Consider the following 42,807-nt stretch of genomic DNA (forward strand, 5'->3'; position numbering starts at 1 on the left):
ATCGACGGGCAGGCGCAGGCGACCTGGTACGACAGCGACATCTATTCCGATACGCTGAACGTTCAGGAAGCGGACGGCAATAACGGCTTCGGCTACGCCTTCAGCATCGAAGCCGGCAAGGCCATCGATATCGCCTACCAGTGGACGCTGACGCCGCAGGCGCAGCTTGTCTACTCCAATGTCGACTTCGACACGTTCGACGATGCCTTCCAGGCCACCGTCCGGCGGCTCGGTGGCGACAGCCTGAACGGGCGTCTTGGCCTGTCGATCGATCACGAGCGTAGCTGGCAGGGAAGCAGCGGCGATACACGACGCCTGAAGGGCTACGCAATCGCCAACCTCACTTACGAGTTCCTGGACGGCACCGAAGTCGGCGTCGGCACGGTCAGCTTCACCTCGCGAGAAGACCGCTTCTGGGGTGGGCTGGGGCTCGGCGCTACCTATGATTGGGCCGACGACGCCTATTCGCTCTACGGCGAAATCGGCGCCCGCAGCAGCATGGAAAGCTTCGGCGACGCCTATGCCCTCGACGGGACTATCGGCTTCAAGGCCCGGTTCTGAACTGTCTTGAACTCGAAGGTAGGCGGACAAATCCGCCCACCTTCGGCCCTGTCCGATTGACGTAAACGTAAACTCGCGCTAGCTGATTGCCTCTGCATCGAACTGCCGGGGAGGGGCATTCAGCATGTACAAGGCACCCGTTTCGGAGATCGGCTTCACCCTCAGGCATGTCGTCGGCCTGGGCGACGCCATGGAGCGCGGCAAGCTGGGCGATCTGACGCCCGACCTGCTCGACGCCATCCTGGAAGAGGCCGGGCGTTACGCCGGCGATGCCGTCGCCCCTCTTTACGAAAGCGGCGACAAGATCGGCGCACGTTTTGACAAGGGCGTCGTCACCATGCCCCCCGGATGGGGCAAGCTCTATACCGATTGGTGCGCCGCCGGCTGGAACGCCCTGACCGGCCCGGTGGAAGCCGGCGGGCAGGGGCTGCCCACGGCGCTGTCGGCAGCGGTGACGGAGATGTGGAACGGCGCCTCCATGGCTTTCGGCATCGGCCCGACGCTGACCATCGCCGCCGTCGAGGCGCTGCACAAGCACGGCAGCGAGGCGCTGAAGGCGATCTACCTGGAAAAGCTGACCTCCGGCGAGTGGACGGGAACGATGCAGTTGACGGAGCCGCAGTCCGGCTCCGACCTGTCGGGCCTGCGGACCCGCGCCGAGCGGCGCGACGACGGCACCTACCGCCTGTTCGGCCAGAAGATCTTCATCACCTTCGGCGAGCATGACATGACGGACAATATCGTCCACATCATCCTCGCGCGGCTGCCGGATGCGCCGCCAGGGGTCAAGGGCATCTCGATGTTCCTGGTGCCGAAGTTCATTCCCGATGCGGATGGCCGGCCCGGCCTGCGCAACGACGCCTTCTGCGTCGGCATGGAGCACAAGCTGGGCATCCATGCCTCGCCCACCTGCACCATGGTCTACGGCGACAATGCCGGCGAAACCGGCGAGGCCGGCGCCATCGGCTGGCTCGTGGGCGAGGAGAACAAGGGCCTTGCATGCATGTTCACCATGATGAACTCGGCGCGGCTCTATGTCGGTGTGCAGGGGCTCGGCGTCGCGGAGGCGGCCACGCAAAAGGCGCTGGCCTACGCCAAGGACCGCAGGCAGGGGCGTGCACGCGATGGCGGCGGGGGCATGGTCCCCATCATCCAGCATCCGGACGTGCGCCGCATGCTGATGACGATGAAGGCGCTGACGGCGGCGGCACGCGCCATCTGCTATTCCTGCGCCTTCGCCATCGACATGTCGCATGCCGAGGACGGAGCGGAGGCCACACGCTGGGCCGACCGCGCCAGCCTGCTGACGCCGATGGCCAAGAGCTTTTCCACCGATATCGGCGTAGAGGTGGCCTCGATCGGTATCCAGGTTCATGGCGGCATGGGCTTCATCGAGGAAACGGGCGCGGCGCGGTTGCTGCGCGATGCCCGCATTGCCCCCATCTACGAGGGCACCAACGGTATCCAGGCCATGGACCTCGTCATGCGCAAGCTGCCACTGGCCGGCGGCGAGGCCGTCGATACGTTGCTGGCCGAGATCGAGGCGGATATCGACGCCGTCGAGACCGCCAATCGCCCCGGCATCGCGCCCATGGCCGAAGGCCTGCGCGAAGCGCTGGACGATCTGCGCGACGCCACCGCCTTTCTGCGCCAGGCCGGCGTGGACGATGCGCTTGCCGGAGCCACGGCCTATCAGCGCCTATTCTCGCTTGTGCTCGGCGGATCGCTGATGGCGCGCGCCGCGCTACGGGCAGAGGAGGGCACCGGGCATGATGCGCTGGCGCGCTTCATGGTGGCGGACATCCTGCCGGAAACGAGCGGGTTGAAACGCAAGGTCAAGGCAACCGGCCGTGCGCTGGAATCCGTCGACGCGGCACTGGCCTGAGGAACGAAGCAGATGAGCGAGCCGGTTATCCTGGATTTGGCGGATGGCGTCATGACGCTGACGCTGAACCGACCCGACAAGAAGAACGCGCTGAACCAGCCCATGTACTCGATATTCGCCGATGCGCTGGATCGAGCGCAGGCGGATGACGCCGTACGCGTGGTCGTGGTTCAGGGCACGGAAGGCGCATTCTGCGCCGGCAACGACATCGGCGATTTCATCCGCTTTGCCAAGGAAGGTGTCGGCCTGGAAGAGACATGGCGCTTCCTGGAATCGCTGGGGCGGCTCGAAAAGCCGTTGATCGCGGCTGTCGACGGGCTGGCCATCGGCATCGGCACGACGCTGATGTTCCATTGCGACATGGCGTTTGCGACCGCGCGCTCGCTGTTCCGCACGCCGTTTCTGGATCTCGGCGTCGTGCCGGAAGCCGCCTCAAGCCTTCTGGCGCCGCGGGTGATGGGCCCGCAAAAGGCGTTCTCGCTGCTTGTCATGGGCGATCCGATGGACGGACGCCAGGCGGCGGACGCCGGCCTCGTGACACTTGTCGAGGATGGGCTGCCGGTTGGCGATGCGGCGCGTCAGGCCGCGCGGCGGCTGGCTCGCAAGCCGCAGGGCGCGCTTGCCGTCGCGCGCCATCTGATGCACGGCGACCGCGAAGAGGTGCGCCAGCGCATCCGGGACGAGGTCGCGGCCTTCGAAGAAAGGCTCCGCTCTCCGGAGGCGCGGGCCGCCTTCGAGGCATTCATGGCGCGGTCTTCTTCCGCCGCATGATGTGCAAGCCGTAGGCCGCGGCGGCGATGGCAAGCGCGATGCCCACGACATAGAAGGCCTGGCGGCCATAGGGGAGATAGTGCTCCAGTTCCGTGCCGAAGGCATAGGCCGCGAAGGCCCAGAACCCGGCCCATAGGGCCGCGCCGGCGGCGTTGGCAATGAAGAAATGCAGCCAATGCATGCCGGTGATGCCGGCCACGAGCCCGTTGAGCTGCCGAAGAACCACGAAGAACCGCGCAAACAGCACGACGAGCGCGCCATGCTTCAGAAATTGACGCTCCACGGCGGCAAAGCGCGGTTCGGTCAGCCCCACCTTGGAGCCATAGCGCACGATGACCGGTCGGCCGACCGTGCGGCCGATGACGTAACCAAGATTGTCGCCCAGCATGCCGCCGGCCCAGGCCGCCAGGAACACCGTCCAGATATCGAGCTCGCCGCGCCCGGCCAGAAGGCCCGAGGCGATCAGCAGGCTTTCGCCGGGCAAGGGCAGGCCCGTGGATTCCAGAAAGATGATGACGAAGATGGCGATGGCGCCATAGGCATGGAGAAAGTCCAGTACCTGATGCATCGACCAACCTTTCGCTCAGACGCGCTCGAAAAGCGCCACCGCTTCGACGTGATGCGACCAGAGAAACTGGTCGATGGGCGTCACCTCTGTCAGGCGGTAACCGCCATCGACGAGGATGCGGGCATCGCGCGCCAGCGTCAAAGGATTGCATGAAACGGCAACCACGCGCCGCACCGACGATTCGGCCAATTGGCGGGCCTGTGCCTCGGCGCCCGCCCTTGGCGGGTCGAACAGCACGCCATCGAAGCGCTTCAGCTCCTTGGCCGTCAGGGGCCTGCGGAAGAGGTCGCGGCGCTCGCTGGTCAGCGGCTTGAGGCCGGAGGCGGCGCGCTGGGCGCGGTCCAGCGCCGCCAGCGATGCCGCGTCGTTCTCGACCGCGTGGGTTGCATGGTGGCGCGCAAGGCGGAAAGCAAACGTGCCCACGCCGCAGAACAGGTCGGCGACCTGTCGGCTACCCTGAAAATGCGCCAGGGCCAGCCGCGCCATTTCGGCTTCGGCCCCGGCCACCGCCTGCAGGAACGCGCCGGCGGGAAGCAGCACCGGCACATCGCCCGCCAGCACCACCGGCGGGCGCGGCTCGATCACGATTTCTCCATTGACGCTGAGCCGCGCGAAATCCGACGACAGGGCAATCTGCATGGCGCGGGCGCGCAAGGGTTCGCTGAGCGTCTGGCCGGTTTCGACGGCGATATCCAGACCGGTGCCGGCCAGGGTCACCGTCAGGCGGGTTTCTCCCTTCCGCGCCACCAGCCCCTCGGCGAGCTTGCGCAGCGCCGGCAGAGCCGAAACGATCTCGCCTTTCAGGACGAGGCAGGTGTCGATGGGTGCGATCCGGTTGCTCATCGCTTCATGGAAGCCGAACAGGATGCGCGTGCCCGCGCGCGTGGCCGAGAAGACGGCGCGGCGGCGGGTGCCCGGCGCGGTCGGCACCATGGCATGAACGGGCGCGTCCAGCCCGGCGCGTCGCAGCGCTTCCACCACAAGATCGCGCTTGAAGTCGGCATACAGCGGGGGGCTGGCATGCTGCAGGTCGCAGCCGCCGCAATGCGTATAGTGCGGGCAGGGGGCAGCCTGCCGTTCGGGCGAAGGTTCCAGTATGGCCGTGGCACGGGCGCGCTGGCCCTGCCTTTCGGCGGTGATGCTTTCGCCCGGCAGCGTGAAGGGAACGTAGGCCGGTCCGCCGGGCCCCATCCCGATTCCGTCGGCCTTGACGCCCAGTCGCTCTATGCGGATCGTTTCACTCACGCCTTGCGTCCCACCAGAAGATATTCCCTGTTGCCGTCGCCGCCCGATATCGGAGAGGCGGTCGTCCCTACCGGGCGCCAGCCATCCTGCGTCTCGAGCCAGTCGGCCATGTCCCGCGCGATGGTTTCGCCCTGCAGGCGATCCTTCAGAAGGCCACCCTTGCCGATAGCTTCGCGGCCGGCCTCGAATTGCGGCTTTACCAGAAAAATGCCCAGCGCGCCCGGTTCGGCCAGCGATAATGCCGGTGGCAGCGCCAGCTTCAGCGATATGAAGCTGACATCCGATATCACGAGGTCCACCCGGTGGCCGCCAAGATCCGGCCGCGACAATGCCCGCGCGTTCAGCCCATCGATCCGCGTAACGCGTGGATCGGCCGCGATACGCGGGTGCATCTGGCCGTGGCCGACATCGATAGCCACGACATGGCGCGCGCCGCGACCAAGGGCAACTTCCGTGAAGCCGCCCGTGGATGCGCCGATATCCAGCGCTACACGGCCGGCGATATCCAGGCCGAAATGGTCCAGCGCCGCCACCAGCTTAAGCGCCGCGCGCGACACATAGGCCGCCGCGGGATCGTCCACTACCACCGTCGAGGCATCGGATACGAGCTGCCCGGGCTTTGCGGCCGTTACGCCATCGACGCGGACGTGACCGCGCAGGATGGCATCCCGCGCACGCGCCCGCGTTTCGCTCAAACCCCGATCGGCCAGGAACTGATCGAGACGCGTGCGTTCGCTCACGCCTGCAATACGCGGTGGGCCGTGTCTCCGAGAGTGCGGAACACCGCATCCACGATGCCCGCTTTGTCGAGGCCGGCGCGGTGGATCATCTTTTCCGGCGCGGCATGGTCGACGAAGCTGTCCGGCATGGTCAGCGGACGCACCTTAAGCCCGTGCTCCAGGAGGCCGTTGCGCGCCATGTGCTCCAGCACCTGTGCGGCGAAGCCACCGGAGGCGCCCTCTTCAAGCAGGATCAGCACTTCATGGTTCTGGGCAAGGCGACGGATGAGATCGGCATCCAGCGGCTTGGCGAAACGCGCGTCGGCAACCGTGGTGGACAGGCCGAACGTCTCCAGCTCCTCGGCCGCGGCGAGCGCATCCGCAAGCCGCGTGCCGAAGGACAGGATCGCGATCTTGGAGCCTTCCCGGACGATACGGCCCTTGCCGATCTCAAGCACTTCTCCGCGCGCCGGCATATCCACGCCGACGCCGTTGCCGCGCGGATAGCGAAACGAGATCGGCCCCTCGTCATAGGCGGCAGCCGTGCGCACCATGTGGCGCAACTCGGCCTCGTCGGCCGCAGCCATCACGACCATTCCCGGTAGCGGCGCCAGGAAGCCGGTATCGAAGGAACCGGCATGCGTCGGCCCGTCGGCACCGACGAAGCCGGCCCGGTCTATGGCGAAGCGCACGGGCAGATGCTGGATCGCCACATCGTGGACGATCTGGTCATAGGCCCGCTGCAGGAAGGTGGAATAGATGGCGCAGAACGGCTTGTAGCCTTCGCTGGCAAGGCCCGCCGCAAAGGTGACGGCGTGCTGCTCGGCGATGCCGACATCGAAGGTGCGCGTTGGGAACGCCTCGCCGAACAGGTCGAGCCCGGTTCCGTTGGGCATGGCGGCGTTGATGGCTACGATCTTGTCGTCCTCGCGCGCTTCCTGGACCAGGCTTTCGGCGAAGACCCGCGTATAGCTCGGCGCGTTGGCCTTGGCCTTGGCCTGCTCGCCGGTCACCACGTCGAACTTGGATACGCCGTGATACTTGTCGGCAGAGGATTCCGCCGGCCCATAGCCCTTGCCCTTCTGCGTCACGACATGGACGAGGATAGGCCCGTCCTGTGCATCGCGCACATTCTTCAAAACCGGCAGGAGATGATCGAGATCGTGCCCGTCGATGGGCCCGACATAATAGAAACCGAGCTCCTCGAAGAGGGTGCCGCCAGTGAAGAAGCCGCGTGTGAACTCTTCCGTGCGGCGGGCGCCCTCGCGTACGAACTCGGGCAGCTTGTCGGTGATCTGCTTGGCGCGATTGCGCAGCGTACGGTACGCCTTGCCGGAAACCAGCCGCGCAAGATAGGCGCTCATCGCGCCGGTGGGGGGCGCAATGGACATGTCGTTGTCGTTCAGGATGACGATCAGCCGGGCATCGAGAGCGCCGGCATTGTTCATCGCCTCATAGGCCATGCCGGCCGACATCGCGCCATCGCCGATCACGGCAATGACGTTGTTGCGCCCGCAGGAGAGGTCACGCGCGACAGCCATGCCGAGGCCGGCGGAGATGGAGGTGGAAGAATGCCCGGCGCCGAACGGGTCGTAATCGCTTTCCGACCGCTTGGCGAAGCCCGACAGGCCGTCTTCCTGGCGGATGGTGCGCATGCCCTCGCGCCGGCCGGTCAGGATCTTGTGCGGATAGGCCTGGTGGCCGACATCCCAGATCAGCCGGTCTTCCGGCGTGTTGAACACGTAATGCAGCGCGACCGTCAGTTCCACGACGCCGAGGCCGGCACCGAGATGCCCGCCGGTGCGCGACACCGCGTCCACGAGATCGCGCCGAACCTCATCCGCTACTTGCGTCAGTGCCGATTCCGGCAGGGCGCGCAGATCGGCCGGGGAGGCGATCTGGTCGAGGAGGGGCGTTCTCAACAAGTCCGACACGGTGCAGCTTCACCTTTCGATATACGCGCCGCCATCATGGCGGCCCGACCCATCACGGAAAGGTGCCCTTCCGTGGAGCCGTTTCAAGCTTTGCTCTATAAGATGGCTCGTCGCGGGGCGAAAGTTATGACGTCCGGGTAAAGCTTTACGCCGCGATGAAATCTTGCGTGTTCGCCTCAGGCCGGGTCCAGCGGCTCGGTACCGGTGGCCCGCCCGCGCGTCGACTTGATCTTCTCGACCTTGTCTTCGGCCGCGGCCAGCAGCTTGTCGCAATGCGCCTTCAGCTTTTCGCCGCGCTCGTAGGTACGGATCGCGGCCTCCAGCGGAACGTCGCCGCGTTCGAGATCCGAGACGATGCGCTCCAGCGCGGCGAGGGCCTGCTCGAAGCTCAGGGCGGAAATGTCGTCTTCGGTTTCGGGGCGTTGCTGCTCTGGCATGATGTCTCCTCAGCCGGTCATCAGGCGTTGGACGTGGACGGCGACCGATTGGGACAGCCCGGTCAGGTCGTAGCCGCCTTCGAGAATGGATACGAGGCGACCGTTACAGAAGCGGTCGGCCAATGTCATCACCTGGCCGGTCGCCCAATCGAAATCCGTCTCGCGAAGCTGCATGTCGGCCAGCGGATCGCGGGCGTGCATGTCGAAGCCGGCGGACAGGATGATGAGATCGGGCCGGAAGGATTCGACCGCCGGCACGACGCGCGACAGGAACGCCTCGCGGAAGGCCTCGCCGCCGTCTCCGGCACGCAGCGGCGCGTTGAAGATGTTGCCGGCGCCCGTTTCGCTCAAAGCGCCGGTGCCGGGATAAAGCGGCATTTGGTGCAGCGAGGCGTAGAGCACCGTCGGGTCGCTCCAGAAGATATCCTGCGTGCCATTGCCGTGATGGACATCCCAATCGATGATCGCGACATGCGAGAGGCCCAGGGCCTGCTGTGCGTGGCGCGCGGCGATGGCCGCCTGGTTGAACAGGCAGAACCCCATGGCGGTGGCGCGCTCGGCGTGATGGCCGGGCGGGCGGGCTGCAACGAAGGCGTTGGCCACCTGCCCCGATACGACATCGTCGACCGCAAGGCACGCGCCACCCACGCCGTGCAGGGCGGCGATGAAGCTGCGCGGGCTCACCACCGTATCGCCGTCGATCCGCGCCAGCCCATCGGCCGGCGTCGCCTGGGCGACGCGGCGCACATAAGCCTCGGGGTGGCACAGATAAACGTCCTGCAAACGGCCCTCGGGCGCCTCGGCCCGCTGCAGGAGCTGGAAGGTTTCCGCTTCGAGAGCCGCCTCGACGGCGGCGATCCGCTCCGGGCGCTCGGGATGGCCGGGCCCGGTCAGGTGCTCGGCGAAAATGGGGTGGTGGTAGAGCCGCGTCCTCATCCGCGGCCCGTCTGGCCGCGATGGCGCAGATAATGATCCGCGATCGCGCAGGCCATCATGGCTTCGCCGATGGGCACGGCGCGAATGCCGACGCACGGATCGTGCCGCCCCTTGGTCATCACATCCACCTCCTGGCCCGATGCGTCGATGGACCGGCGCGGCGTAAGGATGGAGGATGTCGGCTTGACGGCAAAGCGCGCCACGATGGGCTGGCCGGTGGAGATGCCGCCGAGGATGCCGCCGGCATGGTTGGACAGAAACTCGGCCTTTCCGTCGGCGCCCATGCGCATCTCGTCGGCGTTGTCCTCACCGGTCAGACGGGCGGCGTTGAAGCCTTCGCCGATCTCTACGCCTTTCACGGCGTTGATCGACATCAGATTGGCCGCGATATCCTGGTCGAGCTTGCCGTAAAGCGGCGCGCCGAGGCCAACGGGAACACCTTCGGCCACCACTTCCACCACCGCCCCGATGGAGGAGCCGGCCTTGCGGATCTTGTCGAGATCTTCGGCCCACAGCGCTGCGGTGCCGGCATCCGGGCAGAAGAAGGGATTGGACCGGACATCGTCCCAGTTCCAGCTCTGGCGGTTCACCGCGCGGTCGCCGATCTGCACCAGCGCGCCCCGTATGCGCACGCCCGGCACCACCAGACGGGCTATGGCGCCGGCGGCCACGCGCGTTGCCGTTTCTCGCGCCGACGAGCGCCCGCCGCCACGGAAATCGCGGACCCCGTATTTCTGGTCGTAGGCATAGTCGGCATGGCCGGGGCGATAGCGCTGGGCAATGTCCGAGTAATCCTTCGAACGCTGGTCCACGTTGCGGATTTCCATGGCGATGGGCGTGCCGGTGGTCATGAGCGTTCCGTCCGTCTGCTCGATGACGCCGGACAGGATCTCGACCGTATCGGGCTCCTGACGCTGGGTGGTGTAACGCGATTGTCCGGGACGCCGCTTGTCCAGCTCGGCCTGGATATCGGCGCGTGTGAACGTCAGCCCGGGCGGCGTGCCGTCGACGATGCAGCCGATGGCCACGCCATGACTTTCGCCAAAGGTGGTGACGCGGAAGAGGTGGCCAAAACTGTTATGCGACATAACTCTCCCCGGCATCCGGAATTCCTGCGGAATGCTCTAGGCCACGCCCGGCGGCAGGGTCAAATTTTAATCTCTGCCGCGTTGGGGCGGGCCCGAAAAAAACACAAAGCCGGTGGAGTTTTCCTTGCTCCGTTAATTATTTTCAAGCGATCGTTGCACGTTCATGGACCGTAGAGCCATTGCCCTTTTTGCCAGCTCCGTGCTGGTCATATCCGCCACGATACCGCCCCGCGCGCAGGAGGCGGAGGGCATTGTCGCCTCTATCGACCGCACCGGTGCGTTGCTGACACTCGACGACGGCACCCGCTACGCCTTGCCGGACACACACGACTATGCGCCCCTGCAACCCGGCATGCAGGTACATCTGCTTTATCTGGCCTGAGGGCGACCGGTCATACCCAGTCGATCTGGCCATCCTCGGCCTTCAGCACCCTGTCCTGCTGGATCAGCGCGTAAGCCGCCTCCTGCGGCGGCACGCCGCCATACATTTCAAGGAAGACGCGCGTGATGCCGCCATGGGCAACCACGATGCTGCGCCCGGCCAGGCCCTCGAAGACGGGGCGGGCTCTGTCGGCCAGCATGCGATAGGATTCAGCCGTCGGACCGTTCGGCTTGAAGTTCCACTTGTCGGCATCGCGCCGCGCGATTTCCTGCGGCTCGTCGCGGCTGATTTCCTCCAGCGTACGATTTTGCCAGTCGCCGAAATTCAGCTCCATCAGGCGCTCGTCCGTTGCGAAGTCGTCAGGCTCCAGTCCGCACTCCCGCCGGATGATGCGCATCGTTTCCCGGGTGCGGGTGAGGGGGCTCGCCACGAAGTGGAAATCCTTCACCGCGCTGCCCAGTGCCAGGCGCAGATACCGCCCGTTCCGCTTGGCCTGCACGCGCCCGAGCGCGTTCAACGGCGTATCGACCTGGCCCTGGATGCGGCCCTCCGCATTCCAGTTGGTCTGGCCGTGGCGGCATAGATAGATCAGCGGCAGCGCATGCGACACGGATTTCGCTCAGTCCTTGATGACGGAAATGTCCGGGGCGTCCACGGCCTTCATGCCGACCGTGTGATAGCCCGAATCGACGTGATGCACTTCGCCGGTAACGGCCGTCGACATGTCGGACAGCAGATAGAGAGCCGACTGGCCCACCTCGTCGATGGAAACGGTCCGCTTCAAGGGCGAGTTGTACTCGTTCCATTTCAGGATGTAGCGGAAATCGCCGATGCCGGACGCCGCCAGGGTCTTGATGGGGCCGGCGGAGATGGCGTTGACCCGGATGGCCTTGCTGCCGAGGTCTACCGCAAGGTAGCGCACCGAAGCCTCGAGTGCGGCCTTTGCAACACCCATGACGTTGTAGTGCGGCATCACCTTTTCGGCGCCGTAATAGGTGAGCGTCAGGATCGATCCACCTTCGCTCATCAGGGCCTCGGCGCGCTTGGCGACGGCGGTCAGGGAATAGACCGAGATGAGCATCGTCTTGGTGAAGTTGCCCTCGCTCGTGTCGACATAGCGACCGGTGAGCTCGTCCTTGTCGGAGAAGCCGATGGCGTGCACCACGAAGTCGAGCTTGCCCCATTTGTCGGCCAGCGTCTCGAAGACCGCGTCGATGGTGGCGGCGTCGCTGACATCGCAATGGCCCGCCAGGAACGCACCCAGCTCGGCGGCCAGCGGCTCGACGCGCTTCTTGAGCGCGTCGCCCTGCCATGTCAGCGCGACCTCGGCACCCTGATCGGCCAGCGCCTTCGCGATGCCCCAGGCGATGGATCGGTTGTTAGCCACGCCCATGATAAGCCCGCGCTTGCCTGCCATCAGGCCGCCTTTTTCCGCCATGGACGCGCTCCTTGACCCCTAAGGTCGAATTGTTTCCGGTGCGCGGCGGTATGGCACAGGCTTTCCCGCACGACAAGTTCACGCTTGAACGCGTGCTGACATGCTTCGCGAGCGGGAAGCCCCGTCTTATTCGGCGGCTTTTGCCTTATCGCGTTCCCGCAGGAAGGCGGCCAGCTCTTCGTCCGGGGTTTCCGGCAGGGCAAGCTGAAGCGTGACCAGCAGGTCTCCGCGTTCGCCGCCCTTCTGCGTCAGGCCCTTGCCGCGCAGCCTGAGCGTGCGGCCGGAACTGGTCCATGGCGCGATCTTGGCGGCGACGCGCCCATCCAGCGTATCGACGGTCAGCCGTCCGCCAAGGATGGCGGTTTCCAACGGCAGGTCCTGGCGCAACTGCAGATCGCGTCCGCGCACGGTGAAGCGCGGATGCTCGGCGAAGGCGATGGTGATCAGCGCATCGCCATCCTTGCCGCCCGGTGTGGGAGACGGCTGCCCCTGGCCGCGCAGGCGAATCGTCTGTCCGTCCTCGACACCGTCGGGGAGCTTGATCGCCAGCCGTTTGCCGGTGGGGAAGATGGCCTCTACCTTTTCGCCGGAAACGACATCTTCCAGATGCACCTTCAGCGTGGCGCGCATATCCTCGCCCTTCAAGGGCGCCTGTGGACGGCGCGCACCGCCGAAGCCGCGCGTGCCACCGGCGCGCCCGCTGAAAGCCTGCTCGAAGAAATCGGCAAAGCCGCCGGCATCGCCGCCGCGGAACTCGAAATTGCCACCGCCCCCGAACGGGTCGCCGGCATGGCCCTGGCCGCCCCCGAACGGGTTGCCACCGCTGAAGCCCTGGAACTTCTGCTTGCCCTCGGCATCGATCTCGCCCCGGTCGTACTGGCCCCTCTTGTCCTTGTCGCCCAGGATCTCATAGGCCTGATTGACCTCGTTGAAGAGGCCGCTGGCTTTCGGATCGTCCTGGTTGGCATCGGGGTGGTACTTCTTGGCAAGCTTGCGGAAGGCGGATTTGATCTCGCTTTCGCTGGCCGATTTGCCGACGCCGAGAACGGCGTATGGATCCCGCATGTGTCCTCAAGTTCCTTTTGTCGCAGGGTGCGTTGGATAAATGACGTATCCTATATGGCAATGCCACGGCGCGGCATAAAGACCCATTTGCATCGATGGAACGGAAATTATGGGGCTTTCAGCCGGCCTCGCCGAATCGGGTCAGCACCCATTCGCCCGAGCCTGCGCTGCATGCCTCGCCATTGTAGAGGGCGATCCCGTCGAAGCGCTGGCGCGACGTCGTGAAGCGGCGGCAGATGGCCGAGCCCTCGCGCATTTCCTCGATGGCCGTGATCGTGCCCGATGCGCCCGTTTCAGCGTTTGCCCAGGCGACGGCGAGGGGGCTTTGCGACAGTTTGGCCGCCGATACGGCATTGCGCACGGTGCGCCCATCGGACAGTCGGTCGGTATCCACCACTGGCGCGGCCCCCGCCGCGCCGGGCGCGATAGAGCCCGTCGTGATCGACCTGTCGACCATGTCTTCCAGGCCGCCGCCCGACAGGGTGCACCCGCCGAGAAAGAGCGCTGTCAGAAGGCCTGCCGTGGACGTGCGGCCGCAGCGCCGCCGCAGCATGGCGTACCCGAAGTCTTTGCCTGGATCGAAGAACGCCATTAGGTAGTCCCGGATTGGAAACTGGAGACTGGCGAAGACAATGAGTCGTCCGACATTAACATTGGATGAAGTGGGCACGGACCCGTTCGCCGCCTTTGCGACATGGTTAAAGGACGCATCGGAGACGGAGCCGAACGACCCCAACGCTATGGCGTTGGCAACCGTCGATGGCGCGGGCATGCCGGATGTCCGCATGGTGCTGCTGAAGGGGCTGGATGCAGCCGGGTTCGTCTTCTACACCAATTTCGAAAGCGCAAAGGGCGAGGAGCTGTTGGGCCAGCCGCGCGCCGGCCTGTGCTTCCACTGGAAGACGCAGCGCCGGCAGGTGCGCGTGCGCGGTCCGGTGGAGATCGTCTCGCAAGACGAGGCCGACGCCTATTATGCAAGCCGGCCGCGCGGCAGCCGCATCGGCGCCTGGGCCTCGGACCAGTCGCGCCCGCTGAAGGACCGTTCCCTGCTGGAGGCGCGGATCGCCGAGCTGGAAGACCGTTTCGGGCCGGATGGCGAAATCGCCCGTCCGGCGCGCTGGTCGGGTTTCCGGGTGCGCCCGCTGGAGATCGAGTTCTGGCAGGACGGCACCTACCGCCTGCACGACCGATTCCGCTTTACGCGCGCGGGTGTCGACGCGGCCACATGGGACGTCGCGCGCCTCTATCCGTGATGCCGTCAGGCGGATTCGGTTCCGCCGACGGTCATCCTGTCCATGCGCAGATGCGGCTGGCCGACGCCCACGGGTACGCCCTGGCCGGCCTTGCCGCACATGCCGATGCCGGTATCGAGCGCCAGATCGTTGCCGACCATCGACACGCGGTGCATGGCGTCGGGGCCGTTGCCGATCAGCATGGCGCCCTTGATGGGCTCGGCCACCTTGCCGCCGCGTATGCGATAGGCCTCGGTACAGGCGAAGACGAACTTGCCGGAGGTGATGTCCACCTGTCCGCCGCCGAATGACACCGCGTAGATCCCGTCCTGGACGGATTCGATGATCTCCGCCGGTTCATGCGGACCGGCCAGCATCATCGTATTGGTCATGCGCGGCATTGGCGCATAGGCATAGGACTGGCGGCGCCCGTTGCCGGTGGCCTGCATGCCCATCAGCCGGGCATTCTGCCTGTCCTGCATGTAGCTCACCAGTTTGCCGTCTTCTATCAGCACATTGCGGGCACTGGGGGTGCCTTCGTCGTCGATCGTAAGAGAGCCGCGCCTGTCGGCTATGGTGCCGTCGTCGACGACGGTCACGCCGCGCGCCGCCACCTGCTGCCCCATCAGGCCCGAGAAGGCGGATGTCTTCTTGCGGTTGAAGTCGCCTTCCAGGCCATGGCCGACCGCCTCGTGCAGCATGACGCCGGGCCAGCCGGCGGCCAGCACGATATCGAATGTGCCGGCGGGCGCCGGGGCCGCCTCCAGGTTCACCAGCGCCTGCGCCAGTGCCTTGTCGGCCACGTCGCGCCAGTTTTCGGGCGCCACAACCCCATCCAGCCCGACGCGGCCGCCGCCGCCGAAGGAGCCGCTCTCCTGCCGGCCCTCCCGCTCTGCCACGACGCTGACATTGAGGCGGACCAGCGGGCGGATATCGCGCACCAGCGAACCGTCGGTCCGCAGGATCTCGACATGCTGCCACTGCGCCCCGAGTGTCACCGACACCTGGCGCACGGTCGGGTCCTTGCCGCGCAGATAGGCGTCGATCTCGCCCAGCAGCCGCACTTTCTCTTCGAAGCTCGGCGAGGGGATGGGGTTTTCGTCGCCGTAGAGGCGCCGGTTGGTGCCGGCCGGAGCCTCGGCCATCGTTCCGGCATGCCCGTCCCGGGCGGTGGATACGGCTTCGGCGGCGCGCTTGAGGGCGCTTCCAGTGAATTCTCCCGAATGGGCAAACCCGACGACCTCGCCCGATACGGCGCGCATGCCGAAGCCCTGGTCGGTCGAGAAATTGCCCGCCTTCAGCCGGCCATTATCGAACACCAGCGATTCCTGCTCGCGGTACTCCAGGTACAATTCGCCGTCATCGGCACCGCGAAGCGCGTCGCCGAGCAGGATCTCGACATGCTCTCGAGACATGTCGAAGCGGTCGATCAGGGATGTGGACATGGCCGGTTCCGGGCTTCTCATCATAGGTCAGATAGGACGCGAAATTGGTTCTGGCATCGGCCCACCACGAATCCGCGGTCAGGGGAGGGCGTCGAAACCCTCGCCGAAGCCCTCCAGCTCGACCGGAATGCCGATCCCCTGCTCGGGCGTCTGGAATACGATAAAGGTTGCCGATGTGCCCTCGGACAACGTCTTGCGCAGGTTGGGGTCCAGGATCACCTCGGCGTAGCAGCCATCCTCGAAGCAGCGCATGAACTGCGCCTTGCCGATATCCTGGCCGTCGACATACAGGCCGAGGCCATTTGGCAGAAGCACGCCCAGCGGTGCCAGCACACGCAGGATCTCGGTGTTTCCGTCGGCGGTCTTCAACGCGATGACCGTCAGGCCAACCTCGGGCCGGTCGTCGGCAACGACGTTCTGCAGCAGGGCACATTGTTCGGTGGGGGCGCCGGGAGCGCTCTCGCATACGATCGACCATGAGCCATGGGTAGAGCGTACCGTGCCGCTGGCCGCCGGCTGGCTGCCGATGGCCGGCGCCGCGGGCTCTGCCGGCGCGGCGGCGGGTGCGCCATCCTCCGGCGTCGTGGCCGGCGCCTCCTGTGCCGACGCCATGCCGGACAGCGCGGCCGAAACGAGGAGGGCGGTGAAGGAGCGGCGCAGAAAAGTCATCTATCTCTTTCCGAATCAATCGAATCTGAACGGTCGGACGCGACGTCATTATCCGATTGCGAAGCGTCGCTGCAAACGGTGCGTCGAATCGAATCACTCGCCCTTGCGGCACCGCGCGTCTAGAATGACTCCGACAAAAAGCCGATACTGGCGCAAGGCAGTGGCCTTGCGCCGGATCATGTTGCGAAGTGGGCGGTTTCGTGGTTTTAAGCGGGCCGGCCAATTGCACATTGGCGGCATTCGAAATTAGCGATCCGGTCACGGGTCCGGGAAGCCGTAGGGCGGGGCCATTGGGTAAGATCCTCGCGGGGAGAGCATTCGTGAAGAAGACACTTACTGCAGCAGCGATGCTGGCCGCCGTGCCGACCCTGGCAGCGGCGCAGGAGGGGGCGTATCTCCCCGGCCAGCCGCATCCCTGGCAGCTCGGGCTGCAAGAGGCGCTCTCTCCCATCGAGGAGCAGATCCACTGGTTCAGCGCCTATACGCTGTGGTTCCTGATCCCGATCACCATCTTCGTCGCGCTGCTGCTCGTCTGGTGCATCTTCCGCTACAGCACGCACCGCAATCCGACGCCGTCGCGCACCAGCCACAACACGACCATCGAGGTCATCTGGACGCTGGCGCCTGTTCTTATCCTTCTGTGCCTGGCGATTCCCTCGTTCCAGTTGCTGACCGCCCAGTACAACCCGCCGCGCGAGCCCGAGTTGACGGTGAAGGCGACTGGCTACCAGTGGTACTGGGGTTACGAGTATCAGCCTGCGGCAACCGATCCGGCAGCGGCCGGCGCCGCCGCGCAGGAAGCCGGCGCCGCCGAGGCAGCCGAGCCGATCTCCTACCTGTCCTATCTTCTGCGGGAAGACGACCGCGCCGGGCAGGGCAAGGAAGACATGGCCGTCTATCCGCGCCTTCTGGCCGTCGACAACGAGATGGTCGTACCCGTCAACACCGTTATCCGCCTGCTCACCACCTCGGCCGACGTCATCCATTCCTTCGCCGTGCCCTCGCTGGGCGTGAAGGTGGATTCCGTTCCCGGCCGCATCAACGAGTACTGGTTCGAGGCCACGCGCGAGGGCATCCTGTACGGGCAATGCTCCGAGCTCTGCGGCCGCGATCACGCTTTCATGCCCATCGCCGTACGCGTCGTCAGCCAGGAGCAGTTTGACAACTGGCTGGCCGCCGCGGCCGACGACCTTCCTGCAGCAAACGAACAGTTGAACGCCGAGATCGAGGCCGCCGCCGGCCAAAATGTCGCGGCTCGCTGACCCTCAACGAAAAGCGTTCAACGGAGACCGACATGGCTGACGCCTCCTCCCACGAAGCCCACGAGCACAAGATACCGACAGGTTGGGTGCGCTGGGTCAATTCGACCAACCACAAGGACATCGGCCTTCTCTACCTGATCTTCTCGATCATGGCGGGGCTGATCGGCGGTAGCCTGTCCATCGCCATCCGCGCCGAGCTGCAGCAGCCCGGCCTGCAGATCTTCGGCGATCCGGCGGTGTTCAACGTGTTCACCACGGCCCACGGGCTGATCATGGTGTTCTTCGTCGTGATGCCGGCGCTGATCGGCGGTTTCGGCAATTATTTCGTGCCCATCATGATCGGGGCGCCGGATACTGCCTTCCCGCGGGTCAACAACATCGCCTTCTGGCTTCTGGTGCCGTCCTTCCTGCTTCTGCTGCTGTCGCTTTTCGTCGAGGGCGCGCCCGGCTCGCTCGGCGCGGGAACCGGCTGGACGCTGTACCCGCCTCTGTCCACGACGGGCCATCCGGGGCCGGCGGTCGATCTCGCCATCTTCGCGTTGCACCTGTCCGGTGCATCGTCGATCCTCGGCGCCATCAACATGATCACCACAATCCTCAACATGCGCGCTCCCGGCATGACGCTGCACAAGATGCCGCTCTTCGCCTGGTCGCAGCTCGTCACGGCCTTCCTGCTGCTGCTGTCGCTGCCGGTGCTGGCCGGTGCCATCACCATGGTGCTCACCGACCGCAACTTCGGCACGACCTTCTTCACGCCGGAAGGCGGCGGCGACCCGATCCTGTACCAGCACCTGTTCTGGTTCTTCGGTCACCCCGAAGTGTACATCATGATCCTGCCGGCTTTCGGCATCATCAGCCACATCATCTCGACCTTCTCGCGCAAGCCGGTCTTCGGCTATCTCGGCATGGCCTACGCCATGGTCGCCATCGGCGTCGTCGGCTTCGTGGTGTGGGCGCACCACATGTACACCACCGGCATCTCGCTCAACACGCAGCGCTACTTCGTCTTCGCCACGATGGTCATCGCGGTGCCGACGGGCATCAAGATCTTCTCGTGGATCGCCACGATGTGGGGCGGCTCGATGACGTTCCGTACGCCCATGTACTGGGCCATCGGCTTCATCTTCCTGTTCACCGTGGGCGGCGTCACCGGCGTCAAGCTGGCCAATGCCGGCATGGACCGTGTGCTGCACGATACCTACTACGTCGTCGCGCACTTCCACTACGTGCTGTCGCTGGGCGCGGTGTTCGGCATCTTCGCGGGCTGGTACTACTGGTTCCCGAAGATGAGCGGCTACATGTACAACGAGTTCGTCGGCAAGCTGCATTTCTGGGTCATGTTCATCGGCGTCAACCTGGTGTTCTTCCCGCAGCACTTCCTGGGTGCCGCCGGCATGCCGCGTCGCTACGCCGATTACCCGGATGCCTTCGCCGGCTGGAACTTCGTTTCCTCGATCGGTTCCTATATCTCGGGCGTCTCGGTGCTGATCTTCCTCTATGGTGTGTACGAGGCGTTCCGCGCCAAGCGGCTGGCCGGCGACAATCCATGGGGCCAGGGCGCAACCACCCTCGAATGGCAGCTGTCTTCGCCGCCGCCGTTCCACCAGTGGGAAGAGCTTCCCCGCATCCGCTGAGGCGGGCGCGGCTCCGGCGGGACGCTTCCGCCATCCTCGACAAAACCATGGCCCGTTCACGCATGAGCGGGCCATGACGGCAGAACAAGGGTGATCACTTGACCGCAACCGAACTCAGCCCGGACACGGCGGCACGGCCCGGAATAAGCCTTGCCGAACCCGGCGATTTCGTCAGCCTTCTCAAGCCGAGCGTGATGTCGCTCGTCATGTTGACGGCTGTTACCGGCTTCGTGCTTGCCCCCGGCTCGATCCATCCTTTCCTGGGTCTCGTGTCGCTTCTGGCCATCGCAGTCGGCGCCGGCGCGTCGGGCGCGCTCAACATGTGGTACGATGCCGATATCGACCGGCTGATGGCCCGCACCGCCAAGCGGCCGGTGCCGCGCGGCCGCATCCAGCCGGAAGGGGCGCTGGCCTTCGGCCTGTCCTTGTCCATTCTGTCCGTGCTGACGCTCGGCCTCGTCGCCAACTGGTTCGCTGCGGCCTTCCTGGCCTTCACCATCTTTTTCTACGCCGTCATCTACACGATGTGGCTCAAGCGCCGGACGGCGCAGAACATCGTCATCGGCGGTGCCGCCGGCGCGTTTCCGCCCATGGTGGGCTGGGCGGTGGTAACGGGCGGCGTTTCGCTGGAGAGCTTCGTGCTCTTCCTCATCATATTCCTTTGGACGCCCCCGCATTTCTGGGCGCTGGCGCTGTTCAAGGTCAAGGAATACGGCGCTGCCGGAATCCCGATGCTGCCCAATGTGGCGGGTCGCGCGTCCACACGCCGGCAGATCTTCCTGTACAGCCTCGTGCTTGCGCCCTGCGGCGTCGCGCCCTGGCTGCTGGGCTTCTCCGGCCCGGTCTACGGCCTGGTATCGGTGCTTCTGGGCGCCAACTTCCTGCGGCACGCTTATGCGGTCTTGCGCATGAGCGACGATGATACCGCGATGCTGCCCGCCAAGAAGCTGTTCGGCTTTTCGATCGTCTATCTCTTCGCCCTGTTCGCTCTGCTTCTGGCCGAGGGCGTGTACCAGTCGTTCCTGCCGGGCTCGGGAGGGCTATGAGCATGGCGGAAGAGCACATCAAGCTGACGGATCAGGAGCGCCGGGCCCAGCGCAGGCGCTCTATCGCCATCGGCGCGTTTCTGGCTGTGCTGGTGGTGATCTTCTACGTCGTCGCTCTCATCAAGATGGGGAGCCAGCTATGAGCGATCCGACGGCAGACCGGTTGGCAGTCGCGCGGCGGCGCGGCAAGCGCATTGCGATCGGGTGCTTCGCCTTCTCGATGGGCATGCTCGGCGCAGCCTATGCGTCGGTGCCGTTGTACGAGCTGTTCTGCCAGGTCACGGGCTATGGCGGCACGACGCAGCGCGCCGAGGCCGGCCCGGCGGCCGTATCCGACCGCTCCATCAATGTGCGCTTCGATTCCAATGCCTCGCCCGGCGTGCCGTGGCAGTTCCAGCCGAACGAGCGGCAGGTGACGGTCAAGCTGGGAGAGGTCCGGCAGACCTCGTACCACGTCCGGAACGATGCGGATTATCCGGTAACGGCGGTGGCGACGTTCAACGTGACGCCGCTTTCGGCCGGCGTCTACTTCAACAAGCTGTACTGCTTCTGCTTCAACGAGCAGACCCTCCAGCCCGGCGAGGTCGTCGACATGCCCGTCGTCTTCTTCGTCGATCCGGCGATGCTGGAAAAGGAAGAGTTGAAGGACGCTCCGACGATCACGCTGTCCTACACGTTCTTCCCCGTCTCGAAAGGGGAGGCTCCGGTTGCCGCGGCGCGGCAGGGGGCGTCGCAGGACCAGTTGTAATTTCGTCCGTGCCGGCTCTGTCGGCATGGCGCAATGATATGTAGTTTGGGGGGGCCGATTCCGTGTGGGGGGCGGCGCCTACGGCAATACCGGGAAAGCGGGACGCGAAATGGCAGATACGCACCAGAAGCATCACGATTATCATGTCATCGAACCCAGCCCGTGGCCCTTCGTGGCTTCGGTGGGCGCGTTCTTCCTGCTGTTCGGAGCCGTCGCATGGTTCCGGTCGCTGAACGGGCTGCCCTTCGCCTTCGGCGGAGTGGACCTGGCGACGCCGTGGATCTTCTTCATCGGCCTCGTGATCGTGCTCTACACCATGTACGCATGGTGGTCGGACTGCATCCGCGAAGGCCAGGAAGGGTTCCACACGCCCGTCGTGTCGCTGCATCTGCGCTACGGCGTCATCATGTTCATCGCTTCGGAGGTCATGTTCTTCGTGGCCTGGTTCTGGGCGTTCTTCGACGCCAGCCTGTTCCCCGGCGAAGTCCATCAGGTTGCGCGCACGCAGGTTCTGGGCGGCCAGTGGCCCCCGGCCGGCATCGAGGTGCTCGATCCGCTGCACCTGCCGCTGTTCAACACGGTCACGCTGCTTCTGTCGGGTACCACAGCCACCTGGGCGCACCATGCGATGCTCGAGGATGACCGCAAGGGCCTGATCACCGGCCTTGCGCTGACCGTGGCCCTGGGCGTCATCTTCTCGTTCGTGCAGTACATCGAATATGCGCATGCGCCGTTCGAGTTTGCCGGGTCGATCTACGGCGCCACCTTCTTCATGGCCACCGGCTTCCATGGCTTCCATGTCATCGTCGGCATCATCTTCCTGGCCGTCTGCCTGCTGCGCGCGATCCGTGGCCACTTCACGCCGCACAAGCACTTCGGCTTCGAAGCGGCGGCCTGGTACTGGCATTTCGTCGACGTGGTCTGGCTTTTCCTCTTCTTCGCCATCTATGTGTGGGGAAGCTGGGGTGCGCCGATCTACGGCGGCTGAGGTTTCGAGACCTGCCTTCAAGGGGTGGCCTCGCGGCCACCCCTTTTTCGATTCCGGAAAGCGATCGCATGGCACATACAGGGAAAGAGGGGCCGGTGGATCCGGTCAAGGCCGCGCTGGCGGGCAGATGTCCACGCTGCGGAACGGGCCGCCTTTACGCCGGGGTGCTGCGGCTGGATAAAAAGTGCGAGGATTGCGGGCTCGATTTCACCCCGCTCGATCAGGCCGACGGCCCGGCCTTCTTCGTAATGCTCATCATCGGCCTTCTCGTCACCGGCCTCGCCCTTTATGTCGAGGTCGCCTACGCGCCGCCCTTCTGGGTGCACTTCCTGTTGTGGATTCCGCTGATCGCCATCATCACGCTGCCGCTGCTGCGCGTGGCCAAAAGCCTGATGGTCGGCATGCAGTATCGCCACAAGGCTGCCGAAGGCAGGATCGATCGCACCGATGACGTATGAGCCGGCCGCCGAAACGCCGCAGGAGCCTGCCGGGCTGTCGCCCCGGCGCTTCTGGTCGGCGTTGGTGCTGGGCCTCCTGGCGCTTGCGATCCTGATCGGACTGGGTAGCTGGCAGGTCGAGCGCCTGTTCTGGAAGGAAGCTCTGATCGACACGATCGAGCGGCGTATCCACGGCCCGGCGGAAGATCTGGGCGTCATCGTCGCAGCCGAGGAAACATCCGGCGATATCGATTATCGACCCGTTCGGGTATCCGGCACCTTCGATCACACGGGCGAGCGATACTTCCTGGCAACGCGCGAGGGGGAAGCCGGCTGGAACGTCTATACGCCGCTGATCGTGGCGGGGCAGGATCTGGCCGTCTTCGTCAACCGGGGCTTCGTTCCCTATGCGCTGAAGGAGCCGTCCGCGCGGCCCGAGGGGCAGATTGCCGGGCCGGTCACGGTGGAAGGGCTGGCCAGGAACCGGGTGGTCGACAACCCTGTCGGCGCTTTCATGCCCGACAACGATGTCGCGCAACATATTTTCTTCTGGCGGGACGTGCCGGCCATGACCGAGGGGCTGGCCCTTCCGGACGGCACGCGCATGCTGCCCTTCACCATCGATGCGGGCGAGGGCACCGCACCCGGCGGCTACCCGATCGGTGGACAAACCGTTGTGACCATGCCCAACAACCACCTGGAATATGCACTGACATGGTACGGCATCGGGCTGGGCCTCGCCGTGCTGCTGACGGTCATGGTGGTGGCCCAGTTTCGTGCAAAGCGTTCGCGAGATCATCCATCGCCTTGACAGGGGCGGTGGCTTTCCTTTGTACCCTGGGGTACGACCTTCCGCGTGAGTGCGAGGACATATCGAGAGTGGAACCGGCCCTGAAGCCTGCCCTGACCATCCGCCTGTGCGAGCCGCGCGGCTTCTGCGCGGGCGTGGACCGTGCCATCCAGATCGTGGTGCTGGCGCTGAAGAAGTACGGCGCACCGGTCTATGTGCGGCACGAGATCGTGCACAACAAATACGTGGTCGAAGGGCTGCGCGGCATGGGGGCCGTCTTCGTCAAGGAACTGGACGCCATTCCCGACGACGGGCAACCTGTCGTCTTCTCGGCCCATGGTGTGCCGAAATCCATTCCGGCGGAAGCCGAGCGCCGCGAGATGCTGTATCTGGATGCCACATGCCCGCTGGTATCCAAGGTTCACAAGCAGGCGATGCGGCATGTGCGGCTGGGCCGGCAGGTGCTGCTGATCGGCCATCGCGGCCACCCCGAGGTGGTCGGCACGATGGGCCAGTTGCCCGAGGGTGCAGTCCAGCTCATCGAGACGGAAGAGGATGTCGAGGCTTTCCAGCCGGCAGACCCCGAGGCTCTCGGTTACGTCACGCAGACCACCCTGTCGGTGGACGATACGGCCGGTATCGTCGCGGCGCTGGAGCGCAAGTTCCCGTCCATGCAGGCGCCGTCTTCGGAATCCATCTGCTATGCCACCACCAACCGGCAGGATGCGGTCAAGGCAGCGGCGCCAGATACCGACCTGTTCCTCATCGTCGGCGCGCCGAACTCGTCCAATTCGCGGCGGCTGGTGGAGGTGGCGGAACGCGCGGGCTCTGCGCGCGGGCTGCTGGTGCAGGGCATGCAGGACGTTCCGATGGATGAGTTGCAAGGGGGCATGGTGCTCGGAATGTCGGCCGGCGCCTCTGCGCCGGAAGTCCTGACCGACGGCATACTCGACGCCTTGCGCGCGCAATTCGAGGTCCGGCTGGAGCTCGTCCAGACGGCGATCGAGGACGAGAACTTCCCCGTCATGCGCAGCATTCGCGATGTGCCGCTGACGGCCGAGGACATGGCATTCGTCAATGGCGTGCCCCGGCGGGGCGACGGGCGAGCAGCCTGAATGGCCGTCTATACCGAAGTCGCGGAAACGGAGCTTGCCGTCTTCCTGCAGCGCTACGACCTTGGCCGTCTCCTGTCCTACAAGGGGATCGCCGAAGGCGTCGAGAACTCCAATTTCCTGCTGCGCGCCGAGGGCGGCACCTTCATCCTGACGCTCTACGAAAAGCGGGTCGACCGCAACGACCTGCCGTTCTTCATCGGCCTGATGGAGCATCTGGCCGCCAAGGGCCTGTCCTGCCCATTGCCGGTCCTGCCGCGCGAAGGCGAGGCACTGGGAGAACTGGCCGGCCGCCCGGCGGCCCTGTTCACCTTTCTGGAAGGCATGTGGACACGCCGGCCGACCGTCAGCCATGCGCGGCAGGTGGGAGCTGCCCTGGCGGGAATGCACCAGGCGGGCGACGGGTTTTCGCTTGCGCGCCGCAACGCTTTGTCCGTCGATGCATGGCGGCCGCTTTTTGCGGGGTGCGGCGCGCGCGTCGAGGCCGTCCAGGCCGGCCTGTCCGCCGAGATCGAAGCCGAGCTGGCATTCCTGGAAGCCAACTGGCCGCGCGACCTGCCATCCGGCGTCATCCACGCCGACCTGTTCAACGACAATGTCTTCTTTCTGGACGGGCAGCTTTCCGGGCTGATCGATTTCTATTTCGCCTGCAACGACCTGTTGGCCTACGACATCGCCATATGCCTCGGTGCGTGGTGCTTCGAGGCCGATGGCGCCTACAACGTCACCAAGGGGCAGGCTCTGCTGGAAGGCTATGACGGCGTGCGCCGGCTGGGTGACGCCGAGATCGCCGCGCTGCCCGTGCTGACGCGCGGGGCGGCCATGCGCTTTCTGCTGACGCGCCTTTACGACTGGATACACATTCCCGACACGTCCTTCGTGACCAAGAAGGACCCGAAGGAATATCTGCGCAAGAACAGGTTCTACCGGCAGGTCAAGCGCCCGGCCGAACTGGGCCTGATGAGGGATGCGATGCTGTCATGACCAAGCGGGTCGAGATCTATACCGATGGAGCCTGCTCCGGTAACCCGGGCCCCGGCGGCTGGGGCGCGATCCTGCTTTACGGCGATGCGCGCAAGGAGTTGAAAGGCGGCGAAACGCCGACGACCAACAATCGCATGGAGCTGATGGCCGCAATCAAGGCGCTGGAAGCGCTGACCCGTCCCTCGGTCGTCGACCTGCATTCCGACTCGCAGTATCTGCGCGATGGAATCTCGAAATGGATACACGGGTGGAAGCGCAACGGCTGGAAAACCGCCGACAAGAAGCCGGTCAAGAATGCCGAGCTATGGCAGGAGCTGGATGCCCAGCGTCTGCGCCATGACGTAAGCTTCCATTGGGTAAAGGGCCATGCCGGCCATGAGCTGAACGAGCGCGCCGACGAGCTTGCGCGGGAAGGCATGGCCCCCTTCAAGGGCCGCGCCGTTCCCGCACAGACAGTCTAAAGCCTACAGTTCGGCAAGAATGGCGCCGGCGGCGGAGGCTTCGGCCTGGCCGGGCGCTTCCTCGATGTGCAGCGCCTTCACGACGCCGTCCTCGACGATCATCGAATAGCGCTTGGAGCGTGTGCCGAGGCCCGCGCCCGAAAGATCGACATCCAGCCCGGCGGCCCTGGCGAATTCGGCGCTGCCGTCCGCCAGAAAGAGGATGCGGTCGCCGGCGTCCGTGGCGCGCTGCCATGCGCCCATCACGAAGGGATCGTTGACCGCCACGACGGCGATCGTATCGACGCCCTTGGCCCTGATCTCGTCATTCAGTTCGAGATAGCCGGGCAGGTGGTTCATCGAGCATGTCGGCGTGAACGCGCCCGGCACGCCGAACAGCACGACCTTTTTGCCCTTGAAGACGTCGTCCACCGTAACGGGCTTCGGCCCGTCCTCGGTCTTTACGCGAAACGTCGCCTGCGGAAGATGATCGCCGACCTTGATCGTCATGATGTGCATTCCTGTTGGGCCGGACGGTGCCGGCGGGGTAGGCTAGGGAACTTATCCATCTTTGCCGCGATGTCGATACGCTTAGCGCAGCGCAGCATCCGGTGCGATGGCAACGGGGTTGGCAGGGCGAAACCGCGCATACTCTCCGGCGGCAAGCAGCAGATCCACCGCGATCCCGTCTTTGGCATCCTTCGGAGCCCGCAGCACCGGCGCCACCACGGTGGCAGCCCCATCCGTGGGGGACGGCGCCTCTGCCTGCCCGAACTCCCAGCCGGGAGGGCCGGCGGCAAACAGGGCGACCGGCCCCGAGGGGATTTCGGGCGGCAGGGTGACGACAAGCGACTTGCCCTCGATCCGCGACTCCAGATGGTCGGTGGCGATCTCGGGCAATGCTGCCTCGGCCGCGTGGACCTCTGCCGTCTCTCCGAGCGTGGCCTTTTCTGCCAGATCGCGCCGCAGCCGCGCCTGGACGGGTACGCAGATGTCGTCGCACAGGCCGATCGTCAGCTTAAGATCCAGCCTCGGGGCGCCGCTGCTGGCCTGCGCGGTGAAGGCGATGGCCATGGGCTCGGAATAGACGTTCGAGGAGGAGAACCCGTCATCGGTGACATGCGGCACCGGAAACCGCAGGGCAGGCGCACCGTCGAGCCCGTCGCTGGCCGAAAAATCGAGAACAGGGGCAAGGCCGGCCTGGCCCGGCGCGATCCAGTAGGTTTTCCAGCCGGGCTTCAGATCCACCGCCAGCGCACCGCGAACCATGCCGTCCTTGTCGGGGCCGATGGCCAGCAGACGAAGCGTTGCACCGTCCGCTTGGGTGGTGCTTCCTTCATCCGCCGCAACCGAGGGATGCGAAATCGCGATCAGCGTAAAAAGCAGCACGGTGGGCAGGTGAAATTTCATGCCATCTTCATTATCTTCATCGGCATGGAAAGCAAGCAAGCCCCAGGCCCGACATCCGAGACCACTTCATTGGAAGGGTTCTTTCTGATTGCCATGCCCGGCATGCAGGATGAGCGCTTCGCAAAGAGCGTCGTCTATGTGTGTGCACATTCGGCCAATGGCGCCATGGGCTTCGTCATCAACAAGCCCCAGCCCATGAGTTTCCCGGCCCTGATGGCGCAACTGGATATCGTATCCAGCCCGGACGAGATCCGCCTGCCCGAGCAGGGGCGCGACATCCTGGTGGGGGTTGGCGGCCCGGTCGAGAGCGGCCGGGGTTTCGTGCTGCATTCCAACGACTACGATTCCGAGTCCACCGTGCCGGTGGATGGCGGCATCTGCCTGACGCCGACGATGGATATATTGAAGGCCATCTCCAGCGGCATCGGCCCACGGTCGGCCATGATGGTGCTGGGCTATGCGGGCTGGTCGGCCGGCCAGCTCGAAAGCGAGATCGCCTCCAATGGCTGGCTCACATGCCCGGCCGATTTCGAGATCGTCTTCGGCACCCGGCCTGAAAGCCGATATGTGAAGGCGCTGGGCATCATGGGCATCGACCCGACCTTCCTGGCCAGCGAAGCCGGCCACGCCTGAACGGCGGTAGCGCCGTCCGGGCGCTTGCCGTCAGGCGGTGCGCCGAATCTTCGATATCACCTTCTTCTGACCGTTCCGGTCCTGCAGGCGGCGGCGCGCCTCTTCGGCCGAGACGGCCGGAGAATGCATGCGGCTTTGGATGAAGTCGCATTTGAACTGGCGGATCTTCTCTGCGTCGGCGGTATTCTCGACGCCTTCGGCAATTACCGTCAGGCCAAGATCGTGCGCCATGGCGATGATGGAGTGGTAGATCATCAGGCGCTCTTCGCGCCGATCGCCGCGCAGGAAACTGCGATCGATCTTCACCGCGTCGAACTGGAAGCGCATGAGGTCGGACAGGGACGAGCGGCCCGAGCCGAACTCATCCAGCGTCAGCCCGACATCCATCTTGCGCAGGCGCTCCAGAACGCGCGCCGTCCGCTCCGGATTGGCCATCACGCTGGCCTCCGTCATTTCGAGGCGCAATGTCTCCGGGGCGATCTTGTAGCGCTTCAACACCAGGTTGACGTCGTTGACGAGATCCTGCCGCAGCAGATGGCCGCTGAGAATGTCGACGCAGACGAACAGGTTGGAATAGCCGGCGATGCGCTGCCAGTCGCTCAGGCGGCGCGCCGCCTCGTCCAGGACAAGCTGGCACAGCGCGTCCAACTGGCCGCTCGCCTCTGCAACCGGGACCAGCTCAGCGAGGGGCACGAGACCGCGCTTGGGATGCTCCCAGCGCAACAGCGCTTCGAAGCCGGCGGTGGTGCCGTCCTTTACCCGGATAACGGGCTGGAAGTAGACATGCAGCTCGTGCCGGGCAAAGGCACGGCGCAGATCGGCCTCCAGCTCGAAACGGCCCGAGCCGACCGTCTTGAAGGATGGCCTGAATGGCTCGATTCGGTCGCCGCCGAGGCGCTTGGCCTCGTACATGGCCAGTTCGGCCTCCTTCAACAGCTCTTCTGCGCCGGCCCCTTCGGTCCAGCCCGTCAGTCCGATCGAGCCTGTCAGCCCGATTTCCGTATCGGTAAAGCCGATCGGCGCGCGGATGACGCCGCGCAGGAACTCGGCAAAGGCAGCCACCTCGGCGATATCGGTCCGCGAGTTGAGGATGATGGCGAAACGGTCGGCGTCGAGCCGGGCGAGCGAATCCTGCGGTTTCAAAACACGCCGCAACCGCCGCGCGACCGTCAGCAGCACGGTGTCGCCCGTCACGACGCCATAGGCTTCGTTGATGCGGCCGAAATCGTCCAGGTCGATGACGAAGACGGTGGGCCGCATGTCGATCTGGCCGCCGATCAGCGCGGCCAGGGCGTCGAGCCGGTCCAGCAGCAATTCGCGGTTGGGTAGCCCGGTCAACTGGTCGTGCAGCGCGTCATGCAGCAGACGCTCTTCGGATTTGCGGCGGCCGGTGACGTCTTTCAGCGTGCCGACGCAGCGCACCACCTCGCCGTCGCTGCCCAGGACCGGGCGGGAATGCAGGTTCATCCAGTGGTAATGGCCGTCATCGCCACGCACGCGGAAATCCTGCGAGATGCGCCCGCGCCGATGCTCGATAATGGCGTCCAGCGTGGCCTTGAACCTGTCCCTGTCGTCGGGGTGGAGAATGGGCAGCCAGTCGCGCGCGGGCCCGTTCATGGTGCGGATGGGAAGGCCCGCCGCCTCTTCGGCCTCGGCGCCCACATAGATGCGGTCGCGCGTGACGTCCCAATCCCAGATGGCGTCGCCGGTGCCCGACAGCGCCAGCGAGCGGCGCTCCATGTCCGATATGGGGCTTGCCGAGACGGTTCCGCCCGCAAAGGCGTGCTGCATGACGGTGAACCCGAACAGCAGCACGATCAGAACCAGTCCGCCGCCGAGGGCCGATTGCACGATATCGTTGTCGATGCGCCCCTGCACGGTCATGGCGGCGGCGACCAGCCAGCCGCAGACGAGCGCCCAGGTCGGAATCAGCATCACGGCCCTGTCGTAGCCCTTGATCGCCAGCGCAAGGATCAGAACCGCACCGATGGCGGCGATGGCCACCATGGACATGCGGGCGACGCCCGATGCGATGGCCGGCTCGAAGGCGGCGAGCACGCCGAGGCCGCCGAGGCCGCAAAGCCAAATCACCGTAAAGGCCGAAAGCGCGCGGTGCCATCGGTTGAGGTTCAGATAGGCATAGAGGAAGACGACCAGCGTGAAGGCGATCGCCACCTCCGTACCGGCGCGCCATAATCGCTCCTGCCCCGGCTGGATGGGCACCAGCTTCTGCCAGAAGTCGAAGTCGATGCAGATATAGGCCAGAACGGCCCAGGCCAGCGCCGCCGTGGCCGGGAAGACCGCAGAGCCCTTCACCACGAACAGGATGGTCAGGAAGACCGCCAGCAGACCCGCAATGCCGAGGACGATGCCGCGATAGAGGGTAAATGCGTTGACGGTATCCTTGTAGGCATTCGGCTCCCACAGGCGGATTTCGGGCAGCCTGTCCGACGAGAGTTCGGCAACGAAGGTGATGACCGATCCGGGGTCCAGCGTCACCAGGAACAGGTCCGCTTCGGAGCTTTCCTGCCGATCGAGCGCGAAGCCTTCCGACGGGGTGATTGCGGCAATGCGCCGAGAGCCGAGATCGGGCCATACGACGCCCGAGCCGGCCAGCTTGAAATGCGGCGCAACCACCAGCCGGTCGATCTGCGTGTCGGCATTGTTGGCAAGCGAGAAGACGGCCCAGTTGCCGGACGGGTTGGCCGACGAGGATTCCACCTCGATACGGCGGACGATGCCGTCGACGCCCGGTACGGTGGAAACCTGGAAATTGTTGCCGCTGCCGCGATGCAGCTCCACCGCCGGCATCAGGTCTACCGCAACGGTATCGCGGCCGATGCTGACCGGCTCCAGCGCCTGGGCGACGCCCATGACGGCCAGCAGGGCAAGCACGGTAGCGAACAGCCGCAGCGCGACGTGGCGGACGAAAAGACCGGCGATCACAACGAAGGCTCTCGAGGGCTCAATTGCGGTATCTCCAATCCCTGTACGGCGGCGTGCTGCCGCACGGCCGAGCGGCAGACAGGACTCAAAGGCGGTCGGCATTGCGACCCATGCGCCGCGAACGCGACCAATCTTCGGCAAGCAGGGAGTAAAGATTATGGTCTTCCCATTCGCCAGCAATCTTCAGGTATTTTCTCAAATAGCCCTCTTGCCGAAAACCTGCCCTTTCGAGCAGTCGGCTCGATCTTTCGTTCGATGGCAGGCACGCGGCTTCCAGCCGATGCAGGCCCTCGACGTCGAATGCATAAATGCTCACCAGACGCACGGCGGCGGACATATGGCCGCACCCGGCGTAGCGCTCTCCCATCCAGTATCCGAGCGTGCCCGACTGGGCAACGCCCCGTCGGATCAGGCCAAGGGAAAGTCCACCGTAAAGCGTGGCGCCGCCATCTCCGAAGACGAAGAAATTATAGGCTGTGCGCTCGCGCGCCTCGCACCGATACCGAGACAGCCGCTCCCGGTAGGCATTCCGGCTCAGTTCGTCGTCGCTCCACGCCGGCTCCCAGGGCGCCAGAAAGCCTTGGCTTTCTTCTCTTAGCTGTGCCCAGGCCGGATAGTCGCGGATTTCGGGAAGGCGCAGCACAAGGCCGTCGCCCTCCAGCCGGGGGGCCGTGACACGGGAAAGCCAGTCGAGAAACGCCATAACCGACCCGCTTCAGCTCCTTGCGCTCGATGCCCAGCTTAGGTCCGGTGACGACGCGCGCTCAACGCGCCGAGACCAGGCGGGGCACTTCGCCCCCCGGGGTGCCGAGCCGCTCGCTCAACGCCTCGATCGAGGGCAGGTGCCCGACCGGCCCGATCGCCGCCAGTGTGGGCCGCGATCCGAGGAAGGTGCGGCCGGCCAGATCGGCCAGGCGCTCGGCGGAGATGGCCGCCAGCCTGTCGAGAAGCTCGGTATTGTCGATCGGCGAACCCTTGAACATGAGCTGCCGGGCAATCTGGGCCGCTCGCGAGGCCGGGCTCTCCTGGCTCATGAGAAGGCTGGAGCGCATTTGCGCGCGCGCCCGGTTCACTTCCTTTTCGGTGATGCCGGAAGCGGCGCGCATCAGCTCGTCGATGATGACGGGCGCCAGCTCGGCCAGTTCCTCTTCGCCGGTCGCGGCGTGGACGCCGAAGATGCCGCTGTCGGAAAAGCTCCAATGGAAGGCTGAGACGGCATAGCACAGGCCGCGGCTTTCGCGGATTTCCTGGAACAGCCGCGAGGACATGCCGCCCCCGAGGATGATCGACAGCACCTGCGAGGCATAGAAATCGCGGGCGTAATAGGGGCGGCCCTCGAAGCCCAGAACGATCTGCGCATCGGCAAGATCGCGCGCTTCGCGGAAATCGCCGCCCGTATAGGTTGCCGGCGCGCCGGCCCCGGTGTCCGGCGTGCCCGCGGATAGCCCGCCGAAGGCAGCGGAAATGCGGTCGACCATATCCTTGTGCGAGACGGCACCAGCGGCCGAGACGACGATGCGGTCGGGCGTGTAGTTGCGACGCAGATAGGCGCGAAGGTCGCTCCGGGAGAAACCGGTGACGCTGGCGCGCGTGCCGAGAATGGGGCGGCCCACGATCTGCCCGGCAAAGGCGGCGGACTGGAAATGGTCGAAGACGATGTCGTCCGGCGTGTCCTCTGCGGCGCCCAGCTCCTGGAGGATCACGTGCTTCTCACGCATGAGCTCGTCTTCGTCGAAGCGGGAATCGAGCAGGATGTCGCACAGGATGTCCACCGCCAGGGGCACGTCCTCGCGCATGACGCGGGCGTAATAGGCGGTCGTCTCGACGCTGGTGGAGGCATTGAGTTCGCCGCCGACGTCTTCGATCTCTTCCGCGATCTGCCGTGCGCTGCGCTGCGATGTGCCCTTGAAGGCCATGTGCTCGAGCAGATGGGCGATGCCGTGCTCGTTTTCGCGTTCGTCGCGCGCGCCGGCCTTCACCCAGATGCCCAGCGCCGCGCTTTCCAGCTTGGGCATGTGGTCTGTCGCGATGGTCAGCCCGTTGGACAGGCGGGTGATCTCCACGGTGGGGCGGCTCATGCAGCGACCCCGGTGGTGGCGGCGCGGCTGTGCCCGGCGATGAAGGACTTGATGGCGGCTGCGTCATTACCCAGAACCGTGAACACTTCGGGCCTTTCCATCAGGTCTGCGTGGGTCGGCGGCAAGACGGGGCGAATCCCGCTGGCGGCTTCCACGGCATCGGGAAACTTGGCGGGGTGCGCGGTGCCCAGAACGACCATGACGCCGTCATGCGGGGTGGCACCGGCGACGTAGACGGCAACCGCCGTGTGCGGATCCAGAAGATAGGCGCGCGTGTCGTTGACGGTGCGGATCGTTTCCGCCGTGGCGGCTTCGTCGGCGCGGCCGGCATCGAATTCGGCGCGGATCGCCGCAAGAACGCCGTCCGGCAGGGTGAAGCGCCCGGATTGCGACAGGCTCTGCATCAGCCGGGTGACGAGGGCCGCGTCACGTCCGCTGGCCTCGAACAGCAATCGCTCGAAGTTGGAGGACACCTGGATGTCCATCGACGGTGACGTCGTCGGGTGGACACCCAGCGTCTCGTAGACGCCGTCGGCCAGCGTGCGCGCCAATATGTCGTTGGCGTTGGTGGCGATGACCAGCCGGTCGATGGGCAGGCCCATGCGCTTGGCGGCATAGCCGGCGAAGATATCGCCGAAATTGCCCGTCGGCACGGTGAAGGAAATCTTGCGGGCCGGTGCGCCAAGGCTTGCCGCCGCGGTGAAATAGTAGACGATCTGGGCCATGATGCGCGCCCAGTTGATGGAGTTGACGCCCGACAAGGCCGTATCGCGGCGGAAGGCGGCATCGTTGAACATCGACTTCACCAGGGCCTGACAATCGTCGAATGTGCCCTCCACGGCCAGGGCATGCACATTGGCCGCGCCATGCCCCGTCATCTGCCGCTGCTGCACGGGCGAAACGCGCCCCTTGGGAAACAGGATGAAGATATCGGTGCGGGCCGACTGTGCGAAGGCCGCGATGGCGGCCCCGCCGGTATCGCCGGAGGTGGCGCCGACGATGGTGGCGCGCTGGCCGCGCTCGGTCAGGACATGGTCCATCAGGCGTGCCAGGAGCTGCATCGCCACGTCTTTGAACGCAAGCGTCGGCCCGTGGAACAGCTCCAGCACGTAGGTGTCGGCGTCGGTCTGGACGAGCGGCGCAACCGCCGGATGGCGGAACGTGGCATAGGCCTCGTCGACCATGCGGCGCAGATCCGCATCGGAAATCTCGCCGCCGACGAAAGGTTTGAGCACGGCGAATGCGACGTCGGCATAGGGCTTCCCGGCGAAGCCCTCGACAGTGGCGGCGGAAATGGTTGGCCATGTTTCCGGCACATACAAGCCGCCATCACTGGCCAATCCGGCCAGGAGGACATCTGCGAAACCGAGGCGAGGGGCCTGTCCCCGCGAACTGACGTATCTCACGATAACTCCCATCCTGCATCCCGGCGCCGGCGGGCCGACGCCGCACGCATTCGCGCGAAGAGAACTCCTCTAACACGAATGAGAGGGCCTGTTCCAACCCTGCTCACTTGAATTGCGGGCCGGTGACGTGGAATCGATGCTGTCGATGACGGCGCGGAAGCGAATCGCGACGCGGCGCGGCTAAAGCGTGGAGAAACGGCATGTCGGCATTTACCGGAAAAATCGCGCTGGCGGCTGTCGGCCTTGCGGCCGTGCTGGCCGGCTGCACCATGCAGGGGCCGGGCCGTGGGCCGGAGAGCGCGCCGATGGCTGCGGCCGATCCGCGCGACTGTCCGCGCATCGAGGTGCCGGAAGCGCGGGCCGTCCTGCGAAAGGGCACGGCGCCCGCCTACGAATATGTCGTGTCGGTATCGGATGTGACGCGCTCCTGCCGCATCGAGGGCGGGCAGGTCTATATGGATGTCGGGGTTGCCGGGCGCATCGTGCCGGGGGCTGCGGCCCGTGCCGGCCAGATCACGGTGCCGCTGCGGGTCGTGGTCAGCAACGCCGGCGGCGAGCTCTATTCCAAGAGCGGCAGTGTCGCCGCCAACGTTGTCCCGGGCGGCCCGACGCAATTCACCTATGTCGACCGCGGCATCGTCGTGCCCGAAGGCGGCCGGCTGGTAGTGCAGGCCGGCCTGAATCAGTAGTCGTACCTGCGGGAGCGCTCAGACGCGCTCCCACTCGGCGAAGGCCTCGACCGTGGCGGGAAAATCGGACAGGCGGCTGATGACCGTCTCTGCCCCTGCCTCGGTAAGGGAGTCCGCATGGCCGGGATGGGTATGCTTGCCGCCGGTGAAGCCGACGACGCGGCATCCTGCGGCCACCGCAGCCGCCACCCCATGGACCGAATCTTCCAGGACGATGGCCTCGTGCGGGGCAACGTCGAACTCCTTGCAGGCATACAGGAAGACGTCCGGTGCAGGCTTGCCCCGCTTGGTTCCAACCTCGCGCGAGGGGAAGACATAGGGGCGGAAGCGGTCCCACAGGCCGGCCGGCTTCAGCATGAGCTGCAGCCGGTTCATCATCGAATTGGAGCAGATGCAGCGGGGCAGGTCGAGCTTGTCCAGCATGTCGTGGACGCCCGGTATCGTGGCAACCTTTGCCAGCCGGACATCGCTTTCCCGTTCGACATCCGCCACGAAGCGCTCCGGGAAGTGCACCCCGGTCTCTTCCGTCAGGATCTCGGCGATCCGCGTCAGCGTCAGGCCGGCAAATCGCTCGGAAATCTCCTCCGGTGAAAACTCGAGGCCAAGCTCGGCCAGCTTCTCGGATTCGATCTGTGCGGCGACGATCTCTGAATCGACGAGGACGCCGTCGCAGTCGAAGATGATGAGCGAAAGTGCCATCCCGTTGAAAACTCCTGTCAATGTGCATGCGGCCGAACGCGTCGGGGACGCATTCATAAATATTCGAGCGGGCGCTTCATGGATTGTTTACCCCGTTCGATAACCATGACCCCGGTTTTGTTTTGCGTTGAACCCGTGGGTGTCCCGATGTCGAATGCGCGTCCTGCGTCGAAAGTGCAACCTGTTTCCACCAATCTGGAATGGCGCGACACCATCATCAAGGGCGACTGCATCTCCCGCCTCGAGGCGCTGCCCGAGAAATCGGTCGACGCCATCTTCGCCGATCCGCCCTACAATCTGCAACTGGGCGGAGACCTGACCCGGCCCGACCAGTCCAAGGTGGACGCGGTCGACGATGCGTGGGACCAGTTCGAGAGCTTCTCGGCCTACGATTCATTTACACGCGCATGGCTGCTGGCGGCGCGCCGCGTGCTGAAGCCGAACGGCACGATCTGGGTGATCGGCTCGTACCACAACATCTTCCGGGTCGGCGCGATCATGCAGGATCTGGGGTTCTGGATGCTCAACGACATCGTATGGCGCAAGGCCAACCCGATGCCGAACTTTCGCGGACGCCGCTTCCAGAACGCGCACGAGACGATGATCTGGGCATCCCGCGACCGGGAGGCCAAGGGCTACACCTTCAATTACGAAGCGATGAAGGCCGCCAATGACGATCTTCAGATGCGCTCGGACTGGCATTTCCCGATCTGCTCCGGTTCGGAGCGCCTGAAGGGAGAGGACGGCCGCAAGGTGCATCCGACGCAGAAGCCCGAGGCGCTGCTGGCGCGCGTGATCCTGTCGTCGACCCGGCCGGGAGACACGATCCTGGACCCGTTCTTCGGCACCGGCACCACCGGCGCCGTCGCCAAGCGCCTCGGCCGCCACTTCGTGGGCATCGAGCGCGAGGACGATTACATCGAGGCCGCGCGCGCCCGCATCGACGCGGTGGAGCCGCTGGACAGCCTGTCCATCCGCATCACCGCCGGCAAGCGTGCCGAGCCGCGCATTCCCTTTACGACGCTGATTGAGGCCGGGCTTCTGACGCCCGGAACGGAGCTGACCGACGCGCGCGGGCGCTACAGCGCGCTGGTGCGCGCCGATGGCACCATCGCCACCGGCACCCATGCCGCGTCCATCCATCGTGTGGGCGCCCAGGTGCAGGGCGTCGAGGCCTGCAATGGCTGGACTTTCTGGCATGTCAGGGAAGGCGGCAAGTTGCGGGCGATCGACGAGCTGCGCAAGGAAGTGCGCGCCCGCATGGGCACCATCTAAGGCACAGCAACCATCCTCGGTTTCTTGCGTCCCGGTTCTGCCGTGGCAGAACTCCGCACCGTCGAGCCAGCTCGATGGCGTGGGAGGACGCAACATGGACAGCATCGCTTGCCAATGGGACGAAGCGCGGGCCGAAAGGCTGAGGGGCGCAACCGTTCTGGTCGGGATCACGCATGACGAGGCGGCGGAGTGCCGGGTGGAGCATTTCCTCGGCACGGTCGTCGACGTCAGCCGCAGGGACGGAATCATCCTCAAGCTTCACGGCAGCCGCGAAGGCGAAACCTGCCGCCTTCCGGCGGATCTGGATGCGTTTCGCGCCGTGGCGAAAGGCGATACGCCGGAGGCCGACTACGTGACCGACTGGATCCGCACCACCCGGCGTAGCGGCGCCTGAAGGCCACGGCTAGCCGGCTTCATCGTTTCGCGACCGGGCGTTCCGGGTCGAGTGCACGCGCAATGCATTTGCGCATGAGTGTCGGAAGGGCCCGATCCCCGAGGCCATCGAAGGGCTGCCACCACATCCCGTCGGGCGCTGCGGCGCCTGTTTCCGCATGCCAGACGGAAAGTCTCAGCCGGAAATGGGTGAAGGTATGTTCGACCGTTCCGGCCAGGGTCCACTCGGCGGCAAACGGCGCGGCCGTGATATCGGTGACGCCGTCGACCCGCGCCGTCCAACCCGTCATCGGCGGCTCTTCCATGCCGGCAAGAAGACCTGTCGAAGCGCGCCTTCGCAAAAGGATGGCGCCGAGGCGGGGGTGTTCCGCCACGAAGGCGGCGCCCACCCGCAAGGGCTTTTCCGCCTTCGGTGCCTTGACGGGCAGGGTCTCCTGGATTCCGCTTGCGCGGGCGGCGCAGGGCTCGACCACAGGGCAGATGGTGCAGGCGGGCCGGCGCGGGGTGCAGATCGTGGCGCCCAGATCCATCATGGCCTGCGCAAAGTCGCCTGGCCGGTCCGGCGGCGTCAATGCCTGCATCGCCAGCCGGATTGCCGGCTTGGCCGCCGGCAGCGGCGTCTGGATGAGTTCGAGCCGGCTGACGACCCGCTCCACATTGCCATCGACGACGGCTACCTGCTCGTCGTAGGCGATGGCGGCGATGGCGGCGGCGGTATAGTCGCCGATGCCCGGCAGATCCCGCAGGCCGGCGGCGCTGCCCGGAAACGCCCCACCATGCGCCGAGACGGCCCGCGCACAGGCAAGCAGGTTTCTGGCCCGCGCATAGTAGCCAAGGCCGGCCCATGCTGCCATGACCTCTTCGTCGCGGGCCGCGGCCAACGCATCGACGGTGGGCCAGCGCGACAGGAAGTCGGCATAATAGGATTTGACGGCGGCAACCGTGGTCTGCTGCAGCATGATCTCGGACAGCCAGACGCGATACGGATCGGGACGTATCCCGGCGCGCCTGTCGCCGGGGCCGATCCGCCACGGCAGCCGCCGCGCATGCACGTCATACCAATCCAGAAGGCGGGTGGTGATTGCGCCCGCCATGTCGTGTCGCTGCATCCGGCCGCCTCTCGTTCATGCAGGGCCTAGGGCAAAACAACCGGCCCCGCAATCACCCGGTACGATGGCTGCGAAGGGGCGTCCGCTTGACAGGGCACACGCAAGCGTTCATCCGAACAGCTGACTCATCAGCCAAAGTTGCCCGGTTTCGTGCGGATCATTCACTACGTCATCAATCTCGACCGGTCGCAGGACAGGCTCTCGGCGGTCATGGCGGATGCCGCCTCCGCCGGCATCGAACTGGTCCGCGTGCCGGCAGTGGATGGCCGCGCCGCCTCCGAAGAGGAGCGGCTCCGCCTGCTGGACGTGCCTGGCTTCCTGCGCAACCATGGCAAGCGTCCGCAACCGGGGGAATATGGCTGCTACGCCAGCCATTTGCGCGCCTTCGAGGCCTTCCTGGCCAGCGATGCGGATATCGCAGTCATTTTCGAGGATGATGCCGCGCCCGATGCCGCGTTCCGCCGGGTGGTGGAGGATATCGCGTCGGTCGACGACTGGGATCTCGTCAAGCTCGTCAATTATCGCATGCCGCGCCTGAAAGTGGATCGTACCCTGTCCGGCGGCATCCGCATGGGACGCGCCATGTTCGGCCCCACCGGCGGGTCGGCGGCCTACATGCTCAACCGCAAGGCTGCCGCCCGCATGCTGCAGGGCCTGCGCCCCATGACGCTGCCCTATGACGTGGCCATGGAGCGCGGCTGGGCGATAGATATCCGCGTCCGGCACGTCGAGCCGAATGCCGTGGGCCTCAACCCACTGACCAACGAGGGGACCACGATGGAAGGGCAAAGCTATTCGGCCTTTCGGCTGAAGCCATGGCAGAGGCTTCCGACGCTGCGGTTCCGGGCGGGTGATTTCGTGTCGCGCATCCGCACGGCATTCGGGGGTGGACGTTGAGCGTGCAGAGGTTCCTGCTGCTGCGGCGTCGTACCGACCCGTTGCTGCTGACTGCCGCCATGGCGCTCATCGGTGTCCTTGTTTCCGTTGGCAAGGGCCTGTTTGCCCTCATTGCGGTGGTGGGCGTCGTCCATGCCATCATCCGGCCGTCCAGTTGGCGCCTCGCGCCACCGGCATTCACCATCGTGCTGGGGGCCTATGTCGTCTGGTCTATCGGGCTTAGCCTGCTGCGCGGGGAGGGGGTAGACGGCAACAGGCTGCTGTCCTACGCCGCCATCGAGCTGGCCTGCGTGTTCCTGCCGCTCGGCCTGTTTTTCGTCAAGCGCCCGCTGGATGCCATGATCCTCGGCGCCCGTATCGGCGTGGTCGCGCTGCTCATCGCCACTCCGGCCGAGTTCTGGGCAACCGGCGTTCGTGTCGGCCTTGGCCGCAACGAGGCGATACTCGGCTTCATCGCCGCGGCATTCGGCCTTGTCGCGCGCCTGCCGATGGAGCGTCCGCCCCGCATTTTGCCCAATGGTCGCTGGTGGCTGTATCTCTCCTTCGTGCCGGCGCTGCTGTCGCAGACCAGAGCAACCTGGGGCATCTACCCGATCTTCGGTATCATCGACCTTGTCCATGTGTGGCGGCGCGTGGTGGGCGTCGGCGACAAGCGCTCGATGGTGGCGCTGGCCGTGGGGGCCTGCGTTGCCGTGGCGGCACTGCTGCCGATGTCCGATATCGTCATGCAACGAGCGGACCAGGCACTGGTGGAGATCGACCGCTACGAGCAGACCGGCGTTGCGTCGGGCTCTGTCGATGTGCGCATGGCCATGTGGTCTTCGGCCTACGAGATATGGCGCGAGAACCCGCTGATCGGCATCGGCCATGTCGACAAGATGGAAACGGTCGCGGCCCGATCCGGGGTAAACGAGGCGCAGGTCGGCCAGTATACGCACCTGCACAACCTTGTCGTGGACGAGGCGCTGAACAGCGGGCTTATCGGTACGATCCTGCTTCTCGGCGTTTTCGTCGTGTTCATCGCAACGGTGTTCGTGCGCTCCAGCAGTACGATGCTGCGCGAGACATCGGTCGTTTTCGTGGTGCTCGTCTTCAGTTATGGTTCCTTCCACGGCGTGCTTCTGAACGAATGGATGGTTACCGTGATCTTCGGCTTTATGAGCGTCACCCTGACCGATCTTCGCCGCAAGCAGCTCGGCGCCCATCTGCGGCCCAAGATCGGGCAGGCGTGACATGGCGGCCGGGCCGCCACCCCGGACATGGGCCAGGCAGGTCGGCGAACTGACCGCCGCGCTGGTCGAGCCTGTCCTGGCGCGCAAGGCCGGCATGAGCCTCGGGCTGCTATCGGCATGGCCGGAGATCGTCGGTCCCCGGCTGGCCGGCGCGACGCGGCCGGAGCGCCTGCAATGGCCGCCGCAGCGTTACGAAGACGAACCCTTCCGGCCGGCCACCCTCATCGTCGCATGCGAAGGGGCATTCGTGCTGCGCCTCCAGCACGAAAGCGGCGAGCTCGTGCAGCGGCTGAACGCCTACTTCGGATACCATGCGGTCGGATCGCTGCGGATCGTCCAGCGCGCGGTTACGGTGTCGGCTCCCGACAGGAAGCCCGCCTGGCGTGCGCCGGACAGCCTCCAGCAAAAACGGATCGAGGAGGCGGTATCGCGGATCGAAAGCGACCGTCTTCGCAAGGCGCTGGCGCGTTACGGCGCATGCGTGATGGGCCGCAACAACGGCCGTCAGGACCCCTGACCCCGGTCTGTTACCCCGAATGCGCCGCAACGCCCTATTCGTGGCGCAGTTTATCGGATAGCTGGAATGCGAAGGGTGACGACGTCAAAGGAAGAGATCATGTCGTTTTCGAACAAGTCCAGGCAGAGGCTTTCGGCCATGCTTCTGGCCGGCGCGGTGCTGATGGCGGGCGCGCCTGCCTATAGCGGCGCTGCGATCGCGCAGGAAACGGCGGCACCGCAGCCCCAGGGCACGGTGGATGCGGAAGCCCTGATGCGGCCGGGTGAGCTGCCGGACATCGTGATCGGCAATCCCGATGCGCCCGTCACCATCGTCGAATACGCCTCGCTGACTTGCAGCCATTGCGCCGACTTCCACGCCAACGCCTATCCGACAATCAAGACCGAGTATCTCGACACGGGCGTCGCCAAACTGATCGTGCGGGAATTTCCGTTCGATCCGCGGGCCCTGGCCGGCTTCATGCTGGCGCGCTGCGTGCCGGAAGAGCGGCGCACGGCGATGATCGACGTGCTCTTCGACCAGCAGCGGCAATGGGCCGGTGCCGAGAACGCATCGGTTGAGCTTCTGGCCATCGCGCGCCAGGCCGGCATGTCGCAGGAGCAGTTCACCGCCTGTCTGCAGGATGCCGACCTTCAGAAGAAGGTCATGGCCGTGCAGCAACGCGGACAGAGCGAGTTCGGGGTCAACGCCACGCCGACCTTTTTCATCAACGGCAACCGTTATGCCGGCGCGATGACCGCGGAAGAGATGGGCGCCGTCATCGAACAGAGCCGCTAGGAGGCTAAAAGGAGCCGGCAGCCGCGCGCCATGGTCAGGAAATGCTTCACCTTCAATCGTGGCGCTGCCGACCGTACGGCAGATCCTGCCGAATCGCTTGGGCACAAGGGCGCCAACCTTGCGCTGCTGGCGTTGCTGGATCTGCCGGTTCCTCCCGGTTTCACGATTTCCTCGGTCGCGTGGCGCGAGACGGCATCCGCCCATGGCGAGCTGCCGGCTGCCCTGCGCGCCGAAATCCTTGGCGCCGTCGAATGGCTCGAGGGCATCACCGGCCGCACCTTCGACGGTGAAATGCGCCCTCTGCTGATGGCGGTACGGCCGAGCGCGCGTTCGGTTATGCCCGGTCTTGCCGATACCGTCCTCGATATCGGGTTGAACGACCGTACGGTCGAAACGCTGGCACTGGAACTCGAAGACCTGCCCTTCGCTTTCCGCGCGTACCGGCGGTTCATCGAAAGTTTTTCCGGGCTCGTCTTCGGTGCGGACGCCGGAGAGTTCGAGGAGATTTTCGATGCCGAGCGGGAGCGGGCAGGATGGGGCGGCGGCGCCGAGCCTTCCAGCCCGGCCGAATGGCGGACGCTGATCGCACGCTATCATGCCTTCCTCGATGCCGAACTGGGGCAGGCGCTTCCTCAGACGCCGTTCGAGCAATTGCTGCGGGTCGTGGAAGCCAGTTTCCAGAGTTGGCGCAGCCCGGTTGCGCGCACCTTCCGCGCCGCCCACGGCATCTCCGAAAATGCCGGCATCGCCGTGACGGTGCACGCCATGATTTTCAACGAGCGTGGCGAAAAGTCCGGCACCGGCCATGCTCTCTCGCGGGACATGACCACCGGCAAGAGCCGGCTGACAGGCGAGTTCCGGATCGGCGGGCGCGAGGACGCGGGCGAGATCGGCGGCAAGGGCGCCGACATCGTGCAACTTGGTACGGAG

The 42,807-nt window shown here is 65.5% G+C and carries 46 protein-coding genes; 25 read left to right on the top strand and 21 right to left on the bottom strand.

What is annotated here, in order from left to right; genetic code table 11:
• The 3 genes from AUL31_RS11140 to AUL31_RS11150 all read left to right on the top strand — a co-directional run.
• Positions 1 to 561: autotransporter outer membrane beta-barrel domain-containing protein (locus AUL31_RS11140; RefSeq protein WP_156417293.1), on the top strand; the 561-nt coding region annotated here is incomplete at its 5' end.
• A gap of 124 nt (positions 562 to 685) precedes the next feature.
• Positions 686 to 2,446, top strand: a complete 1,761-nt coding sequence (locus AUL31_RS11145) for an acyl-CoA dehydrogenase (protein ID WP_060606137.1) — start codon at positions 686 to 688, stop codon at positions 2,444 to 2,446.
• A gap of 12 nt (positions 2,447 to 2,458) precedes the next feature.
• Positions 2,459 to 3,217 (top strand): crotonase/enoyl-CoA hydratase family protein, encoded by a 759-nt coding sequence (locus AUL31_RS11150; RefSeq protein WP_060606139.1) that lies wholly within the window; start codon positions 2,459 to 2,461, stop codon positions 3,215 to 3,217.
• Here the strand turns inward: AUL31_RS11150 and AUL31_RS11155 are convergent.
• The 7 genes from AUL31_RS11155 to aroC form a co-directional block, all read right to left on the bottom strand.
• Positions 3,189 to 3,785, bottom strand: a complete 597-nt coding sequence (locus AUL31_RS11155; protein ID WP_073469330.1) for a DedA family protein — start codon at positions 3,783 to 3,785, stop codon at positions 3,189 to 3,191. The two genes, AUL31_RS11150 and AUL31_RS11155, sit on opposite strands and share 29 nt — an antisense overlap.
• 15 nt (positions 3,786 to 3,800) lie before the next feature.
• Positions 3,801 to 5,030, bottom strand: a complete 1,230-nt coding sequence (locus AUL31_RS11160) for a class I SAM-dependent RNA methyltransferase (protein WP_143190251.1) — start codon at positions 5,028 to 5,030, stop codon at positions 3,801 to 3,803.
• Positions 5,027 to 5,779, bottom strand: coding sequence for a TlyA family RNA methyltransferase (locus AUL31_RS11165; RefSeq protein ID WP_060606142.1), 753 nt, complete (start codon positions 5,777 to 5,779; stop codon positions 5,027 to 5,029). The genes AUL31_RS11160 and AUL31_RS11165 overlap by 4 nt, the downstream gene beginning before the upstream one ends.
• Positions 5,767 to 7,671: a 1-deoxy-D-xylulose-5-phosphate synthase gene (dxs, locus tag AUL31_RS11170; protein WP_244489385.1), complete on the bottom strand. Its 1,905-nt coding sequence runs from the start codon at positions 7,669 to 7,671 to the stop codon at positions 5,767 to 5,769. The genes AUL31_RS11165 and dxs overlap by 13 nt, the downstream gene beginning before the upstream one ends.
• 188 nt (positions 7,672 to 7,859) lie before the next feature.
• Positions 7,860 to 8,120 (bottom strand): exodeoxyribonuclease VII small subunit, encoded by a 261-nt coding sequence (locus AUL31_RS11175; protein ID WP_039189271.1) that lies wholly within the window; start codon positions 8,118 to 8,120, stop codon positions 7,860 to 7,862.
• Between the two features lie 9 nt (positions 8,121 to 8,129).
• Positions 8,130 to 9,056: a histone deacetylase family protein gene (locus AUL31_RS11180; RefSeq protein ID WP_060606150.1), complete on the bottom strand. Its 927-nt coding sequence runs from the start codon at positions 9,054 to 9,056 to the stop codon at positions 8,130 to 8,132.
• Complete coding sequence (gene aroC / locus AUL31_RS11185) at positions 9,053 to 10,144, bottom strand: chorismate synthase (protein ID WP_060606152.1); 1,092 nt, start codon at positions 10,142 to 10,144, stop codon at positions 9,053 to 9,055. Before aroC ends, AUL31_RS11180 begins: the two co-directional genes overlap by 4 nt.
• 163 nt (positions 10,145 to 10,307) lie before the next feature.
• Here aroC and AUL31_RS11190 point away from each other — a divergent pair, with 163 nt between their 5' ends.
• The gene (locus AUL31_RS11190; protein WP_060606155.1) at positions 10,308 to 10,526 is read left to right on the top strand and encodes a DUF1344 domain-containing protein; all 219 of its coding nucleotides are present in this window, start codon (positions 10,308 to 10,310) and stop codon (positions 10,524 to 10,526) included.
• Between the two features lie 10 nt (positions 10,527 to 10,536).
• Here AUL31_RS11190 and AUL31_RS11195 read toward each other — a convergent pair whose 3' ends face one another.
• From AUL31_RS11195 to AUL31_RS11210, 4 genes are all read right to left on the bottom strand, one after another.
• The gene (locus tag AUL31_RS11195) at positions 10,537 to 11,136 is read right to left on the bottom strand and encodes a histidine phosphatase family protein (protein WP_082646910.1); all 600 of its coding nucleotides are present in this window, start codon (positions 11,134 to 11,136) and stop codon (positions 10,537 to 10,539) included.
• 9 nt (positions 11,137 to 11,145) lie between these two features.
• Positions 11,146 to 11,964, bottom strand: a complete 819-nt coding sequence (fabI, locus tag AUL31_RS11200) for an enoyl-ACP reductase FabI (RefSeq protein ID WP_060606159.1) — start codon at positions 11,962 to 11,964, stop codon at positions 11,146 to 11,148.
• Positions 11,965 to 12,090: 126 nt separating this feature from the next.
• Positions 12,091 to 13,029, bottom strand: a complete 939-nt coding sequence (locus tag AUL31_RS11205) for a DnaJ C-terminal domain-containing protein (RefSeq protein WP_060606164.1) — start codon at positions 13,027 to 13,029, stop codon at positions 12,091 to 12,093.
• A 118-nt stretch (positions 13,030 to 13,147) separates the two neighbouring features.
• Positions 13,148 to 13,621, bottom strand: a complete 474-nt coding sequence (locus AUL31_RS11210) for an RT0821/Lpp0805 family surface protein (protein WP_060606166.1) — start codon at positions 13,619 to 13,621, stop codon at positions 13,148 to 13,150.
• Between the two features lie 40 nt (positions 13,622 to 13,661).
• Between AUL31_RS11210 and pdxH the strand changes: the two genes are divergently transcribed.
• Positions 13,662 to 14,282 (top strand): pyridoxamine 5'-phosphate oxidase, encoded by a 621-nt coding sequence (gene pdxH / locus AUL31_RS11215; RefSeq protein WP_060606169.1) that lies wholly within the window; start codon positions 13,662 to 13,664, stop codon positions 14,280 to 14,282.
• Positions 14,283 to 14,287: 5 nt separating this feature from the next.
• Here the strand turns inward: pdxH and tldD are convergent, their stop codons facing one another.
• On the bottom strand, positions 14,288 to 15,706 hold the full coding sequence (gene tldD / locus AUL31_RS11220; RefSeq protein ID WP_060606172.1) for a metalloprotease TldD: 1,419 nt from the start codon (positions 15,704 to 15,706) through the stop codon (positions 14,288 to 14,290).
• A gap of 78 nt (positions 15,707 to 15,784) precedes the next feature.
• Entirely contained in the window at positions 15,785 to 16,375 is a 591-nt protein-coding gene (locus tag AUL31_RS11225) for an invasion associated locus B family protein (RefSeq protein WP_060606175.1), read from the bottom strand.
• A 347-nt stretch (positions 16,376 to 16,722) separates the two neighbouring features.
• Here AUL31_RS11225 and coxB point away from each other — a divergent pair, with 347 nt between their 5' ends.
• From coxB to rnhA, 11 genes are all read left to right on the top strand, one after another.
• Positions 16,723 to 17,637 (top strand): cytochrome c oxidase subunit II, encoded by a 915-nt coding sequence (gene coxB, locus AUL31_RS11230; protein WP_060606178.1) that lies wholly within the window; start codon positions 16,723 to 16,725, stop codon positions 17,635 to 17,637.
• Between the two features lie 32 nt (positions 17,638 to 17,669).
• On the top strand, positions 17,670 to 19,271 hold the full coding sequence (ctaD, locus tag AUL31_RS11235) for a cytochrome c oxidase subunit I (protein WP_060606181.1): 1,602 nt from the start codon (positions 17,670 to 17,672) through the stop codon (positions 19,269 to 19,271).
• Positions 19,272 to 19,369: 98 nt separating this feature from the next.
• Positions 19,370 to 20,317: a heme o synthase gene (locus AUL31_RS11240; RefSeq protein WP_060606184.1), complete on the top strand. Its 948-nt coding sequence runs from the start codon at positions 19,370 to 19,372 to the stop codon at positions 20,315 to 20,317.
• A 2-nt stretch (positions 20,318 to 20,319) separates the two neighbouring features.
• A complete protein-coding gene (locus AUL31_RS11245; RefSeq protein ID WP_232414726.1) occupies positions 20,320 to 20,460 on the top strand; it encodes a protoheme IX farnesyltransferase in 141 nt (46 codons plus the stop codon).
• A complete protein-coding gene (locus AUL31_RS11250) occupies positions 20,457 to 21,065 on the top strand; it encodes a cytochrome c oxidase assembly protein (RefSeq protein ID WP_060606193.1) in 609 nt (202 codons plus the stop codon). Before AUL31_RS11245 ends, AUL31_RS11250 begins: the two co-directional genes overlap by 4 nt.
• Positions 21,066 to 21,174: 109 nt before the next feature.
• A complete protein-coding gene (locus AUL31_RS11255; protein ID WP_060606195.1) occupies positions 21,175 to 22,053 on the top strand; it encodes a cytochrome c oxidase subunit 3 in 879 nt (292 codons plus the stop codon).
• A 68-nt stretch (positions 22,054 to 22,121) separates the two neighbouring features.
• Positions 22,122 to 22,511 carry a DUF983 domain-containing protein gene (locus AUL31_RS11260; protein WP_060606199.1) on the top strand — a complete coding sequence of 130 codons (390 nt, stop codon included), beginning with the start codon at positions 22,122 to 22,124 and terminating at the stop codon, positions 22,509 to 22,511.
• Positions 22,501 to 23,301 (top strand): SURF1 family protein, encoded by an 801-nt coding sequence (locus tag AUL31_RS11265; protein ID WP_073469328.1) that lies wholly within the window; start codon positions 22,501 to 22,503, stop codon positions 23,299 to 23,301. Before AUL31_RS11260 ends, AUL31_RS11265 begins: the two co-directional genes overlap by 11 nt.
• A 68-nt stretch (positions 23,302 to 23,369) precedes the next feature.
• Complete coding sequence (gene ispH / locus AUL31_RS11270) at positions 23,370 to 24,395, top strand: 4-hydroxy-3-methylbut-2-enyl diphosphate reductase (protein ID WP_244489386.1); 1,026 nt, start codon at positions 23,370 to 23,372, stop codon at positions 24,393 to 24,395.
• On the top strand, positions 24,396 to 25,376 hold the full coding sequence (locus AUL31_RS11275) for a homoserine kinase (RefSeq protein ID WP_060606201.1): 981 nt from the start codon (positions 24,396 to 24,398) through the stop codon (positions 25,374 to 25,376). It abuts the gene before it with no gap.
• Entirely contained in the window at positions 25,373 to 25,837 is a 465-nt protein-coding gene (gene rnhA, locus AUL31_RS11280; protein ID WP_060606204.1) for a ribonuclease HI, read from the top strand. Before AUL31_RS11275 ends, rnhA begins: the two co-directional genes overlap by 4 nt.
• A 3-nt stretch (positions 25,838 to 25,840) precedes the next feature.
• Here the strand turns inward: rnhA and AUL31_RS11285 are convergent, their stop codons facing one another.
• Both AUL31_RS11285 and AUL31_RS11290 read right to left on the bottom strand, forming a co-directional pair.
• Positions 25,841 to 26,326 (bottom strand): peroxiredoxin, encoded by a 486-nt coding sequence (locus AUL31_RS11285; protein ID WP_060606207.1) that lies wholly within the window; start codon positions 26,324 to 26,326, stop codon positions 25,841 to 25,843.
• Between the two features lie 81 nt (positions 26,327 to 26,407).
• Positions 26,408 to 27,226, bottom strand: a complete 819-nt coding sequence (locus AUL31_RS11290) for a protein-disulfide reductase DsbD domain-containing protein (protein WP_060606210.1) — start codon at positions 27,224 to 27,226, stop codon at positions 26,408 to 26,410.
• 24 nt (positions 27,227 to 27,250) lie between these two features.
• Between AUL31_RS11290 and AUL31_RS11295 the strand changes: the two genes are divergently transcribed.
• Positions 27,251 to 27,859: a YqgE/AlgH family protein gene (locus AUL31_RS11295; protein ID WP_060606251.1), complete on the top strand. Its 609-nt coding sequence runs from the start codon at positions 27,251 to 27,253 to the stop codon at positions 27,857 to 27,859.
• Between the two features lie 30 nt (positions 27,860 to 27,889).
• On the opposite strand, the gene AUL31_RS11300 is transcribed toward AUL31_RS11295, so the two are convergent.
• The 4 genes from AUL31_RS11300 to thrC all read right to left on the bottom strand — a co-directional run bounded on the left by AUL31_RS11300 (position 27,890) and on the right by thrC (position 34,289).
• Positions 27,890 to 30,733, bottom strand: a complete 2,844-nt coding sequence (locus AUL31_RS11300; RefSeq protein ID WP_409359963.1) for a putative bifunctional diguanylate cyclase/phosphodiesterase — start codon at positions 30,731 to 30,733, stop codon at positions 27,890 to 27,892.
• Positions 30,734 to 30,890: 157 nt separating this feature from the next.
• Complete coding sequence (locus AUL31_RS11305) at positions 30,891 to 31,508, bottom strand: GNAT family N-acetyltransferase (RefSeq protein ID WP_060606216.1); 618 nt, start codon at positions 31,506 to 31,508, stop codon at positions 30,891 to 30,893.
• Positions 31,509 to 31,569: 61 nt separating this feature from the next.
• Complete coding sequence (locus AUL31_RS11310) at positions 31,570 to 32,883, bottom strand: M16 family metallopeptidase (protein ID WP_060606219.1); 1,314 nt, start codon at positions 32,881 to 32,883, stop codon at positions 31,570 to 31,572.
• Entirely contained in the window at positions 32,880 to 34,289 is a 1,410-nt protein-coding gene (gene thrC / locus AUL31_RS11315) for a threonine synthase (protein WP_060606256.1), read from the bottom strand. The genes AUL31_RS11310 and thrC overlap by 4 nt, the downstream gene beginning before the upstream one ends.
• A gap of 200 nt (positions 34,290 to 34,489) precedes the next feature.
• Here thrC and AUL31_RS11320 point away from each other — a divergent pair, with 200 nt between their 5' ends.
• Complete coding sequence (locus tag AUL31_RS11320) at positions 34,490 to 34,978, top strand: hypothetical protein (RefSeq protein ID WP_060606222.1); 489 nt, start codon at positions 34,490 to 34,492, stop codon at positions 34,976 to 34,978.
• A gap of 18 nt (positions 34,979 to 34,996) precedes the next feature.
• Here AUL31_RS11320 and AUL31_RS11325 read toward each other — a convergent pair whose 3' ends face one another.
• Positions 34,997 to 35,677, bottom strand: a complete 681-nt coding sequence (locus AUL31_RS11325) for an HAD family hydrolase (RefSeq protein ID WP_060606225.1) — start codon at positions 35,675 to 35,677, stop codon at positions 34,997 to 34,999.
• Between the two features lie 147 nt (positions 35,678 to 35,824).
• Between AUL31_RS11325 and AUL31_RS11330 the strand changes: the two genes are divergently transcribed.
• Positions 35,825 to 36,952 carry a site-specific DNA-methyltransferase gene (locus AUL31_RS11330; protein ID WP_060606228.1) on the top strand — a complete coding sequence of 376 codons (1,128 nt, stop codon included), beginning with the start codon at positions 35,825 to 35,827 and terminating at the stop codon, positions 36,950 to 36,952.
• Between the two features lie 94 nt (positions 36,953 to 37,046).
• Positions 37,047 to 37,346, top strand: coding sequence for a hypothetical protein (locus tag AUL31_RS11335; RefSeq protein WP_060606231.1), 300 nt, complete (start codon positions 37,047 to 37,049; stop codon positions 37,344 to 37,346).
• A gap of 19 nt (positions 37,347 to 37,365) precedes the next feature.
• Here AUL31_RS11335 and AUL31_RS11340 read toward each other — a convergent pair whose 3' ends face one another.
• Positions 37,366 to 38,454, bottom strand: a complete 1,089-nt coding sequence (locus AUL31_RS11340) for an A/G-specific adenine glycosylase (protein WP_244489387.1) — start codon at positions 38,452 to 38,454, stop codon at positions 37,366 to 37,368.
• Positions 38,455 to 38,604: 150 nt separating this feature from the next.
• Between AUL31_RS11340 and AUL31_RS11345 the strand changes: the two genes are divergently transcribed.
• The 5 genes from AUL31_RS11345 to AUL31_RS11365 all read left to right on the top strand — a co-directional run.
• Positions 38,605 to 39,351 (top strand): glycosyltransferase family 25 protein, encoded by a 747-nt coding sequence (locus AUL31_RS11345; RefSeq protein WP_159439810.1) that lies wholly within the window; start codon positions 38,605 to 38,607, stop codon positions 39,349 to 39,351.
• Between the two features lie 2 nt (positions 39,352 to 39,353).
• On the top strand, positions 39,354 to 40,583 hold the full coding sequence (locus tag AUL31_RS11350; RefSeq protein WP_244489388.1) for an O-antigen ligase family protein: 1,230 nt from the start codon (positions 39,354 to 39,356) through the stop codon (positions 40,581 to 40,583).
• A gap of 1 nt (position 40,584) precedes the next feature.
• Positions 40,585 to 41,100, top strand: coding sequence for a DUF721 domain-containing protein (locus tag AUL31_RS11355; RefSeq protein WP_060606239.1), 516 nt, complete (start codon positions 40,585 to 40,587; stop codon positions 41,098 to 41,100).
• Between the two features lie 99 nt (positions 41,101 to 41,199).
• Positions 41,200 to 41,877 carry a DsbA family protein gene (locus tag AUL31_RS11360; RefSeq protein WP_060606262.1) on the top strand — a complete coding sequence of 226 codons (678 nt, stop codon included), beginning with the start codon at positions 41,200 to 41,202 and terminating at the stop codon, positions 41,875 to 41,877.
• Positions 41,878 to 41,907: 30 nt separating this feature from the next.
• Positions 41,908 to 42,807: PEP/pyruvate-binding domain-containing protein (locus AUL31_RS11365; RefSeq protein ID WP_280137905.1), on the top strand; the 900-nt coding region annotated here is incomplete at its 3' end.

Origin of the sequence: Aureimonas altamirensis (assembly GCF_001463885.1) — a bacterium.
In the GTDB taxonomy this organism is placed as follows: Bacteria; Pseudomonadota; Alphaproteobacteria; order Rhizobiales; family Rhizobiaceae; genus Aureimonas; species Aureimonas altamirensis.

What these genes read in the sequence shown, in the direction of transcription:
- AUL31_RS11225 (WP_060606175.1), bottom strand. Translation starts at nt 16,375, where the DNA reads ATGACTTTTCTGCGCCGCTCCTTCACCGCCCTCCTCGTTTCGGCCGCG.
- AUL31_RS11305 (WP_060606216.1), bottom strand. Translation starts at nt 31,508, where the DNA reads ATGGCGTTTCTCGACTGGCTTTCCCGTGTCACGGCCCCCCGGCTGGAG.
- ctaD (WP_060606181.1), top strand. Translation starts at nt 17,670, where the DNA reads ATGGCTGACGCCTCCTCCCACGAAGCCCACGAGCACAAGATACCGACA.
- AUL31_RS11355 (WP_060606239.1), top strand. Translation starts at nt 40,585, where the DNA reads ATGGCGGCCGGGCCGCCACCCCGGACATGGGCCAGGCAGGTCGGCGAA.
- AUL31_RS11335 (WP_060606231.1), top strand. Translation starts at nt 37,047, where the DNA reads ATGGACAGCATCGCTTGCCAATGGGACGAAGCGCGGGCCGAAAGGCTG.
- AUL31_RS11285 (WP_060606207.1), bottom strand. Translation starts at nt 26,326, where the DNA reads ATGACGATCAAGGTCGGCGATCATCTTCCGCAGGCGACGTTTCGCGTA.
- rnhA (WP_060606204.1), top strand. Translation starts at nt 25,373, where the DNA reads ATGACCAAGCGGGTCGAGATCTATACCGATGGAGCCTGCTCCGGTAAC.
- AUL31_RS11300 (WP_409359963.1), bottom strand. Translation starts at nt 30,733, where the DNA reads ATGGGCGTCGCCCAGGCGCTGGAGCCGGTCAGCATCGGCCGCGATACC.
- AUL31_RS11175 (WP_039189271.1), bottom strand. Translation starts at nt 8,120, where the DNA reads ATGCCAGAGCAGCAACGCCCCGAAACCGAAGACGACATTTCCGCCCTG.
- AUL31_RS11260 (WP_060606199.1), top strand. Translation starts at nt 22,122, where the DNA reads ATGGCACATACAGGGAAAGAGGGGCCGGTGGATCCGGTCAAGGCCGCG.
- AUL31_RS11275 (WP_060606201.1), top strand. Translation starts at nt 24,396, where the DNA reads ATGGCCGTCTATACCGAAGTCGCGGAAACGGAGCTTGCCGTCTTCCTG.
- AUL31_RS11325 (WP_060606225.1), bottom strand. Translation starts at nt 35,677, where the DNA reads ATGGCACTTTCGCTCATCATCTTCGACTGCGACGGCGTCCTCGTCGAT.
- AUL31_RS11155 (WP_073469330.1), bottom strand. Translation starts at nt 3,785, where the DNA reads ATGCATCAGGTACTGGACTTTCTCCATGCCTATGGCGCCATCGCCATC.
- pdxH (WP_060606169.1), top strand. Translation starts at nt 13,662, where the DNA reads ATGAGTCGTCCGACATTAACATTGGATGAAGTGGGCACGGACCCGTTC.
- AUL31_RS11290 (WP_060606210.1), bottom strand. Translation starts at nt 27,226, where the DNA reads ATGAAATTTCACCTGCCCACCGTGCTGCTTTTTACGCTGATCGCGATT.
- AUL31_RS11205 (WP_060606164.1), bottom strand. Translation starts at nt 13,029, where the DNA reads ATGCGGGATCCATACGCCGTTCTCGGCGTCGGCAAATCGGCCAGCGAA.
- AUL31_RS11265 (WP_073469328.1), top strand. Translation starts at nt 22,501, where the DNA reads ATGACGTATGAGCCGGCCGCCGAAACGCCGCAGGAGCCTGCCGGGCTG.
- AUL31_RS11295 (WP_060606251.1), top strand. Translation starts at nt 27,251, where the DNA reads ATGGAAAGCAAGCAAGCCCCAGGCCCGACATCCGAGACCACTTCATTG.
- AUL31_RS11320 (WP_060606222.1), top strand. Translation starts at nt 34,490, where the DNA reads ATGTCGGCATTTACCGGAAAAATCGCGCTGGCGGCTGTCGGCCTTGCG.
- coxB (WP_060606178.1), top strand. Translation starts at nt 16,723, where the DNA reads ATGCTGGCCGCCGTGCCGACCCTGGCAGCGGCGCAGGAGGGGGCGTAT.
- AUL31_RS11180 (WP_060606150.1), bottom strand. Translation starts at nt 9,056, where the DNA reads ATGAGGACGCGGCTCTACCACCACCCCATTTTCGCCGAGCACCTGACC.
- AUL31_RS11360 (WP_060606262.1), top strand. Translation starts at nt 41,200, where the DNA reads ATGTCGTTTTCGAACAAGTCCAGGCAGAGGCTTTCGGCCATGCTTCTG.
- AUL31_RS11145 (WP_060606137.1), top strand. Translation starts at nt 686, where the DNA reads ATGTACAAGGCACCCGTTTCGGAGATCGGCTTCACCCTCAGGCATGTC.
- AUL31_RS11250 (WP_060606193.1), top strand. Translation starts at nt 20,457, where the DNA reads ATGAGCGATCCGACGGCAGACCGGTTGGCAGTCGCGCGGCGGCGCGGC.
- tldD (WP_060606172.1), bottom strand. Translation starts at nt 15,706, where the DNA reads ATGTCCACATCCCTGATCGACCGCTTCGACATGTCTCGAGAGCATGTC.
- AUL31_RS11255 (WP_060606195.1), top strand. Translation starts at nt 21,175, where the DNA reads ATGGCAGATACGCACCAGAAGCATCACGATTATCATGTCATCGAACCC.
- AUL31_RS11210 (WP_060606166.1), bottom strand. Translation starts at nt 13,621, where the DNA reads ATGGCGTTCTTCGATCCAGGCAAAGACTTCGGGTACGCCATGCTGCGG.
- AUL31_RS11245 (WP_232414726.1), top strand. Translation starts at nt 20,320, where the DNA reads ATGGCGGAAGAGCACATCAAGCTGACGGATCAGGAGCGCCGGGCCCAG.
- AUL31_RS11330 (WP_060606228.1), top strand. Translation starts at nt 35,825, where the DNA reads ATGTCGAATGCGCGTCCTGCGTCGAAAGTGCAACCTGTTTCCACCAAT.
- AUL31_RS11190 (WP_060606155.1), top strand. Translation starts at nt 10,308, where the DNA reads ATGGACCGTAGAGCCATTGCCCTTTTTGCCAGCTCCGTGCTGGTCATA.
- AUL31_RS11310 (WP_060606219.1), bottom strand. Translation starts at nt 32,883, where the DNA reads ATGAGCCGCCCCACCGTGGAGATCACCCGCCTGTCCAACGGGCTGACC.
- aroC (WP_060606152.1), bottom strand. Translation starts at nt 10,144, where the DNA reads ATGTCGCATAACAGTTTTGGCCACCTCTTCCGCGTCACCACCTTTGGC.
- fabI (WP_060606159.1), bottom strand. Translation starts at nt 11,964, where the DNA reads ATGGCGGAAAAAGGCGGCCTGATGGCAGGCAAGCGCGGGCTTATCATG.
- AUL31_RS11150 (WP_060606139.1), top strand. Translation starts at nt 2,459, where the DNA reads ATGAGCGAGCCGGTTATCCTGGATTTGGCGGATGGCGTCATGACGCTG.
- AUL31_RS11340 (WP_244489387.1), bottom strand. Translation starts at nt 38,454, where the DNA reads ATGCAGCGACACGACATGGCGGGCGCAATCACCACCCGCCTTCTGGAT.